Origin of the sequence: Pseudonocardia kongjuensis (assembly GCF_039526905.1) — a bacterium.
GTDB lineage: Bacteria > Actinomycetota > Actinomycetes > Mycobacteriales > Pseudonocardiaceae > Pseudonocardia > Pseudonocardia kongjuensis.
Genome location: NZ_BAAAJK010000007.1, coordinates 387032 through 441778 on the forward strand (window position 1 = coordinate 387032; position 54747 = coordinate 441778).

The 54747-nt window shown below is 74.7% G+C and carries 63 protein-coding genes, 1 tRNA gene and 1 pseudogene (2 of these 65 only partly in view); 41 read left to right on the forward strand and 24 right to left on the reverse strand.

Annotated features, from left to right (window positions below; all coding sequences use genetic code 11):
• The 10 genes from ABD160_RS12150 to ABD160_RS12195 all read left to right on the forward strand — a co-directional run.
• Positions 1 to 139 carry the 3' portion of a putative quinol monooxygenase gene (locus ABD160_RS12150; protein ID WP_344021591.1) on the forward strand. The gene continues 185 nt to the left of window position 1, outside the view, so 139 of the gene's 324 nt are visible here — the last part of the coding sequence; the start codon falls outside the window, past its left edge; the stop codon is at positions 137 to 139.
• A 258-nt stretch (positions 140 to 397) separates the two neighbouring features.
• On the forward strand, positions 398 to 964 hold the full coding sequence (locus ABD160_RS12155) for a L,D-transpeptidase (RefSeq protein ID WP_344021593.1): 567 nt from the start codon (positions 398 to 400) through the stop codon (positions 962 to 964).
• A 119-nt stretch (positions 965 to 1083) separates the two neighbouring features.
• Positions 1084 to 1923 (forward strand): class I SAM-dependent DNA methyltransferase, encoded by an 840-nt coding sequence (locus ABD160_RS12160; protein ID WP_344021595.1) that lies wholly within the window; start codon positions 1084 to 1086, stop codon positions 1921 to 1923.
• A 109-nt stretch (positions 1924 to 2032) separates the two neighbouring features.
• Positions 2033 to 2506: a hypothetical protein gene (locus ABD160_RS12165; protein WP_344021597.1), complete on the forward strand. Its 474-nt coding sequence runs from the start codon at positions 2033 to 2035 to the stop codon at positions 2504 to 2506.
• Positions 2507 to 2664: 158 nt separating this feature from the next.
• Entirely contained in the window at positions 2665 to 3150 is a 486-nt protein-coding gene (locus ABD160_RS12170) for an Asp23/Gls24 family envelope stress response protein (protein WP_344021599.1), read from the forward strand.
• The gene (locus ABD160_RS12175; RefSeq protein WP_344021601.1) at positions 3147 to 3542 is read left to right on the forward strand and encodes a hypothetical protein; all 396 of its coding nucleotides are present in this window, start codon (positions 3147 to 3149) and stop codon (positions 3540 to 3542) included. Before ABD160_RS12170 ends, ABD160_RS12175 begins: the two co-directional genes overlap by 4 nt.
• Positions 3543 to 3600: 58 nt before the next feature.
• On the forward strand, positions 3601 to 3813 hold the full coding sequence (locus ABD160_RS12180; RefSeq protein WP_425563605.1) for a hypothetical protein: 213 nt from the start codon (positions 3601 to 3603) through the stop codon (positions 3811 to 3813).
• Between the two features lie 7 nt (positions 3814 to 3820).
• Positions 3821 to 4231, forward strand: a complete 411-nt coding sequence (locus ABD160_RS12185) for an Asp23/Gls24 family envelope stress response protein (protein WP_344021603.1) — start codon at positions 3821 to 3823, stop codon at positions 4229 to 4231.
• On the forward strand, positions 4228 to 4767 hold the full coding sequence (locus ABD160_RS12190; RefSeq protein WP_344021605.1) for a DUF6286 domain-containing protein: 540 nt from the start codon (positions 4228 to 4230) through the stop codon (positions 4765 to 4767). Before ABD160_RS12185 ends, ABD160_RS12190 begins: the two co-directional genes overlap by 4 nt.
• Complete coding sequence (locus tag ABD160_RS12195) at positions 4767 to 5366, forward strand: alkaline shock response membrane anchor protein AmaP (protein ID WP_344021607.1); 600 nt, start codon at positions 4767 to 4769, stop codon at positions 5364 to 5366. The genes ABD160_RS12190 and ABD160_RS12195 overlap by 1 nt, the downstream gene beginning before the upstream one ends.
• Here ABD160_RS12195 and ABD160_RS12200 read toward each other — a convergent pair.
• Entirely contained in the window at positions 5363 to 6208 is an 846-nt protein-coding gene (locus ABD160_RS12200; RefSeq protein WP_344021609.1) for a hypothetical protein, read from the reverse strand. The two genes, ABD160_RS12195 and ABD160_RS12200, sit on opposite strands and share 4 nt — an antisense overlap.
• Before the next feature lie 199 nt (positions 6209 to 6407).
• Positions 6408 to 7352, reverse strand: a complete 945-nt coding sequence (locus ABD160_RS12205; RefSeq protein WP_344021611.1) for an aldo/keto reductase — start codon at positions 7350 to 7352, stop codon at positions 6408 to 6410.
• An 89-nt stretch (positions 7353 to 7441) separates the two neighbouring features.
• On the opposite strand from ABD160_RS12205, the gene ABD160_RS12210 reads away from it, so the two are divergent.
• From ABD160_RS12210 to ABD160_RS12220, 3 genes are read left to right on the forward strand one after another with little or no spacing between them, the layout of a single operon-like run.
• On the forward strand, positions 7442 to 7996 hold the full coding sequence (locus tag ABD160_RS12210; protein ID WP_344021613.1) for a Chromate resistance protein ChrB: 555 nt from the start codon (positions 7442 to 7444) through the stop codon (positions 7994 to 7996).
• On the forward strand, positions 7993 to 10560 hold the full coding sequence (locus ABD160_RS12215) for a cation-translocating P-type ATPase (protein ID WP_344021615.1): 2568 nt from the start codon (positions 7993 to 7995) through the stop codon (positions 10558 to 10560). The genes ABD160_RS12210 and ABD160_RS12215 overlap by 4 nt, the downstream gene beginning before the upstream one ends.
• Positions 10561 to 10570: 10 nt before the next feature.
• Positions 10571 to 11035: an acyl-CoA thioesterase gene (locus tag ABD160_RS12220; protein ID WP_425563606.1), complete on the forward strand. Its 465-nt coding sequence runs from the start codon at positions 10571 to 10573 to the stop codon at positions 11033 to 11035.
• 75 nt (positions 11036 to 11110) lie between these two features.
• Here the strand turns inward: ABD160_RS12220 and ABD160_RS12225 are convergent, their stop codons facing one another.
• From ABD160_RS12225 to ABD160_RS12245, 5 genes are all read right to left on the reverse strand, one after another.
• Positions 11111 to 11506 carry a hypothetical protein gene (locus ABD160_RS12225; RefSeq protein WP_344021617.1) on the reverse strand — a complete coding sequence of 132 codons (396 nt, stop codon included), beginning with the start codon at positions 11504 to 11506 and terminating at the stop codon, positions 11111 to 11113.
• Positions 11507 to 11823: 317 nt separating this feature from the next.
• Positions 11824 to 12168 carry a hypothetical protein gene (locus ABD160_RS12230; RefSeq protein ID WP_344021619.1) on the reverse strand — a complete coding sequence of 115 codons (345 nt, stop codon included), beginning with the start codon at positions 12166 to 12168 and terminating at the stop codon, positions 11824 to 11826.
• A gap of 172 nt (positions 12169 to 12340) precedes the next feature.
• Entirely contained in the window at positions 12341 to 13120 is a 780-nt protein-coding gene (locus ABD160_RS12235) for a GAF and ANTAR domain-containing protein (protein WP_344021621.1), read from the reverse strand.
• Between the two features lie 58 nt (positions 13121 to 13178).
• Complete coding sequence (locus ABD160_RS12240; protein ID WP_344021623.1) at positions 13179 to 14015, reverse strand: MBL fold metallo-hydrolase; 837 nt, start codon at positions 14013 to 14015, stop codon at positions 13179 to 13181.
• 66 nt (positions 14016 to 14081) lie between these two features.
• Positions 14082 to 14534, reverse strand: coding sequence for an Lrp/AsnC family transcriptional regulator (locus tag ABD160_RS12245; protein WP_344021625.1), 453 nt, complete (start codon positions 14532 to 14534; stop codon positions 14082 to 14084).
• A gap of 106 nt (positions 14535 to 14640) precedes the next feature.
• Between ABD160_RS12245 and ABD160_RS12250 the strand changes: the two genes are divergently transcribed.
• The 3 genes from ABD160_RS12250 to ABD160_RS12260 all read left to right on the forward strand — a co-directional run bounded on the left by ABD160_RS12250 (position 14641) and on the right by ABD160_RS12260 (position 17423).
• Positions 14641 to 15294, forward strand: coding sequence for a LysE family translocator (locus ABD160_RS12250; RefSeq protein ID WP_344021627.1), 654 nt, complete (start codon positions 14641 to 14643; stop codon positions 15292 to 15294).
• 127 nt (positions 15295 to 15421) lie between these two features.
• The gene (locus ABD160_RS12255; protein ID WP_344021629.1) at positions 15422 to 15988 is read left to right on the forward strand and encodes a hypothetical protein; all 567 of its coding nucleotides are present in this window, start codon (positions 15422 to 15424) and stop codon (positions 15986 to 15988) included.
• Between the two features lie 94 nt (positions 15989 to 16082).
• Positions 16083 to 17423, forward strand: coding sequence for a PP2C family protein-serine/threonine phosphatase (locus ABD160_RS12260; protein WP_344021631.1), 1341 nt, complete (start codon positions 16083 to 16085; stop codon positions 17421 to 17423).
• Here the strand turns inward: ABD160_RS12260 and ABD160_RS12265 are convergent.
• Positions 17363 to 17923, reverse strand: coding sequence for a DUF4232 domain-containing protein (locus ABD160_RS12265; RefSeq protein ID WP_344021633.1), 561 nt, complete (start codon positions 17921 to 17923; stop codon positions 17363 to 17365). The two genes, ABD160_RS12260 and ABD160_RS12265, sit on opposite strands and share 61 nt — an antisense overlap.
• Positions 17924 to 18000: 77 nt before the next feature.
• Positions 18001 to 19350, reverse strand: a complete 1350-nt coding sequence (locus tag ABD160_RS12270; RefSeq protein ID WP_344021635.1) for an MFS transporter — start codon at positions 19348 to 19350, stop codon at positions 18001 to 18003.
• A 70-nt stretch (positions 19351 to 19420) separates the two neighbouring features.
• On the opposite strand from ABD160_RS12270, the gene ABD160_RS12275 reads away from it, so the two are divergent.
• Positions 19421 to 20068 (forward strand): TetR/AcrR family transcriptional regulator, encoded by a 648-nt coding sequence (locus ABD160_RS12275; protein ID WP_344021637.1) that lies wholly within the window; start codon positions 19421 to 19423, stop codon positions 20066 to 20068.
• Positions 20069 to 20075: 7 nt separating this feature from the next.
• Here the strand turns inward: ABD160_RS12275 and ABD160_RS12280 are convergent, their stop codons facing one another.
• Positions 20076 to 20237, reverse strand: a complete 162-nt coding sequence (locus ABD160_RS12280; RefSeq protein WP_344021639.1) for a DUF1059 domain-containing protein — start codon at positions 20235 to 20237, stop codon at positions 20076 to 20078.
• 127 nt (positions 20238 to 20364) lie between these two features.
• Between ABD160_RS12280 and ABD160_RS12285 the strand changes: the two genes are divergently transcribed.
• On the forward strand, positions 20365 to 21108 hold the full coding sequence (locus ABD160_RS12285) for an AfsR/SARP family transcriptional regulator (RefSeq protein WP_344021641.1): 744 nt from the start codon (positions 20365 to 20367) through the stop codon (positions 21106 to 21108).
• A 15-nt stretch (positions 21109 to 21123) separates the two neighbouring features.
• On the opposite strand, the gene ABD160_RS12290 is transcribed toward ABD160_RS12285, so the two are convergent.
• The gene (locus ABD160_RS12290) at positions 21124 to 21438 is read right to left on the reverse strand and encodes a hypothetical protein (protein WP_344021643.1); all 315 of its coding nucleotides are present in this window, start codon (positions 21436 to 21438) and stop codon (positions 21124 to 21126) included.
• A 111-nt stretch (positions 21439 to 21549) separates the two neighbouring features.
• A complete protein-coding gene (locus ABD160_RS12295; RefSeq protein WP_344021645.1) occupies positions 21550 to 22239 on the reverse strand; it encodes a DUF1345 domain-containing protein in 690 nt (229 codons plus the stop codon).
• A 228-nt stretch (positions 22240 to 22467) separates the two neighbouring features.
• Between ABD160_RS12295 and ABD160_RS12300 the strand changes: the two genes are divergently transcribed.
• The 13 genes and pseudogenes from ABD160_RS12300 to ABD160_RS12360 all read left to right on the forward strand — a co-directional run.
• Positions 22468 to 23469, forward strand: coding sequence for an extracellular catalytic domain type 1 short-chain-length polyhydroxyalkanoate depolymerase (locus ABD160_RS12300; RefSeq protein ID WP_344021647.1), 1002 nt, complete (start codon positions 22468 to 22470; stop codon positions 23467 to 23469).
• Between the two features lie 155 nt (positions 23470 to 23624).
• Entirely contained in the window at positions 23625 to 24386 is a 762-nt protein-coding gene (locus ABD160_RS12305) for an amino acid ABC transporter substrate-binding protein (protein WP_344021648.1), read from the forward strand.
• The gene (locus ABD160_RS12310) at positions 24387 to 25055 is read left to right on the forward strand and encodes an amino acid ABC transporter permease (protein ID WP_344021650.1); all 669 of its coding nucleotides are present in this window, start codon (positions 24387 to 24389) and stop codon (positions 25053 to 25055) included.
• The gene (locus ABD160_RS12315; RefSeq protein WP_344021652.1) at positions 25052 to 25804 is read left to right on the forward strand and encodes an amino acid ABC transporter ATP-binding protein; all 753 of its coding nucleotides are present in this window, start codon (positions 25052 to 25054) and stop codon (positions 25802 to 25804) included. Before ABD160_RS12310 ends, ABD160_RS12315 begins: the two co-directional genes overlap by 4 nt.
• A gap of 75 nt (positions 25805 to 25879) precedes the next feature.
• Entirely contained in the window at positions 25880 to 26593 is a 714-nt protein-coding gene (locus ABD160_RS12320; protein WP_344021654.1) for a 2OG-Fe(II) oxygenase, read from the forward strand.
• A gap of 45 nt (positions 26594 to 26638) precedes the next feature.
• Positions 26639 to 27262: an RNA polymerase sigma factor gene (locus tag ABD160_RS12325; protein ID WP_344021656.1), complete on the forward strand. Its 624-nt coding sequence runs from the start codon at positions 26639 to 26641 to the stop codon at positions 27260 to 27262.
• Positions 27259 to 28035, forward strand: coding sequence for a methylated-DNA--[protein]-cysteine S-methyltransferase (locus ABD160_RS12330; protein ID WP_344021658.1), 777 nt, complete (start codon positions 27259 to 27261; stop codon positions 28033 to 28035). Before ABD160_RS12325 ends, ABD160_RS12330 begins: the two co-directional genes overlap by 4 nt.
• A gap of 4 nt (positions 28036 to 28039) precedes the next feature.
• Positions 28040 to 28330 carry an Ada metal-binding domain-containing protein gene (locus ABD160_RS12335; protein WP_344021660.1) on the forward strand — a complete coding sequence of 97 codons (291 nt, stop codon included), beginning with the start codon at positions 28040 to 28042 and terminating at the stop codon, positions 28328 to 28330.
• Between the two features lie 100 nt (positions 28331 to 28430).
• Entirely contained in the window at positions 28431 to 28976 is a 546-nt protein-coding gene (locus ABD160_RS12340) for a methylated-DNA--[protein]-cysteine S-methyltransferase (protein WP_344021662.1), read from the forward strand.
• A gap of 70 nt (positions 28977 to 29046) precedes the next feature.
• Positions 29047 to 29655 (forward strand): DUF3887 domain-containing protein, encoded by a 609-nt coding sequence (locus ABD160_RS12345; RefSeq protein WP_344021664.1) that lies wholly within the window; start codon positions 29047 to 29049, stop codon positions 29653 to 29655.
• Positions 29652 to 30641, forward strand: coding sequence for a CPBP family intramembrane glutamic endopeptidase (locus ABD160_RS12350; RefSeq protein ID WP_344021666.1), 990 nt, complete (start codon positions 29652 to 29654; stop codon positions 30639 to 30641). Before ABD160_RS12345 ends, ABD160_RS12350 begins: the two co-directional genes overlap by 4 nt.
• Before the next feature lie 126 nt (positions 30642 to 30767).
• The gene (locus ABD160_RS12355) at positions 30768 to 31424 is read left to right on the forward strand and encodes a class I SAM-dependent methyltransferase (protein ID WP_344021668.1); all 657 of its coding nucleotides are present in this window, start codon (positions 30768 to 30770) and stop codon (positions 31422 to 31424) included.
• A gap of 34 nt (positions 31425 to 31458) precedes the next feature.
• A pseudogene (locus ABD160_RS12360) lies at positions 31459 to 31608 on the forward strand (IS481 family transposase); the annotation flags it as partial.
• Between the two features lie 5 nt (positions 31609 to 31613).
• On the opposite strand, the gene ABD160_RS12365 reads toward ABD160_RS12360, so the two are convergent.
• Positions 31614 to 32225, reverse strand: a complete 612-nt coding sequence (locus tag ABD160_RS12365; protein WP_344021670.1) for a DUF732 domain-containing protein — start codon at positions 32223 to 32225, stop codon at positions 31614 to 31616.
• 575 nt (positions 32226 to 32800) lie between these two features.
• On the opposite strand from ABD160_RS12365, the gene ABD160_RS12370 reads away from it, so the two are divergent.
• Positions 32801 to 33430, forward strand: a complete 630-nt coding sequence (locus tag ABD160_RS12370; RefSeq protein ID WP_344021672.1) for a winged helix-turn-helix domain-containing protein — start codon at positions 32801 to 32803, stop codon at positions 33428 to 33430.
• Entirely contained in the window at positions 33427 to 33624 is a 198-nt protein-coding gene (locus ABD160_RS12375) for a hypothetical protein (RefSeq protein WP_344021674.1), read from the forward strand. The genes ABD160_RS12370 and ABD160_RS12375 overlap by 4 nt, the downstream gene beginning before the upstream one ends.
• 255 nt (positions 33625 to 33879) lie before the next feature.
• On the opposite strand, the gene ABD160_RS12380 is transcribed toward ABD160_RS12375, so the two are convergent.
• From ABD160_RS12380 to ABD160_RS12405, 6 genes are all read right to left on the reverse strand, one after another.
• A tRNA-Thr gene (locus tag ABD160_RS12380) sits at positions 33880 to 33953 on the reverse strand.
• Between the two features lie 52 nt (positions 33954 to 34005).
• The gene (locus tag ABD160_RS12385) at positions 34006 to 34542 is read right to left on the reverse strand and encodes a 2'-5' RNA ligase family protein (RefSeq protein ID WP_344021676.1); all 537 of its coding nucleotides are present in this window, start codon (positions 34540 to 34542) and stop codon (positions 34006 to 34008) included.
• Positions 34535 to 35686: a DNA polymerase III subunit delta' gene (locus tag ABD160_RS12390; RefSeq protein WP_344021678.1), complete on the reverse strand. Its 1152-nt coding sequence runs from the start codon at positions 35684 to 35686 to the stop codon at positions 34535 to 34537. The genes ABD160_RS12385 and ABD160_RS12390 overlap by 8 nt, the downstream gene beginning before the upstream one ends.
• Positions 35683 to 37623, reverse strand: a complete 1941-nt coding sequence (locus ABD160_RS12395; RefSeq protein ID WP_344021681.1) for a bifunctional MFS transporter/dTMP kinase — start codon at positions 37621 to 37623, stop codon at positions 35683 to 35685. Before ABD160_RS12395 ends, ABD160_RS12390 begins: the two co-directional genes overlap by 4 nt.
• A 165-nt stretch (positions 37624 to 37788) precedes the next feature.
• Positions 37789 to 38748 carry a hypothetical protein gene (locus tag ABD160_RS12400; protein WP_344021683.1) on the reverse strand — a complete coding sequence of 320 codons (960 nt, stop codon included), beginning with the start codon at positions 38746 to 38748 and terminating at the stop codon, positions 37789 to 37791.
• Positions 38749 to 38843: 95 nt separating this feature from the next.
• Positions 38844 to 41285, reverse strand: coding sequence for a penicillin-binding protein (locus ABD160_RS12405; RefSeq protein ID WP_344021686.1), 2442 nt, complete (start codon positions 41283 to 41285; stop codon positions 38844 to 38846).
• A 164-nt stretch (positions 41286 to 41449) separates the two neighbouring features.
• Between ABD160_RS12405 and ABD160_RS12410 the strand changes: the two genes are divergently transcribed.
• Together ABD160_RS12410 and ABD160_RS12415 are read left to right on the forward strand one after the other, a co-directional pair.
• Positions 41450 to 41824 (forward strand): WhiB family transcriptional regulator, encoded by a 375-nt coding sequence (locus ABD160_RS12410; RefSeq protein WP_344021688.1) that lies wholly within the window; start codon positions 41450 to 41452, stop codon positions 41822 to 41824.
• Between the two features lie 23 nt (positions 41825 to 41847).
• Positions 41848 to 42543, forward strand: coding sequence for a class I SAM-dependent methyltransferase (locus ABD160_RS12415; RefSeq protein WP_344021689.1), 696 nt, complete (start codon positions 41848 to 41850; stop codon positions 42541 to 42543).
• Here ABD160_RS12415 and ABD160_RS12420 read toward each other — a convergent pair whose 3' ends face one another.
• The 3 genes from ABD160_RS12420 to bagA all read right to left on the reverse strand — a co-directional run bounded on the left by ABD160_RS12420 (position 42544) and on the right by bagA (position 46521).
• Positions 42544 to 44259 carry a DUF5635 domain-containing protein gene (locus ABD160_RS12420; RefSeq protein WP_344021779.1) on the reverse strand — a complete coding sequence of 572 codons (1716 nt, stop codon included), beginning with the start codon at positions 44257 to 44259 and terminating at the stop codon, positions 42544 to 42546. It lies immediately after the preceding gene.
• Positions 44260 to 44398: 139 nt separating this feature from the next.
• On the reverse strand, positions 44399 to 45544 hold the full coding sequence (bagB, locus tag ABD160_RS12425; RefSeq protein ID WP_344021691.1) for an ArsA family ATPase: 1146 nt from the start codon (positions 45542 to 45544) through the stop codon (positions 44399 to 44401).
• Entirely contained in the window at positions 45541 to 46521 is a 981-nt protein-coding gene (gene bagA, locus ABD160_RS12430) for an ATPase BagA (protein WP_344021781.1), read from the reverse strand. Before bagA ends, bagB begins: the two co-directional genes overlap by 4 nt.
• Positions 46522 to 46757: 236 nt before the next feature.
• Here bagA and sp36 point away from each other — a divergent pair, with 236 nt between their 5' ends.
• From sp36 to ABD160_RS12450, 4 genes are read left to right on the forward strand one after another with little or no spacing between them, the layout of a single operon-like run.
• Positions 46758 to 46928, forward strand: coding sequence for a Sp36 family protein (gene sp36, locus ABD160_RS12435; RefSeq protein ID WP_085914543.1), 171 nt, complete (start codon positions 46758 to 46760; stop codon positions 46926 to 46928).
• Positions 46925 to 47380, forward strand: coding sequence for a RidA family protein (locus ABD160_RS12440; RefSeq protein WP_344021695.1), 456 nt, complete (start codon positions 46925 to 46927; stop codon positions 47378 to 47380). Before sp36 ends, ABD160_RS12440 begins: the two co-directional genes overlap by 4 nt.
• Positions 47381 to 47402: 22 nt before the next feature.
• Complete coding sequence (locus ABD160_RS12445; RefSeq protein WP_344021697.1) at positions 47403 to 47975, forward strand: hypothetical protein; 573 nt, start codon at positions 47403 to 47405, stop codon at positions 47973 to 47975.
• Positions 47976 to 47987: 12 nt separating this feature from the next.
• Positions 47988 to 51473 carry a hypothetical protein gene (locus tag ABD160_RS12450; protein WP_344021699.1) on the forward strand — a complete coding sequence of 1162 codons (3486 nt, stop codon included), beginning with the start codon at positions 47988 to 47990 and terminating at the stop codon, positions 51471 to 51473.
• 10 nt (positions 51474 to 51483) lie between these two features.
• Here the strand turns inward: ABD160_RS12450 and ABD160_RS12455 are convergent, their stop codons facing one another.
• Positions 51484 to 52368, reverse strand: a complete 885-nt coding sequence (locus tag ABD160_RS12455; protein WP_344021702.1) for a Gfo/Idh/MocA family protein — start codon at positions 52366 to 52368, stop codon at positions 51484 to 51486.
• A 51-nt stretch (positions 52369 to 52419) separates the two neighbouring features.
• Between ABD160_RS12455 and ABD160_RS12460 the strand changes: the two genes are divergently transcribed.
• Together ABD160_RS12460 and ABD160_RS12465 are read left to right on the forward strand one after the other, a co-directional pair.
• Entirely contained in the window at positions 52420 to 53238 is an 819-nt protein-coding gene (locus ABD160_RS12460; RefSeq protein ID WP_344021704.1) for an NUDIX hydrolase, read from the forward strand.
• A 25-nt stretch (positions 53239 to 53263) separates the two neighbouring features.
• A complete protein-coding gene (locus ABD160_RS12465; RefSeq protein WP_344021783.1) occupies positions 53264 to 54052 on the forward strand; it encodes an MBL fold metallo-hydrolase in 789 nt (262 codons plus the stop codon).
• A 3-nt stretch (positions 54053 to 54055) separates the two neighbouring features.
• Here the strand turns inward: ABD160_RS12465 and ABD160_RS12470 are convergent, their stop codons facing one another.
• Positions 54056 to 54747 carry the 3' portion of an HD domain-containing protein gene (locus ABD160_RS12470; protein WP_344021706.1) on the reverse strand. It continues 13 nt past the right edge of the window, so the window shows 692 of its 705 coding nt (coding positions 14–705); the start codon falls outside the window, past its right edge; the stop codon is at positions 54056 to 54058.

Sequence of the window (54747 nt, forward strand, 5' to 3'; positions counted from 1 at the left end):
CACGGCGCACGTCAACACCGACCACGCGCAGACGTTCTTCCCGTTCATGTCGACCGTGGTCTCGGAGAAGCCGAAGATCAACTACCAGGACATCGACGGCGACGTGTGGAACGAGATGGCCGAGGTGACCCCGCAGTAGCGGCGCACCCCGCGCACACCCGCGCACACCGACCGACGCCGGCGCCCCGCCGCAGGGACGCCGGCGTCGTCGCGTTCCGGGGCACGCCGGGCAGCCGGGGACGATCGGGACGGGGGCGCACCGCCTGCGGGCGCCTCCCGTCGACCGGGCAGACTCTCCCCAGAAGTCGATCTTTGCGCCGGACAACCGGACGGTGCGACGACGACCGCACGGCGCCGCACACCCCGAGCGGCGCGGGACCGACGAGGAGCACCCGGGATGGACACCCCCACCGCCGCAACCCCCGACCGGCAGCGCACCCGCCGCATCGCCGCACTCGCGCTCGGCATCACCGCCGTCGCCGGCGTCGCGCTCGGCGGCACCGCCGTCGCCGCCTCCCCGGCCGCACTGGCGGCCTGGTCCCAGCCGCTGGTGCCGGGCACCCCCTGCTCGATCACCGCCAGCGCCTGCGTCGACCTGGACACCCAGCGGTCCTGGCTGATCACCGACGGGAAGGTGGTCCGCGGCCCGGTCCCGATCGCCTCCGGCGGGCAGGGCCGGGAGACCCCGGTCGGCCACTCGCTGCGCGTCTACCGCAAGGAGGCCACGCACGTCAGCCAGGAGTTCCTCGGCGCCGACGGCCGGCCCGCGCAGATGCCGTGGTCGGTGTTCTTCGAGGACGGCGGGATCGCCTTCCACGGCGGCGACCCGGAACGCGCGTCGGCCGGCTGCATCCACCTCGACGACGCCGACGCCCGCGCCTACTTCGAGCACCTGCAGATCGGCGACCAGGTGCAGGTGGTCAGCGCCGCGGCCGAGGCCGCCGCCCGCAGCTCCGCGCGCTGACCGCGGGCCCGGACGATCACCGCATCGGGGGTTGCTCCGCCTTCCGGGTAACGCGCGACCCGCCCAGGCGCGACACACCGGTCGTACCGCCCGTTCCCCACCCTTTCCGGAGCGCCCCGATGGCTGATGACCAGACCGCACGCCCGTCGCCGGTCGCACTCGCCCGCCGGGCCGCCCGGCTGACGCTCAGCGCGGGGGTCCGGGCCACCGCGGCGCCGGTCCGCGGCCTCGCCCGGCTCGGCCGGGACGACGCGGACCCGCGCTGGGCCGGGCAGACCTGGCTCTGGCAGCCCGGCTGGGGGCGGCGCACGCACGACCGGCTCTACCGGCATCCGGATCCGTACTCGATCGGGCTCAACCCCTACGAGCAGCAGAAGTACGCCGCCGTGATGGACGCGCTGTCCGGCCGCCGGTTCCGGCGGGTGCTGGAGGTCGGCTGCGGCGAGGGCGACCTGTCGGTGCGGCTCGCCGGGCACGCCGACGCGCTGCTCGGCGTGGACATCTGCACCGCGGCGGTGGAGCGGGCGGCCGCCCGGGTCCCGTCGGGGACGTTCGTCCGCCGGACGCTGCCGCGCGAGATGCCGGACGGAACGTTCGACCTGATCGTCTGCAGCGACGTCCTCTACTACTGGGAGCCGGTGACCCTGCGGGTCGGCATCGCGGCCCTGCTGGACCGGCTGCGGCCGGGCGGTGCGCTGCTGGCCTACCACTACCGCGGCGACTTCGGGCAGGTGAACACCGCCGACGCGGTGCACGACGGGCTGCACGCGGCCGGCACCGCGCGCGGCCTGGACGCCCGCCGGCAGGAGACCGTCGAGGGGGTCGGCCCCGGGGCGGCCGGGGCCCGGTTCTCGCTGGTCGTGCGGCCGGTCACCGCGCAGCCGCCGGTCGGCGGTGCGGCGGCGGTGCCGCAGCCGCGCACCGCGGGCACCGACGCACCCGCCCGCCCGCGTTCCTGAGTACCGGGCTGCACCGGACGGCAGAGCGTCCGCTGGACCGTCCGGCAGTTGTCGTCAGGGCGACGTGGACCTGTCGCGGCCTGCGCGAACGCAGTTAGCGTTGCGCCCCATGACGGTCGACGCGGACGGTCCCGCCGGGATGGCCGACGCCCGGCGGGTGGTGACGATCCCGGAGCTCTCGGCGCCCAGCTACCTGCAGGCGGTGCTCTCGGTCGCCTACCGCGACGAGCGCAACAGCGTCCCGCTCACCGTCGCGACCCCGGCCGGGCTGGTGTTCGGCAACGCGGTGCATCCCGCCGCCTGGCTGCGCCGGCTCGGCGACCAGCTGCGCGGCCTGACCGCCGACGACCCGCGCAACGAGTCGGCGCAGGCGATGGCGCAGATGTTCGACGACATGGCCGACGGCCGCGGCGACGAGCGCCCCGGCGTGGACGTCCCGGTGAAGGACATCCACTGGATCTACTTCACCGACGCGCTGATCGTGCCGACGGCGGCGGCCGGGCCGAACTACGTCGATCCGGCCTGCTGGCAGGTGGCGCTGCGCGAGGTCACCGCCTGGACGATCGGCCTCCCTCCACGATAGTGACCACGGTCACTCACACCTTCGCGTGAGGATCGGCCGTTGCGGGGCCTCACACGTGTGTCGGGCGGATCAACGGGGCACTGGATGTCACCAGGCCCGATCCGGTTCCCTCACCCGGCCCGACGGATCTCGGGCCACGATCAGGAGGCGTGAACACCATGAGCACCACCACCGACGCGAAGACCACCGCAGCGAAGGCCCCGGCCGTCACCGGCACCCCGTCGGCCCTGCAGTCCGAGCACGGCAGCACCCGGATCGCCGAGACCGTCGTCTCGAAGATCGCCGGGCTGGCCGCCCGCGAGGTCAACGGCATCTACGCACTCGGCGGCGGCGCGGCCCGCGCGTTCGGCGCGCTGCGCGAGCGCATCCCGGGCGGCACCACCAACGCCTCGCAGGGCGTCTCGGTCGAGGTCGGCGAGAAGCAGGCCGCGGTCGACATCAACGTCGTCGTCGAGTACGGCGTGTCCATCGCGGACCTGGCGAAGGCCGTGCGCCGCAACGTCATCTCCGCGCTGGAGCGGATGACCGGGCTCGAGGTCGTCGAGGTCAACATCTCGGTCGACGACGTGCACCTGCCGTCCGACGACGACCACGAGGACGCCAAGGAGACGAAGCGGATCGACACCCCGTCGCGGGTGGCGTGAACGCCCCGGTCGCCGCGGCCGGAACCGATGCCGACCGGATCGCCGTCGCCACGCTGAGCTGCCCCGCGGTGGCCCGGCTGCACGGCGGCCGGTTCGGCGAGGTAGCAACCTACCTGCCCGGCCGCCGGATCGGCGGCGTCCGTCTGCGGTCCACACCGGACGGCGATCCGGTCGGCGTGCAGGTCGAGGTGCACGTCGTCGGGCGCTACCCGGCGGCGGTCGCCGAGATCGCCGACCAGGTCCGCACCGCGCTGCGCCCGATCGTCGGGTCGGCCCGGGTGGACGTGGTGGTCGGCGACTACGCCGGCGAGACCGAACCGGCACCCGTCCGGCCATCGGACTCGACACCGGCCACCGGCGAGATCGAGCACCCGTCCGCGGACCGCGGCTGAACCGCCGCCGGAGCTCCATCCACCCGGCTCCATCCACCTCTTCAAGGACGTGACCGCGATGCCCACTATCACCAACACCCAGATCGGCCTGCTCGCCGGCCTGCTCCTCGGTATCGCCGGGGTGGTCGGCGGGTTCGGCGGGTTCGTCGTCGCACTCGTACTGGGTGCGGGCGGCCTGCTCGCCGGACGCTGGCTGGACGGCGGGCTCGACCTGACCGAGCTCTCCGAGCGCTCCGGGCTGACCGGGCGCGGTTCCGACCGGGTCCGGTGATCCGGCCGTGACCACCACCGTCCCGGAGTCACCCGGCGCACCCACCGTCGATCCGGCCGCCGAGCAGCGCGGCCGGGTCGACGTGGCCGACCAGGTCGTCGAGAAGATCGCGGTCGCCGCGCTCGCCGAGACCGACGGTGTCGGCGGCGCGACCGGGACCGTCGACCGGATGCTCGGCCGCGACGAGAGCGGCGGCCGCCCCCGGGTGACCGCCTCGGTGTCCGGCCGGTCGGTCCGGCTCGACGCCCGGATCTCGGTCGGCTACCCGTCCCCGGTCGCCGCGACCTGCGACCGGGCCCGCGCACACGTCGTGCAGCAGGTGCAGTCGCTGACCGGCCTGGACGTGGCCCGGGTGGACATCGCGGTCGCCGCGCTGACCCACCCGCGGTCGGCCTCGACGGGGAGGGATCTCGCATGATCCGCCGTCCCCGCCGCTCGGTCGCCGCGTCGCTGGTCGCGCTGGTGCTGCTGGCGGTCTGCGTGCTGCTGGCGGTGGCCGTGGTGCAGCAGCTGCTCGGGCAGCAGCCGGTGCTGCCGTTCACCGACCTGAACGCGCTCGCGGCCGGCCTGACCGGCGCCGACGTCGCGTTCCTGGTGCTGTCCGGGGTGCTCGCGCTGGCCGGTCTCGTCCTGGTCCTGGTCGCGCTGCGGCCCGGCACCCCCACCGTGCTGCCGCTGGCCGGCCGGGACGGCGCCGCCGCGACCGACACCGGCATCACCCGGCGCAGCCTGGACCGGGCGCTGTCCGACGCCGCCACCGGCGTCGACGGGATCGCCCGGGCGAACGTGTCCAGCACCCGCCGCCGGGCGACGGTGTCGGCGCACGCGTCGTTCGGCGACGCGACCGCGCTGCGCACCGCCGTCCGGGACGCGGTGTCCGAGCGGCTCGCCGCGATCGGCCCGGCCCGCAGCCCGCGGGTCCGGGTGAAGGTCACCGGAACGAAGGAGTCGTGATGGCCGCCGCCAATCGCCCGGCCCGCCTCAACCGGAGCCTGCTGCTGCTGATCGGCCTCGTGCTGCTGGTGGCGGGCGCGGCCGGGCTGGCGTTCGGCACCGGATCGCTGCGGGCGCTGCTGCCCGGTCTCGATCCCTCGGTGCCGCTGCTGCCCGCCGCGCTCGATCCGCCGCCCTGGGTGCCGTGGGTGACGCTGGGCGCGGCCGTCGTCGTCGGGCTGCTGGCCCTGCGCTGGCTGCTGGCCCAGGCCCGGCGCCGGCCGCGGACCTCGGACTGGACGCTGCCCGCGGCGCAGGTCGCCGGCCGCGACGCCGGGATCACCCGGCTGCACTCCGATCACGCCGCCGCCGCGCTCGCCGCCGACGTCGAGTCCTACGACGGCGTCCAGCGGGCGGCCGCCGTGCTCGTCGGCGACCGGGCCCGGCCCGAGGTGCACCTGGACGTCACCGCGGAGACCGGGGCCGACCTGGCCGCGCTGCGCGACCTGATCGACGACCACGCACTGCCCCGGCTGCGGGCGGCGCTCGGCGCCGACGGCGGCCGGACCGAGCTGGTGCTGCGGCTGGTGGAGCCGAAGCGGACCACCCGCGTCGGTTAGCGGGAACCGTCCACGAAGGTGGTCCCGGCGATCCGCAGGCCGCTGCCGCCCGCCATCCGCAGCAGCCCGGCCATCGCGATCACCAGCCCGGCCATCTCGCAGGTCTCCTCGGCGCCGGCCAGCAGGTTGTAGCCGAACGCGTGCACGTCGCCGGTCTGCTCGAACACCAGCCCGCCGACGGCCTCCAGGCCGACCGCGCCGAACAGGAACACGGCGGCACCGGCCACCACGATCCAGCTGCCCGGGCGGCGCAGCAGCATCGGCAGGCAGAGCGCGGCGAGCACCAGGACCAGCACCGACGCCGGGATGATCCAGGCGTAGGTCAGCAGGCCGCTGGTGCCGAACGTGGTGTGGATGACCCAGCTGACCTGCTCGTGGTTCGCGGCGGTCTCGTCCATCGCGACGACCGCGCAGGCCAGGCTCAGCAGGATCCACCGCCAGCGCTCGCGGCGCACCGAGTTGGCCGCGATCAGCGCGAGGATCGCGGCGTTCGCCAGGTGCATCGCCGAGCTGAACCAGGTGGAGATGTTCAGCTCGTTGCCGAGCCGGATCGGCGCCGGGATCTCGAACCCGGGCCGGCCGATCCCGTACACGGCGGCCCCGAAGTGGGCGGTCGCCAGCAGCGCCGCGATCACGCCGGCGGCCACCACCACCCGGGACGGCCGGAGCAGGGCCAGGTGTGGTGCCCCGGCCGGCGGCTGCGCGGCCGGGGAGGGCTCGGCGGGCGCGGGCGCCCGGGCGCCGGTCGGCGCCGCACCCGCCTCGCGCTCGTCGAACCGCGGGATCACCTCGGTCGCCGGATCCTCGTCGGCGCTGCGCGCCAGGTGGTGCTGGGCGGTCATGTCCCCTCCTTCTGCGCGGCCGGGGGATTCGTCCCGGCACCGGGCCCGCGTGACTCCGCGTCGTTCGGGGAACGGGAGGCGCAGGACGGGCGTCGGGACGTCGGCCGTCAGGTGGCTGAAAGGTAAACGAGCGTCCGTCCCATGGGAAACGCGGCACCGGTCCGCGGCGCAACCATCAGCCGTACGGGGGGCTCCGGCGTCACGACCAGGGGCGGGCCGAACGGGCCGCCCAGTAGGCCTCGGCCGGCTCGGCCAGGGCGGCGAGCTCGTCCGCCGCACCGGCCGGGACCGTCCGGGCCGCACCGGCGACGTTGCTGGCGAGCTGCGCGGTGTCCACCGGCCCGAGCAGCACCCGCCAGGCCCACGGGTTGGCCAGCGCCGCGGCGACGGCGAGCTGGTCCACCGGCAGGCCGAGCCGGTCGGCGAGCGCGACGGCGGCGGCGTCACCGCCCGGGGCCAGCCTGCCGTTCGCGAACACCTCCTTGACGATCACCCGGGCACCGGCGTCGGCGGCCTCGGCGAGTGCGGGCCCGGCCGAGGGTTCGAGCGGGTTCCAGGTGGACTGGAACGAGGTGAACAGCGGCTCGCCGCCCACCCGGACGTCCAGCGCTCGGCGCACCGCGTCGGCCTGCTCCGGGCCGGAGGTGGAGATCCCGACCCGGATGCCGCGGTCGCGCAGGTGGGCGAGCGCGCGGTGCACCCTGGCGTCGTCGAGCACGCCGGTGTCCAGCGTCGCCGAGTGCACGTGGTAGATCCCGAGCCGGTCGCCGAGCAGCTGGCCGGTCAGCGCGTACTGCTCGGTGAAGGCGTCCAGCGAGTGGTCCTTGATCTCGTGCCGGTCGGCGTCCATCCGCCACTCGCCGACGTAGCGGTACCCCCACTTGGAGCCGATCTCGACGTCGTCGATCTCCGGGTGGGCGGCCAGCCAGCCGGCCAGGAACTCCTCCGCACGACCGTAGGAGCGGGCGACGTCGAGATAGCGGATGCCCGCCGCGTGGCCCGCGTCGAGCAGCTCGTGGGTGCGCGCCCGCAGGGTCTCGACGTCCCGGTCGGCGCCGAGCCGCTCGGCGCGGCCGGAGGTGATGTAGGCGGGGCGGGCGATGGCGGCCAGGCCGAGGCCGAGCCGGGACGCGGGGTCGGGCATGGGGACAGCCTGCCGTCCCGGGCCGGGAGCTGCCACCGTCGATGAAACACCTGTTGCATGTGCTTGACCCCGCCCGTAGCGTCCCTGGCATGCCAACCGAGGGCTGGGTCCTGTTGCTCGCCCAGTTGCCGGCCTCGCCGTCGAGTCCGCGGGTGACGCTGTGGCGGCGTGCCCGGGCCGCCGGCGCCGTCGGCCTGCAGAACGGCGCGTGGGTGCTGCCCGCCACCGACGCGCACCGCGAGTTCGTCGAGGGCCTCGCCGGCTACGTCCGGGAGCACGGCGGCACCGCGTACGCGATGGAGACCGTCGCCCGTGACGACGACGGCATCGTCGCCCGGTTCCGCGCCGAGCGGGCCAAGGAGTTCGCCGAGTTCGCCGAACGCACCGGCGCGCTGCTCGCCGAGCTGGAGAAGGAGTCGGCGCGGGACAACTTCTCCTTCGCCGAGCTGGAGGAGAACGAGCAGGACCTCGACCGGCTCACCGGCTGGCTCGCCAAGATCGCCGCCCGGGACTTCTTCCCGGACGAGCGGATCAAGGACGCCGAGTCCATGTTGGACCGCTGCCGCCGGTCGTTGGAGGCCTTCACCGAGGCCGTCTACCGCGCCGAGGGTGTCGCGCCGGACCTGCCGCCGCGCGAGGAATGAGCGCCCACTCCGCCACCGCGGGCGCGGTCGCGGAGGACCTCGGCACCGACCCGGCCGTCGGGCTGGACGACGAGCTGGCCGCCGCCCGGCTCGCCGAGCACGGCCCGAACCGGTGGATCCTGCCGCGCCGGGTCACCTTCCGGCAGGTGCTCGCCGACGAGATCACCGAGCCGATGATGCTGCTGCTGGTCGCGGTGGCGGTGCTCTACGGCATCTGGGGCCGGCTCGAGGACACCGTCGCCATCGTCGCGATCATCGTGGTGGTCGTGCTGGTCGAGGTGTTCGCCGAGTTCCGCGCGAAGTCGGTGATCGCCGCGCTCGGCACGCTGACCGCGCCGACCACGCCGGTGCTGCGCGGCGGCCGCACCCGCTCGGTGCCGACCGAGGACCTGGTGCCCGGCGACGTGCTGCCGCTGGCGGCGGGCACCCGGGTCGCCGCGGACGTCCGGCTGACCGAGACCTGGGGCCTGCGGATCGACGAGTCCGCGCTGACCGGCGAGTCGGTCGCCGCCGCCAAGGACGCCCGGCGGGTGCTCGACGAGACCGCCGCGCTCGGCGACCGCGCCAACCTGGCCTTCGCCGGGACGACCGTCGTCGCCGGGCGGGCCCGCGGCGTCGTCGTCGCCACCGGGACCGCCACCGAGCTCGGCGCGATCACCGGCCTGGTCGTCGCCGGGCGGCCGCCGCGCACCCCGCTGCAGCAGGCCATGCGCGACCTGTCGAAGGCGCTCGCGACGCTGGCGATCGCGTTCAGCGTGCTGGTCCCGCTGATCGGCGTGCTGAGCGGGCAGCCGTGGCGGGAGATGGTGCTGACCGGGCTGACGCTCGCGTTCGCGACCGTCCCGGAGGAGCTGCCGATCATCATCAGCCTGGTGCTGGGCCTCGGCGCGTACCGGCTGTCCCGGCGCCGCGGGCTGGTCCGCAGGCTGCGCGCCGCCGAGTCGCTCGGCGCGGTTACCGTCATCGCCACCGACAAGACCGGCACGCTGACCGAGAACCGGATGGCCGTCGACCACGCCGAAGCGGTGCGCGGCAGCGCCGACGAGCTGCTCGCCGCCGGGGCGGCCTGCACCGAGGCCACCCCGGAACCGGACGGTGGCTGGGCCGGCGACCCGACCGATGTCGCGTTCCTGGTCGCCGCCCGGGACCGCGGTCTGGCACCGCCGCCGGAACCGGTGCACCGGTTCGCCTTCGACCCGGTCCGCGATTCGATGACGGTGGTGCTGCCGGACCGCCGGGTGGTCACCACCGGCGCCCCGGAGTCCGTGCTCGGCCGGTGCCGCGACGCGGACCCGGCCGTGCTCGCCCGGGCCGAGCAGCTGGCGGCCCGCGGCCTGCGGGTGATCGCCGTCGCCGGCCGGACGGCCGCGGAGATCCCCACCCGGGTGGAGGACGCCGAGCGGGACCTGGAGCTCATCGGCCTGGTCGCGCTGTCCGACCCGCCCCGGCCCGGCGCGGCGGACGCGGTCGCCGCGGCGCACCGCGCCGGCATCCGGGTGCTGATGGTGACCGGCGACCATCCGGCGTGCGCCCGGGCGATCGCCGGGCAGGTCGGGATCGACGGCGACGAGCTGCTGACCGGCCCCGAGCTGGACCTGCTCGACGACGACGGGCTCGCCGCCGCGGTCACCCGGGTGACCCTGTTCGCCCGGGTGACGCCCGCGCACAAGCTGCGGCTGGTCACCGCGCTGCAGGACGGCGGGGAGGTGGTCGCGGTGACCGGCGACGGGGTGAACGACGCCCCCGCGCTGGCCCGCGCCGACGTCGGCGTCGCGATGGGATCGTCGGGCACCGACGTCGCCCGGGACGCCGCCGATCTCGTCCTCGCCGACGACGACGTCTCCACCCTCACCCGCGCGCTGCGCGAGGGCCGCACGCTGCACGACAACCTGCGCAAGGGCGTGAAGTACTACCTGGCCTGCAAGGCGGGCCTGGTCGCGACGGCCGCAGCCGGGGTCGCCGCCGGCCTGCCGATCCCGTTCGCGCCGATCCAGATCGTCGTGCTGGAGATGTACATGGACGTCGCGGGGACGGCGACCTTCGCCGCGGAGCGCAGCGAGCGGGACGCCATGGACCGGCGGCCGCGCGGCCGGACGGACCGCTTCCTGGACCGGCCGCTGGTGACCGACCTGCTGGCCGGCGGCGCGTCGCTGTTCGCCGCGGTCGGCGGGCTCTACCTGGTCTCCTCCTTCACCGGGACGGACGCCGCGACCGCCCAGACGCTCGCCTTCGTCGGCTGGATGTCGGGCTATCTCGCGCTGGCCTGGGTGATGCGGACCGAGCGCACGCCGCTGCTGCGGGCCGGCCTGCTCTCCAACCGGTTCCTGCCACTGTGGACGCTGGTCACGGCGGCGTCGCTGGTCGTGGTGACGACGGTGGACCCGCTGCGCGAGGCGCTGCGGCTGGTCCCGCTGACCGGCGGCCAGTGGCTCGCGGCGGTGCTGGTGCCGGTCGTCGCGGTGTCCTGGATCGAGGTGCGCAAGATGGTCCGCGCGCGACGCCCGGCCGATCGTGCCGGACCGCCCGGATCGCAACGTTCGGGACACCCGCGCCGGGACCGCTAACCTCCGACGGGTGACCGCTCCCGGGGGGCTGCCCCGCCACCAGCTCGCGATGACCGTCCTGATGACCCCGGACATGGCCAACTTCTCCGGCAACGTCCACGGTGGATCCATCCTCAAGCTGCTCGACCAGGTCGCCTTCAGCTGTGCCAGCCGCTGGGCACAGACCTACGTCGTGACGCTGTCGGTGGACCGGGTGCGCTTCCGCGAGCCGATCTACATCGGGGAGCTGGTGACGTTCCAGGCGTCGGTCAACCACACCGGCCGCAGCTCGATGGAGGTCGGGATCCGGGTGACCACCGAGAACATCACCGAGCACACCCAGCGGCACGCGAACAGCTGCTACTTCACGATGGTCGCGATGGACGAGCACCGCCGCCCGGTGCCGGTGCCGGAGCTGGTGCCCACCACCGACGAGGAGCGGCGGCGCTGGAGCGACGCCCGGGCCCGGCGCGACCAGCGCCGGGCGGCGGGCTGAGGCCGCCCGGTCCCGGACGTGCGCGTGCCCCCGCCGACCGGGACGGTCGGCGGGGGCACGGGGAAGAGCGGTGGATCAGCCGATCGCGTCGCCCGAGCCGGACTCCTGCGCGCAGGCGTCGGACTGGTCGGTGACCGAGTCGCCGGACTTGGTCTTCGCGTCGCCGCCGAGGCCCAGGGCGCCGGTCAGGCCGTTGAGCAGCGCGCCGCTCTCGACCGGGACCTGCCCGCCGAGCACGTTCACCGGGATGTTGTTGTTGCAGACCTGGATCGGCACGTTCACGTTGTTGCCGTTCAGGGCGCCGACCAGGCCGCCGTCGGCGCTCTTGTCGATCGCGCCGCCGTCGTGCGAGCCGTGGTGCTTCGCGTCCTTCGAGCTCTCGGCGGCGTAGTCGCCGGCGAACGCCAGCGGGCTGACCGCGAGCAGGGTGGCGGCGGACGCCGCGACGATGATTCCGGCCTTCTTCAGCACAGTTCTTCTCCTGATGAGTCTCGAGCCCGTGCGACGACGGCCCCGGATACCTGCCGGCACGCTGACAAAATGGGGGAGCCCGTGCCTGCTGCGCTGCAATCTATCCACCGGTCGCCCCGGAAACAATTTCGGTGACCCCATCGGGTGGCGAAATCACTTTCCGTTCGGATACTCCCTCGATCCGGTTCTCCGGTGAACCGGACGAAGTGGCACCGACCACTCACGACGGCCACCCAGCGTGTTCGCGAGGGGTCCGCCGGACACGAAAGTGCCCCGGGACCGAAGCGGTCCCGGGGCACCCCGGTGATCCGGGTCGATCAGTTGATCGAGTCCCCGGCACCGGCCTCCTGCGCGCAGGCGTCCGACTGGTCGGTGGCGGAGTCGCCGGAGAGCGCAGCGCCCTCGCCCGCGATGCCGGCCGCGCCGGTCAGGCCGTTGGCCGCAGCCGCGTCCTCGACCGGAACCTGGACGCCCAGGACGTTGACCGGGACGTTGTTGTTGCACGCCTGGACCGGAACCTGGGCGTTGTTGCCGTTCAGGCCCGCGACGACGCCCTTGGCGTCCTTGTCGATCACGTTGCCGTCGGCGAACGCGAGCGGGGACAGCGCGAGCAGGCCCGCGGCGGACGCGGCGACGACGAGGCCGGCCTTCTTCTTCAGCACAGTTCTTCTCCTGATGAGTTACGGGACGCGGATCCGCGTTCCCGGCACCTGCCGGCACGCTGACAAAAAAAGGGGGGAGCCCGTGCCGGCTGGAGACAACGTAACGGCCGGAATCGTCGTCATCAAACCCGGCCACACCATCGTGCCCGCATATTACTTTCCGTGTGGTTATTCACCTTTTCGGTGCGGATCGCCGGGCACCGGTTCCGGCACGCCGGGCGGGCACCGGATCGGCGGCCGTCCGGCCCGCGGCGGTCCCGGCCTCGGTGGTGAGCCAGCGTGCGACGTCGACGAGCTTGCGGTTCGAGTCCTGCGACAGGCTGACCAGCAGATCGAACGCGGCCCGGTCGTCGATGGTGAACCGCTCCATCAGGATCCCCTTGGCCTGGCCGATCACGTCGCGCGTCTCGACGGCGTCGGTCAGGCCCTCGATCCGGCGGGCCCCGTAGAGGGCGATCGCCGCCTGGGTGGCGAACGCCCCCGCCATCAGCCGGGCCGGTTCGCCGAACGCCCGGGGTGTGCGGGCGTAGAGGTTCAGCGCGCCGGGCGACTCCTCCACCGGTGCCATCGCGAAGGACAGCAGCCCGCGCACGCCGCGGTCGCGGGCCGCCGCGGAGAACCGCGGCCAGCGGGTCTCGCCGACGAAGTCCTCGACGTGCACGGTCGTCGTCGTCCCGGGCAGCGCCGCGTCGACGCAGGGGCCTTCGGCCAGCTCGGCCTGCAGCGCGTCCAGCTCGGCCACGAGCGGATCGGCGGAGCCGTACGAGAACAGGTTGCCGTCCCGGTCGCGCATGGTCAGCCCGGCGTGGTCGACGCCGGGCACGTTGACCACGGCGGCCGAGCACAGCCGGGTCAGCACCGCCTCCGGCGCGTCGTCCGCCACCCGTTCGACGAGTGCGGCCGCGCTGCGCGACAGCACCTGGTGCAGTTCCTCCGGATCGAGGTCGTTCATGCCGGCGGCTCCTCCGGAAGTCGGGGTCGGGCGGGGGCGAACCCCCGACCGTAACCGCTCAGCCGCCCTCGGTGTCCGGTTCGAGGCCCAGGTGCCGCAGGTAGCGGGCGGCCGACCGGACCACGGCGGCGTGCGCGTCCCCCTGGACGACGTGCCCCCACCAGGCGCCGTGGAGCGCGCGGTAGCGGTACCCGGACAGCGTCCGGACGGCGTGCCGCACCACGTCCGGATGGGCCGGGATCAGGTTCGGGTAGCTGTACATGAAGCCCACCCAGCGCCGGTCCGGGACGACGGTGACGATGTCGCCGGCGCAGATCGCGCCGTGCCCGTCGGTGCCGTCGGCCCAGTGCAGCACCGCGCCGCCGGCGAAGTGCACCCCGAGATGGACGAGGGTGCGGCCGGGCAGGATCTCGCGCTCGGTCCCGCTCCACGGCTCGACCTCGGCGCCGCGCGGCACCCAGTCCAGGTCGGCGGCGTGCACGTGGATCGGCACGTCGCCGAACTCGCGGCTCCACGCCGACATCGTCGAGTAGTAGTGCGGGTGCGAGATCGCGATCGCCGCGATGCCGCCGAGCTCGTGCACCCGGGCCACCGTGTCGTCGTCGAGCAGTGCCGTGCAGTCCCACAGCACGTTCCCGCCGTCGCCGGGCACCAGCAGCGCCCGCTGCCCGATCCCGAGGTCCGGCGTCGTCCCGACGCCCCACAGGCCGGGGACCTCCTCGCGGACCTCGCCGCGGAACCCGTCGGCGCGCAGCCGGGCCGGGGTGGTCCAGCGCTGGCCGTCCCAGTCGACGTACTCGCGCTCGTCGGTGCAGATCGGGCACGGTCCGGTGCCGTCGCCGAGCGGGAACTGCACGCCGCAGCGCGGGCAGAGCGGGCGGTCGGCCAGGTACACGGGTCACCTCCGGTCGGGGACGGTGCGCACCGGGTTCCCGTGCCGGACGGTCGTGAACCCCGCGGCTCACACCGGCAGCGGCCGGTCCTCGACGATGCTCTTCATCACCAGGGTCGAGCTGAGCCGCTGCACGCCGGGCAGCGCGGCGAGCCGGTCGTCGTAGAGCTGCTGGAACGCCGACAGGTCCCGGGTGATCACCCGGAGCAGGTAGTCGGGATCGCCGAACAGCCGCTGCGCCTGCACGACGTTGTCGATGCCCGCGACCGCCCCCTCGAACGCGGTGACGGTGACCCGGTCGGCGTCGCGCATGGTGACGAAGACCAGCGAGTCGAAGCCCAGGCCGAGCACGCCGGGATCGAGATGCGCCCGGTAGCCGGCGATCGCGCCGGACTCCTCCAGCGCGCGCAGCCGCCGGTGGCACGGCGACACGCTGAGCCGGACCCGCTCCGCCAGTTCGGTGATGGTGATCCGGCCGTCCCGCTGCACCTCGGCAAGAATCTTCCGGTCGATCGCGTCCACAGCCCGAATCTTCCCTCATACAGGGCCGATCCGCGCAAGCTTGGAAACACCTTCCGGCGGTTCCGCCATAGCGTTTCCCGGGTCGGAACGAGCGGGGGAGACGGACATGGCGGTGGACGCGGTCGTCGCGTTCTGGGGGTTGTCGCTGCTGCTGGTGCTCACCCCCGGGGCGGACTGGGCGTACGTGATCGGCGCCGGGCTGGGGCAGCGGACCATCCTGCCGGCGGTCGCCGGGCTGCTCACCGGGCACCTGGCACTGACCGGGGCGGTCGCCGCCGGGATCGCCGCGCTGGTCGCGGGCTCCCCGGCCACGCTGACCGTGCTCACCGGGATCGGCGCCGGCTACCTGATCTGGCTCGGCGCGACCGGCCTGGCCCGTCCGGCCGGCACCGGCACCGGCCTCGGCCTCGGCACCGGCACCGGCTCCGGGACCGGGACCGGCTCCGGGAGCGGCGGCCGGTTGCGGGCGGCCGCGAAGGGTGCCGGGACCAGCGGGCTGAACCCGAAGGCACTGCTGCTGTTCCTGACCCTGATGCCCCGGTTCACCGATCCGGCCGGCGACTGGCCGGTCGCCGGGCAGATCCTGGTGCTCGGAGCGGTGCACGTGGCCTGCTGCGGCGTCGTGTACCTGGCGGTCGGGATCGGCGCCCGCCGGGTGCTCGCGGCCCGGCCGTCCTGGACGCGGACGGTGTCCCGGGTGTCCGGTGGGGCGATGGTCGCGATGGGGGCGGGGTTGCTCGTGGGGCAGCTCGCCCTGTGAGCGGCGGACCGCGCCGTCATCAGATCCGATGAGCGTCCGATCGGACGCCTAACGCTGCTCCGGTCGCCGCGATGTACGCCGCAGGTGGGTCGTGTCGGGCGGCCCGGACCGAGCGGGGACCGCAGCGATGAACGCACACCGTCGGCACGAGCCCTCCGAGCAGCGCGCCGTCCTCGTCGGCGTCCTGGCTGCGCTGCTCATCGCCGCGACCGTCGTCGCCGGGTCGCTGTCGCTCGCCACGGCGGCACCGCGGGTGCAGGCGGCCGGGGCGCCCGTGGTCGTGCCCGGGGCGACGGTCGCCGAGCTCGTCCCGGCACCGCCCGTCCCGGCACGCGTCGTCCCCGAGTTCCCGCTGCGGGCCGACGAACCGGAGCCGGTGGACGTTGCTCCGGCCGACCGGTGCGACGACCCGGCCTGGTGGAACGCGCGCGGTGCGGGTGACCCCAGCGACTACGTCGCCGCCTGCGGGACCTGGCCGTACTGGGTCGACCGTGGTGCGACCGCCTGCATGCCCGGCGAGCTGGACTGCCCGGTGGCGTCCGCCGGACCGGGGGCACCGACCTACACCGGTCCGACCGAGGGGCGCCCGTGGTCACCGGAGTACGGCTACTTCGAAGGACGCACCGACGGTCCGCGGAACAGCGACGGCGAGCCGTGCATGCAGGGCAGGGACAATCACGACCCGAACTGCTGATCCGGCCGGGCGGCGTGTCGCCCCGGCGGGTCTGGTGGTCGGGGCGCGCGGCTCTGTAGCCTGCGGCGCCCGCACGAGACGATCAGGGACACAGGTGCAACGGTTCGGGATCGACACACAGAGCCGGCTCGACGCGGTGCGGACCGCCGGATTGCTGGAGTCCGGGCCGGAGGAGGCGTTCAACCGGATCACCCGGCTGGCCGCCCAGCTCCTCGGCACCCCGATGGTCGCGCTGACCGTCGCCGACGACGTCCGCACGGTGCTGAAGGGCACCCCCGCCCCGGACGCGGTCTGCGATCCCGACGGCACCTACGTCCGGCCGCTCGACGAGGCCGCCTGCCACCTGATCATCGACACCGGCGCCGAGGTCAGCGCCGCCGACGTCCGGCTCGACCCGCGCCTGCGCGACCTGCCGCAGATGATCGCGTTCGGCGCGCGGGCCTGGCTCGGCACGCCCGTGCGCGGGCCGTCCGGCCAGGTCGTCGGGAACCTCTGCGCGATGGACCCGGACGTGCGGGAGTGGACCGACGCCGACCGCGAGTCGCTGCGCACCCTGGCGCTGGCCGCCGACAGCGAGATCGCCCTGCGCACCGCGCTGCACACCAGCGAGACGCTCGCCGCCGAGTCCGCGGCCCTCGCCGCCGTCCTGGAGGAGAGCCTCATCCCGGCCCGCACCCCGCGGGTGCCCGGGCTCGACATCGGGGTGGCGTTCCGCGCGGCCGGCACCGGGACCGAGGTGCTCGGCGACTTCTACGACGTCGTGCGGCGCGGCGGGATCACCGGCCTGCTGATCGGCGACGTGTCCGGGCACGGTGCCACCGCCGCCCGGGCCACCGCGATGGCCCGGTCCGCGATCCGGACCGCGGCGCACCTGCTAGACCGGCCCGACGACGTCCTGCGTGCGGTCGGCACGGTCCTGCGGGACTGGTTCCGCGACGGCCCCACCGGTTTCGTCACCGCCGTCTACGCCGAGCTGCACCCCGAGGGCACCGGCGGGACGGCGACCGGCCGCCGGGTGGTCCTCGCCGGGGCGGGCCATCCGCACGGCTACGTCCTGCGCCGGGACGGCACGGTCGAGGACCTCGAGGGCGGCGGCACCGTGCTCGGCCTGCTGACCGACACGCCGGTCTCCCGCCAGGAGTTCACCCTGGACCGGGGGGACGCGCTGGTCCTGCACACCGACGGCGTCACCGAGGCCCGGGAGCACCGCAGCCCGGTGCAGTTCGACGAGCACGGCGTCCGGGCCGCCCTCACCGCGGCGCCCCCGGACGCCGGCGCCGACCGGATCGCGCGGCACGTCGTGGCCGCGGCGCTGGAGCACTCCCGGGGCCGGATGGACGACGACGCGGGCGTGGTCGTCGTCCGGCCCGGAGCTCAGACCGAGCCCTGCTCCACCGGTCCGATGAAGGAGCCCGGCCGGGTCGCCCCGTCCTGACGCTGCACCGGCCCGCCGCGCCACGGCACCGTCTGCGACGTCGTCTCGTCCGGCGCGGTGACCACGACCTCGGTGGGCGTCCAGTCCCCGCCGGACAGCGTGGTGATCGTGGTGATCCCGGTGCCGCCGGGCTGCAGCGTGATCGCGGACGGCTCCTCCGCCGAGCGCGGCAGCGAGTACGACGGCCCGAACGTCGGGTCGTCCGGTCCGCGCAGGTCGACGCCGCCGAAGCCGGTCATCGTGCACGGCTGGTCGGAGGTGTTCCGCCAGGACAGGATCGTCCGCTGCTGCCCCTCACCGGTGGGCTCGTTGACGGTGGCGGTGAGGATCGCATCGGTGCAGGGGGCCGCCGCAGTGGCCTGGTCCGCCGATCCGGCCGCCTGCTCGGGCGGCGCGGCCATCTCCCCGGTCGCCGACGGCGCCGGGTCCCCGCCACAGCCGGCGAGCAGCAGACCGGCGGCGAGCAGACCGGCCACGAACGGTGCGCGTGTGGTTCGCATGTGGACACCCTGTCGCCCGGAACGGGGAACCCGCGCGGCGGAGCGGCGACGAGCACCCGTCCGTGGTCGTGCTCGTATCACGGCACGGCGACCGGCCGCCCCGGCAGCAGCCGCGCCGCCCCGGCCACCAGCAGCGCCGCGACGGCCACCACCCCGTAGGCGGTGCCGACCGGATCGGCCGAGGCCGCGGTCAGGAACCCGACCAGCGTCACCCCGGCCGAGGCGAACAGCTGGACGACGATGAACAGCGCCGCGGTGCCCTGCGCGATCGACTCCCGGGGGAGCACCCGGTACAGCCCGGCGAAGGTCGGTGCGGCGACCGCGCCGAAGCCCAGCCCGAGCAGGAACACCACGCCGAGCACCGCGCCGGCCGGCCAGCGGCCGTGCCCGGCCAGGACGAGGACCGCGGTGGCCGCGGTGACCAGCGCCCCGCCGCGGACCAGGATCCGCGGCCCGGTGCGGTCGCTGACCCGCCCGGACAGCGTCATCGAGATCATCAGGCCCAGCCCGAGCACGGCCACCGGGAACGCCCGGCCAGCCGGATCGAGCGCCGGGAGCACGGTGAGCTGGGTGTACATCACCAGGCCGACCGCGCTCATCACGCCGAGCGCCGCCGCGAACGACGGGATCCGCAGCAGCCGCACGTCCAGCAGCGGGGCGGGCGCGCGCAGCGCGTGCCGGACGTAGCCGGCCAGCAGCGCGAGCCCGAGCACGACGCAGACGCCGACGGTCACCGCGCCGCTGCCCGCACCGGCCCGGTTCAGCCCGAGCAGCAGCAGCACGAACCCCGGTGGCAGCAGGAGCAGCCCGCGGACGTCGACGGCGGCCCGCTCGCCGGTCGAGCGCGTGCCCGGCACCAGCCGCCAGGCCCCGAGCGCCACCAGCCCGGCGAGCGGGACGTTCAGCCAGAAGATCCACGGCCACGCGCCCGCCCCGACCAGCGCGCCACCGATCAGCGGGCCGGCCACCGGGCCGACGTTGATCACCAGCGAGACCAGCCCCATCACCCGGCCGAGGCCGGCGGCGGGTGCCACCATGCCGACCACCGCGATCGCGGCCGGCTCCAGCAACCCGCCGGACAGGCCCTGCACCGCCCGGAACACGACCAGGCTCTGCAGGTCCCAGGCGAACCCGCACAGCAGCGAGCTCAGCGCGAAGCCGACCAGCGCGGCCTGCAGCAGCCGGGCCGGGCCCCAGCGCGCGGACAGCCAGCCGACCAGCGGGACCGAGGCGGACGCGGCCACCAGGTAGACGACGGTGACCCAGACGATGCCGGAGATCGGCGCACCCAGCTCGGCGCCGAGCGCTCCCAGCGTGGAGGTGACGGTGGTCCCGGTGAGCACGGCCATGAACGCGGCGAGCGCCATCGAGGCGAGGACCCGGCGCGTCCCCGGTGCACCGGCGACCCGCGCCGACTCGGTTGTCATGCACGTGAAGCTACTAAACGGTGTAGTAAAGTTCAACGCCGTTCAGGTAGTGCGTTGCTAGGCTCGGGTCGTGGGCACGACGACGGACATCGGGGACGCGCCGACGGCGCGCAAGCGCGACAAGCGGCGCGCCATCCTCGACGCCGCCGCACCCGTGTTCGGCGAGGCGGGCTACGAGCGGGCGAGCGTGGACGCGATCGCCGGGGCCGCCGGTGTCTCGAAGCCGACCGTCTACTCCTACTTCGGCGGCAAGGAGCAGCTGTTCCGGGAGACCATGGCCGACGTCGCCCGGCAGGTGAACGAGGTCTCCTACCGGCACGTCATCGCGCTCGACCTGCATCCCGACCGGTTCCGGGCCGGACTGCACGAGCTCGGCGTCGCACTCACCCGCTGCCAGCGCGACGGGTGCGCCGCGTCGCTGTCCCGGCTGGTCCTCGCCGAGAGCCGGCGCGATCCGGCCGTGTTCGAGGAGGTCCGCCGGGCCGGGTTCGGGCCGATCCGGGAGGCGCTCGCCGGGCGGCTCGCCCGGCTCGGCAACGCCGGGCTGCTCGACATCGACGACGCCGACGTCGCCGCCCAGCACTTCATCGCGCTCACCCAGTCCCAGCTCCCCGAGCTGACGGCGGGCGGATCCGCCGAGGCCGACGAGGACCTCGTCGCCTCGGCGGTGGCGCTCGGCGTGGACGCGTTCCTCCGCGCCTACGCGCCCGGCCGCTGAGCCGCCGCTACGGGACCAGCTCGACCCAGCCCCGGATCACCTCCGGCGTCACCTGGTCGGCGAGCTCGGGATGGTTCTCCCGGACGTGCTGCTGGACCCGGCGGACCAGCACCTGCTCGTCGCCGTCGCGGACCTCGTAGCCGCACTCGCAGCTGACCTGATGGAGCATGGCGGACTCCCCTGCGGGCAGGGACGGGATCGCGTCCCGTCCGTCGAACTGTGGATATCCGAAGGGTCCCGGAGGTCGTTGCGGCGACGTTGTCGCGACGTGGCAGCGACCTTGTCACCATGACACGGTGCGGATCCAGCTGCATGGGGCCTTCGTCGTCGAGCACGACGGCCGTCCGGTCGACGCGCGGCTGCCCGGACGGCGGGGCCGCCTGCTGGTGGCCTACCTGGCTGCCCACCGGTCGGCGGCGGTCGACCGGTCCGCGCTGATCGAGGTGCTGTGGCGGCCCGGCGTCCCGGACCCCGGCGCGCCACGGGTGTTCGACTCGGTGCTGTCGAAGACCCGCGGCGCGCTCGCCCCCGCCGAGATCCGCGGCCGGTCCGGGCTGCGGCTGGTGCTGCCGTCCGGCGCGTCCGTCGACTCCGACCGGGCGGCGGCCGCCCTGCACGACGCCGAGTCCGCGGCGGGCCGCGGCGACTGGCGGCGGGCGTGGGCGCAGGCGCTGAGCGCCGTGTTCGTCACCCAGCGCGAGTTCCTGCCCGGGTTCGACGACGAGTGGGTCCAGCAGCGGCGGGCCGAGCTCCGGCCGGCCCACGACCGGGCCATGACCTGCTACGCCGAGGCGTGCCTGCGGCTGGGCGGCGCCGAGCTGACCGGTGCCGAGCGCTGCGCGCGCCGGCTGGTCGCGGCCGATCCGCTGGCCGAGCGCGGTCACCTGCTGCTGATGCGGGCGCTCGACGCCCAGGGCGACCGGGCCGCCGCGCTGGCCGTCTTCGCGCGGCTGCAGCGGACCCTGCGCGACGAGCTCGGCATCTCGCCCGGCCCGGAGGCCGCCGCGCTGCACCGCGCGCTGCTGCGCGACACCGGGTAGCGGGGCGGCCCGCCGTCACCCCGGGCCGTGGCGGACCTCGGCGGTGTCCCACGGCCGGGCGCCGAACTCCGCGGACGCCGGCCGGATGCCGTCGCCGCCGGCGATCGTGTCGTCCACCGCCGACAGGGCGAGGGTGGCGAGCACGGCGGCGAGCACCAGCCCGGTGACGACGAGGGCCCGCCGGCAGTTCGACGTGCCGGGTACCTCGGGCGGCGTCTGGGCCGCGGCGACGGCGTGCCGGTCGCTGTGGCGGTGCCGCTGCCACGCCTGGAACCGGAGCCACTCCTCGTGCTGCAGCCGGTCCATCGGCTCCCCGGCCGACCTGTCCACTCCCCGACCTCCACCGTCCGGACGAACCCGTATGAGCTGTTCAGACGTCCTGTCGAGTACGGCGTCCGGCGTGTTTCCCCAGCTCATCAACTCTGATGACGAGCCGGGCGGTCAGCCGGAGGCCAGCGCGGAGACGGTCGCGGCGATCGTCACCGTGTTGAAGACGAACGCGATCACCGCGTTCGCCGTGACGGTCCGGCGCATCTCGCGGGAGAGCACGGTGACGTCGGTGGTGCCGAACGTCGTCATCACCGACACCGCGAAGTACACGTAGTCCGCCCACTGGGGCACGCCGCCGCCGGGGAACCGCAGGGCGGCCCGGTCCTCGACGAGGTCGTCCGCGTGGAACGCGACCGCGAACGAGACGAGCACGCACACCCACCCGACCACGATGAGGGCGACCGCCACCGCGATCCGGGCCCCGTCGGGCAGGCTGCCGCCGCCGTGGCCGGGCAGCCACAGCACCGCCACGGCCAGCGCGGTCGCCACGATGAAGATCGAGACACCCGGGCCGGGGGCGGTGCCCAGCACGTAGCGCTCCAGGACGGTCCCGCGGCTCTCCCGGCGCGCCCAGCCGTGGATCTGGGCCGGCGTCGCCGACACGAAGGCGGTGATCGTCAGCACCAGGTAGGCGCTCAGGTAGATGAGCAGGACCACCACCCAACCGTCGACGACGGCGAGGGTCGTGTCCTGCGTCCGGAGGATCACGACGGTCGCGATCCCGCCGAGCACGGCGAGGGCCGAGCTCGCACCGGAGCGGCGCCACTCGGGCAACCAGAACCGGGCCGATCCCTCCCGCATCGCGCAGCCCTCCTCCGGTCGGCCCGGGTGCCCGCTGCGGCCGGGGCGCGTCCGGAGGGAACGCTAGCCCCTGTGTCGCGGATCTCCGCACCGGACGGGTCGTCCGGCCCGTCCGGCATTGACCGTGCCGCTGCGGCACGGCCTCTACTGGGACCGACGACGGAGAGGGGCGAGCACGGTGTGTGCAGCGATCACAGTGGACCGGGACCCGACGGAACGGACGCGGCCGTGAGCGGGCGCCGGACCGGGCGCCGGCTGGTGGCGGCGCTCGCCGCGGCGCTGGTGCTGGCCGGGCTCGTCACGGCCGGATCCGCCGCGGCCCGGGACCGGGGCGCGGGGACCGACCGCATCGGCAGCTACTCCTCGTCCGAGGGGCACCTGGCGTACCAGGTGCACGTCCCGCCGTCCTGGCGCCCGGACCGGCCGATGCCGGTGATGGTGGCGGTCCACGGCTGCGGCATGACCGGCTACGGGCTGAACTCGATGAAGTCGATGACCCGGTTCGACGAGCTCGCCGACCGGGAGGGCTTCCTCGTCGTCTACCCGACCCAGTCGTTGCTGCGCAACGGGTTCCTCTGCTGGAACTCGCTGTCCCCCGAGCACCAGGACCGGGACCGCGGCGAGCCGGAGCTGCTCGCCGGCGCCGTCCGCCAGGTGATCGAGGAGTACGGCGCGGATCCCGCCCGGGTGCACGTGTCCGGCGCGTCGTCCGGTGCCGGGACCGCGGTGATCCTCGGCGCCACCTACCCCGACCTGTTCGCGACCGTCACCTCGGTGGCGGGCGGCGAGTACCGCTTCCACCGGGCCGAGCACGACCTGGACGGCGTCTCGCCGGTCGACACCGCGCAGCTCGCGCTGGCGGCGATGGGGCCGCGGGCCCGCCAGGTCCCGCTGATCGTCGTGCAGGGCGACCAGGACGACGTCGTGCGACCGTTCATGGCCGAACGCCTGGTGCACCAGTGGCTGGTGCTCGGGGCGCTCGTCGCGACCGGCCGGCCGGACGTCGACACCACGCCGCACGCCGTCGAACGCGTCGAACCGCCCGGTGCGCACCCCTACACCCGCACCACCCACCGGGTCCCCGGCCAGGCGACGATCGACTCCTACCTGGTCGAGGGCATGGGGCACACCTGGTCCGGGCCGCGGGCGTCCGGGACGTTCACCGACCGGGCCGGGCCCGACCTGTCGACGATCGTCTGGGAGTTCGCGTCGGAGCGGCCGCTGCGGTGATGCGGCGGGCTGTCCGCACACCATCGGCCTCCGTCCCCGTGGATGAACGGCTCGGCTCCGCACGTTGAACCGGCTGGACCGTCCGGCCTAGTGTTCCCTCGATCTTGCGGGGGTGTCGCAGACCGTCCTCCCGTCACCCGGAGAAGGAGACCCCCGTGCGCCGCACGTTCCTGTCCATCGCAGCCGCCCTACTGGCGTTCACCGTTCTCGCCGGCTGCAGCAGCGGTGGCTCCGGCAGCTCGGACACGCTGCGGATCGGCACCGAGGGCACCTACAGCCCGTTCAGCTTCCAGGGCCCGGACGGCGAGCTCACCGGCTACGACGTCGAGGTCGCCCGCGCCGTCGGCGCCAAGCTCGGCCGCGAGGTCGAGTTCGTCCAGACCCCGTGGGACTCGATCTTCGCCGCGCTGGAGTCCCAGCGCATCGACCTGGTCGCCAACCAGGTCACGATCAACGAGGAGCGGCAGGCCCGCTACGACCTGTCCACCCCGTACACCGTGTCCGAGGGCGTGATCGTCACCCGCGCCGACGACACCACCATCAGCACCCTCGCCGACCTGCAGGGACGCACCACCGCGCAGTCCGCGACCAGCAACTGGGCCGACGTCGCCCGCGAGGCCGGCGCGAACGTCGAGGCCGTCGAGGGCTTCGTGCAGGCCGTGCAGCTGCTCAAGGACGGCCGGGTCGACGCCACCGTCAACGACACCCTCGCCGTCGGCGAGTACGAGCAGACCACCGGCGACACCGGAGTGAAGGTCGCCGGCACCACCGGCGACACCAGCGAGCAGGCGTTCGCCGCCCGCAAGGACAGCGGGCTGATCGCCGACGTCGACCGCGCACTGGCCGAGCTGCGGGCCGACGGCACGCTGGCCCAGCTGTCCGAGAAGTACTTCGGCGCCGACGTCAGCGGCCGGTAGGTGGATCCCGCCACCTGGGAGCTGATCGGCCGCAACCTGTGGCCGATGCTGCGGGCGACGGTCACCATGACCATCCCGCTCACCGCGATCAGCTTCGTCATCGGTCTCGTACTGGCACTGCTGCTGGCGCTGGCCCGGATCTCGTCGATCGCGCCGCTGTCCTGGCTCGCCCGGGTCTACATCTCGATCATCCGCGGCACGCCGCTGCTGGTGCAGCTGTTCATCGTCTTCTACGCGCTGCCGCAGCTCGGGCTGGTGATCGACCCGTTCCCGTCGGCGATCATCGCGTTCAGCCTGAACGTCGGCGGCTACGCGGCCGAGGTGATCCGGGCGGCGATCCTCAGCATCCCGAAGGGGCAGTGGGAGGCCGCGCAGACCATCGGCATGGGGTACCCCACCACGCTGCGCCGGGTGATCCTCCCGCAGGCCGCGCGGACCGCCGTCCCCCCGCTGTCGAACACGCTGATCTCGCTGGTCAAGGACACCTCGCTGGCCTCGACCATCCTGGTCACCGAGCTGCTGCGGGTGGCGCAGCTGGCGGCGGCGCCGACGTTCGACTTCTTCGCCCTCTACGGCGTCGCCGCGGTGTACTACTGGGTGCTCTGCCTGCTGCTGTCCTCGGTGCAGGTACGGGTGGAGACACGGCTGGAGAGGTACGTGGCGCGATGAGCGACCTGCTGACCGTGCGGGGCCTGCGGAAGTCCTTCGGGACGCTGGAGGTGCTGCGCGACATCTCGTTCGACGTGCCGGCCGGGTCCGTCACCGCGGTGATCGGGCCGTCCGGGTCGGGCAAGACGACGGTGCTGCGCTCGCTGAACGCGCTCGACCGGCCGGACGCCGGGGTGATCGGCATCGGCGACGTCACCGTCGACTTCGGCGGCCCGGTGGACCGGGCGACACTGGCCCGCTTCCGCGCCCAGAGCGCGATGGTCTTCCAGGCGCACAACCTGTTCCCGCACCGCACGGTGCTGCAGAACGTCGTCGAGGGCCCGATCGTCGTCCAGAAGCGCCCGCGCGAGCAGGCGGTCGCCGACGCCCGGCGGCTGCTCGACCAGGTGGGCCTGGCCGAGAAGGCCGACCAGTACCCGTACCAGCTCTCCGGCGGCCAGCAGCAGCGCGTCGGGATCGCCCGGGCGCTCGCCCTGGAACCGCAGCTGATGCTGTTCGACGAGCCCACCTCGGCACTGGATCCCGAGCTCGTCGGGGACGTCCTGCGGGTGATCAAGGACCTGGCCGCCGGCGGCTGGACGATGGTGATCGTGACCCACGAGATCCGGTTCGCCCAGCAGGTCGCCGACCAGGTGCTGTTCGTCGACGGCGGGGTGGTCGCCGAGTCCGGGCCGCCGGCGCAGGTGCTGGTGGAGCCCGGGCAGGCCCGCACCCGGCAGTTCCTCGCCCGCATCCTGGACCCGATCTAGCGGCCGCCCGCAACCGGACCGGCGGCGGCGGTGTTCGGACCACCGGACACCCGTCACCGACCCGGAGGCAGCGACATGACCACCATCCCGGCGGACCCGCACCTGGACGCGCTCGACTGGCCCCGGCTGGCCGAGCAGCTGGACACCGACGGGGTGGCCGTGACCCCGCCGCTGCTGGACCCGGCGCGGTGCGACGAGATCACCGCGATGTTCGACGAGCACGACCGGTTCCGCTCCACCGTCCGGATGGCCCGCCACGCGTTCGGCGAGGGCAGCTACCGGTACTTCACCGAGCCGCTGCCGGAGCTGGTGCAGACGCTGCGCACCGAGCTGTACCCGCCGCTGGCGCGGATCGCGAACGGCTGGGCGCGCCGGCTCGGTGAGGACGGCTTCCCGGAGACCCTGGACGGCCTGCTGGACGCCTGTGCCGCGCAGGGGCAGACGAAGCCGACGCCGCTGGTGCTGCGCTACGGCGAGTCCGGCTACAACTGCCTGCACCAGGACGTCTACGGCGACCTGACCTTCCCGCTGCAGTTCCTGGTCATGCTGTCCCGCCCGGACGTCGACTTCACCGGCGGCGAGAGCGTGTTCGTCGAGCAGCGGCCCCGGCAGCAGTCCCGCCCGATCGTGCTGCGGCCGGGGCAGGGCCAGGCCGTGATCTTCCCGGTGCGCACCCGGCCGCGCCGCGGCACGCGGGGTGACCACCGGGTCCAGATGCGGCACGAGGTCAGCGCCGTGCACAGCGGGAACCGGCACGTGCTCGGCATCATCTTCCACAACGCGCGCTGAGCCGGTGGGTGCAACCGGGCCGCCGGCGGTGGTGTTCTGCACGACATGACCGACGACCCCGGCGCGGGCGCCGACGGCCGTGCCGACGCGCTCGCCGACGCGCTCGCCGCCGATCTCGATGCCGGGTTCGTCGGGCTCGTCGACACCCACCGGGACCTGCTGTTCTCGGTGGCCCGCAGCATCGTGCACACCCCGGCCGACGCCGAGGACCTCGCCGCCGACGCCCTGCTGCGCGCCTACCGGGCGCTCTGCGGGTACCCGGCGGAGCGGATCCGGGCGCTGCGGGTGCGCCCGTGGCTGCTCACGATCCTGCGCAACACCGCACGCAACCGGGCCCGGGACGCCGGCCGCCGCCCGGCGCCCCCGCCGCGCCACGACCCGTCCGACGCGACGGTGCCCGAGAGCCCGAGCACCGAGCCGGGCCCGGCCGAGCTGGCCGAGCGCGGCGAGCTGCAACGCGCGCTCGGCATCGCACTCGGTGCGCTGCCGGAGGTGCAGCGGACCGCGGTCGTGCTCCGGCACGTCCAGGGACTGCCGACCGCCGAGATCGCCCAGGTGATCGGCTGCGCGGAGGGCACCGCGAAGTCGCACGTGTCCCGCGGGCTCACCGGCCTGCGCGCCGTCCTGGCCGCACGCCCCCGTCCCCTCGAAGGGAGACCCCACCCATGACCCCGCCGACCCCGGCCACCCCGCCCACCGACCCGCTGCTCGCCGCACTCACCGGGCTCGGTGCGACCGCCCCGGCCGGCTTCGACGACCTGGTGTTCACCCAGTGGACGAACGCCCCCAGCCGGCTCGGCGACGTCCGGGTCGCGTTCGCCGCCGACGGCGCGCAGTTCGTGCGCCCGGTCGCCGGCACCGACGACGCCACGTTCGCCGCCGAGTACCGCAGCCGGTTCGCCCGGCCGCTGCGCCCGGCCCGGCGGCTGCCCGCGGGGATCGGCCCGGCGCTGCGCGGCGCCGCCGGCGCGCGCCCCGAGCTGGACCTGGCCGCCGGGAGCCCGTTCGAGCGGGCCGTGCTCGCCGCGACCCGGCGGATCCCGGCCGGGCAGGTCCGCCCGTACTCCTGGGTCGCCCGGGAGGCCGGGCATCCCGGGGCGGTCCGCGCGGCCGGCACCGTGCTGGCCCGCAACCCGCTGCCGCTGCTCGTGCCCTGCCACCGGGTCGTCCGCGCCGACGGCGCGCTCGGCGGCTACATGTTCGGCCCGGACCGCAAGGCGGAGCTGCTCACCGCCGAGGGCGCCGATCTCACCGAGCTGGCGTCGCTGACCCGGGCGGGTGTGCACTTCCTGGCCAGCGACACCACCGGGATCGTCTGCTTCCCGACCTGCCGCGACGCCCGCCGGATCACCCCGGCGCACCGGCACGGCTTCCGCACCCTCGACGACGCCCGCCGGGCCGGCTACCGGCCGTGCCGCACCTGCCGGCCGGCCGCCGCCTGACGACGTGACAGCCGAGCAGCCCGCCGCGCGCCGGTGGACCCTGCTCGACGCCGACGGCCGCCCGTACCCCGCTCCGGGGCCCGGCACCCTGGGCGGGCACCGGCGGCAGCGGATCTACGGGCGCCTGGACTGCCCGTCCGCGAACCGGGCCATCGCCCGCGGCCACTACCTGCGGCACCGGGTCTTCTTCGCCGACGAGGCCACCGCGGTCGCCGCCGGGTACCGCCCGTGCGCGGTGTGCCTCCCGGACCGCTTCGCCGCCTGGAAGCAGCGGTGCGGACCGGAGGGCACCTGACCCGGCCGCGTTCCCCGGTGCAACCGACGACGCCGTCCGGGGTTCTGCACCGTGACAACCGCACAGCCGCACAGCCGCACAGCCGCAGGAGCACCTCGTCATGTCGATCCCGGCCACCGCCACCCGCCGCACCGTCGTCCGCGACACCAGCCTGGGGCCGATCACCCTCTCCGCCTCCCCGCAGGGCCTGACCCGCCTGCGCCTGGGCCGCCCCGCCACGGCCGCGCACGATCAGCGGCCCGGGCCCGGCAGCGCCGAGCACGCGCTGCTGGAGCAGGCCGTCGCCGAGCTCGGCGAGTACCTGACCGGTCTCCGCAGCACGTTCGAGGTGCCGGTCGACCTGTCCGGCGTCGAGCCGGAGCACCGCCGGGTGCTCGACGAGCTGTGCGCGACCGGCTACGGGCGCACCCGCAGCTACGGGGAGCTCGCCCGCGCCGCGGGCCTGACCGAGGACGGCCCGCGCCGGGCCGGGGCGGCCTGCGCGCGCAATCCGGTCCTGATCGTCGTCCCGTGCCACCGGATCGTGTCGGCCACCGGGGCGCTCACCGGCTACGCCGGCGGCCTGCCCGCCAAGAGGGCGCTGCTCGCCCTGGAGCGCGGCCAGTTCCCGCTCGACGCCGGCGACCTCAGCGGGAGCCCCCGGTAACGCACGTCCGGTTGCCCGATCGCGGACGCGCCGTGTGACAGATTGACGATGTCAATGTAGCGTTTACATCGTGAAGGAGAACCTGACAGAAGCCGTCCGGGCCCTGCGCGGCCGGGCCGACGCACTCCTCGCCGCCCGCGTGCTCACCGCCGACGAGGACTGGGCGGGCGCCGTCGAGCGGGCGCTGGCCGTCCGGTCCGCCGCCGACGACGTGGTGCGTGCCGTCGTGCACGAGGCGCGACGGGCCGGCGCGACCTGGCAGGTCATCGGCGACGCACTCGGCGTGAGCCGGCAGGCCGCCTTCCAGCGCTACGGGAAACCGATCGACCCCAGAACCGGAGAACCCATGAACACCACCCCCCTCGCCGGCGCCACCGATCTCGCCACCACGACGGTCGAGGACCTGGCCGCCGGCCGCTGGTCGCGCGTCACCGCGCAGTTCGACCCGACCATGCGCGAGGGCCTGTCGGAGGACGCGCTCGCCGCCGCCTGGGCACAGATCATCGGCCTGTCCGGGGCCTTCGAGACGCACGGCGAGCCGGAGGTCTCGCGGGCCGGCGACCTGACCGTCACCGACACCCGGCTCACGATGGAGGCCGGCGACTACACCGCCCGCATCAGCTACCGCGACGACCGCACCATCGCGGGCCTCTACATCCTCCCCGCGGACGCGTCGTGACCACGACGTCCGCCGGCGGCGCGAACCCGGCCACGGCCCCGTCCGCGACCGGGGCCGCCGGCCGCGCGGCCGGCATCGACCTGCGGTCGATCCTCGTGTTCCTCGTCGTGGCGTTCGGGCTCGCCTGGCTCGTCACGCTCCCGCTCTGGCTCGGCGACGGGCTCGCCGAGCCCTCGTTCACACTCGTGGCCGCGGTCATGATGACGACCCCGGCGATCGCCGCCCTCGTAGTCGTGTTCCTCGTGGAACGGCCGGCGCACCGGTGGCGGGCCCTCGGGCTGTGGCCGCTGCGACCGTTCGGGAGGTTGTTCGGCTACATCGCGGCGGGCATCGCGGTGGCCATGGCGCTCGTCCTCGTCGCGCTCCCGGTCGGGGCGCTGCTCGGGGTGTACCCGGCCGACTTCACCGGCTTCTCCGCCTTCCGGGAGACCCTGGCGGCCCAGGTCGGCCCGGACCTGGTGCCCGGGTCGGTCGGCGTCATCGTCGCCACCCAGCTCGCCATGGTGCCGGTCGCCGCCGTCCTCGGCGTCCTCCCGGCGCTGGGCGAGGAGATCGGATGGCGGGGATGGCTGCTGCCGAAGCTGATGCCGCTCGGCGCCGTCCCGGCGATCCTGGTCTCCGGCGTCGTCTGGGGCACCTGGCACGCCCCGGTCCTGCTGCTCGGCTACAACTACCCGGACGCTCCGGGCTGGCTGGGCGTGCTCTCGATGGTCGGGATGTGCACCGTGGTGGGTGCGGTCTTCGGCTGGCTGCGGCTGCGGTCCGGATCGGTGTGGCCCGCGGCGCTGGCGCACTCCGCGTTCAACGCGACGGCCGGGTCGTTCCTGCTGTTCGCGATGGCCGGGGTGCCCGTGGACACCACGCAGGCGACCGTCCTCGGCTGGAGCGGGTGGATCGTCCCGCTGGTCGTGGTCGTCCTGCTCGTCGCCACCGGGCGGTTCGCGCCGGTGACGGAGCGGTCCGAGGACCGAGCGCTGTCGAGCTGATCCGGCGGTCGGCACCGCACGATCCCGGACCCGCCGGTAACCGCCGTCGATCATCACGCGAGCCGTGCGCACGCTCGTGGGCCGGCCGGCGCGGAAGTGTCGGTGCCCGTGCCTATCGTCCGCCACATGGGCGAGCCGGAGGCATTCGATCGGACACGTCGGGACTACGACGCCGTCGCCGAGATCTACGACGAGATGGTGCGGAGGGGCGACCTCGTCACCGATGCCTTCTGCACAGCGATGGTCGACACCTTCGCTCGTCTCGTCCGCACGGGCGGGTCGGAGAACGACGTGCTCGATGCCGGTTGTGGACCCGGCCAGTGGACCGACCACCTGGATCGGGCCGGCGTCCGGGCCCACGGGATCGATCTGTCGCCGGCCATGATCACGATCGCCCGTCGGCGTCGCCCCGACCTGCGCTTCGAGGTCCGCTCCATGCTCGAGCTGGACGCACCGGACCAGTCGATCGCCGGCATCCTGGCCGGCTTCTCGCTGATCCACACGCCGCCGGACCTCCTGCCCCGGATCCTGGCCGAGTTCGGCCGAGCGATCGAGCCGGGCGGGCCGCTCCTCGTCGGCGTGCAGGTCACCGACACCACGGGCGCCGACGGCTGGATCCCGTACGACCACAAGGCTTCGCCCGCCTACCTGTGGAACATGGACGTGCTCAGCGATCTGGTGCGCGTCCGTGGCTTCCGCGAGCTCGGGCGCATGCGCATCGCTCCGCCCGCCCCGGGCAAGCCCCCGGCCGGCTACCTGTTGATGCGCCAGGAAGCTCGCTAGTCCTCGGCTGGTCCGACTGATCGTGCGGCTGCACTGGTGCATCGGCTGTGCCCGGTCCAGATCGCCGGGCTGCTCGGGATCCCGGCCGCGACCGTGCATGCGGTCCTGGTGCGTTGCCGGATGAACCGGCTCTCCCGGATCGACCGGGTCACCGGCGAGCAGCTGCGCCGCTACGAGCACGTCCAACAGCTAGTCCTGCTTGGTCCAGGTGCAGCCACCGTTGAACTTGATGAACTCGCCGGCCTTGACCGTCACCGAGGTCGGGCCGTCGCTGAGGTCGTTGGCGATGATCGACGACGAGTCGCCGGTGTCGTCACTGAGCCGCGCCTGGTAACAGCTGCGTGCACCGGGCTCGGGTCCGGTGGTCTTGTAGCGGCCCTCCTCGACGTCCACTCCGACCTCGTAAGTGCCATCCGATGCCGATGTCGCCGGGCCGCTCGTCCCGGAGGTGGAGGTGTCGCCGGCGTTGACCGGGGCCGCCGAGGAGACGAGCGGGAACTCGTACTGCGGGCACAGGTTGCGGTGCGCGGCGTCGATCATGACTGCGGCGACCTCGGGACCGAACTTCGTGGTGCCGAACTCGGCGACGAAGTCCTCCCGGCTGTAGGCCTGGAAAGCCATCACGTCGCATGCTCCCCAGCCCAGGTCGATCATGGATTGTTCGCTGATCGTGCTCGTCAGGCCGGGGGTGTCGAGCACGTCCGCGACGAACGCCTCCTCCGCAGTAGGTGTGCTCGCAGTAGGACTCGTAGATGCAGCAGAGTTCGCCGTGTCGGCGGAACGGTCGGTGGCCAGTGCCACGGACACTCCGGCGACCAGCGCGACTGCTCCTACCAGGATTGCCCAGGGCCAACGTCGACGCCGACCGGCGGGCTGCTGCGTCTGGTTTGCCCTTGTCCCTGCCCGCTGCAGTGGGATCTCGCTCGGGGTCGCGGCCCGGTGGCGGGGCGGCTGCCATTGCTGATACCGAATCCACGCATCGTGCTGCTGCTCTGGTGTCATCGACTCCCAGGTCTGCTTGTCCATCGTCCCCGACCTCCACTGCACGGACGAACCCTGATTGGTCCGTTCGGCGGTCGTTTCGAGGACGATCTCCGGAACGTTTCCGCAGTTCATCAACTCCGATGAGCTGCTCCCCCGGTCAGCGGGGGAGAACACGATTCCTCGACCCTGTCGCCGGACCTCGAATGTCATGGCCCGGATCCATGTCGCCGGCGGCGGCGGTGGGCCGTGCGAGGACGGTGACGTGGACGCCAAGGACCGTCGTCGGTCCGACCCGGGGGTGTCTCCTGTCGAACATCGCCTCGGCCCGCGATCCAGTGCGGCGAATCAAGACCCCTTGCTCAACATCTCTTAATCAATATATCTTGATTTGCATGCCGCGAGAGCCGTACACGTTGACCGATCCCGCCCGGCTGCGTGCCCTCTCGCATCCCTTGCGGGTGGAGCTACTGGAGGTGATCGGGTTGGAGCGGTCGGCGACCGCCACCCGCTGTGCAGAGCTCACCGGGCAGAGTGTGGCCAGTTGCGCGTACCACCTGGGGATCCTCGCGAAGTACGGGTTCGTCGAACCGGCCGATGGCGGACGCGGGCGGGAGAAGCCGTGGCAGCTGGTGACGTACGGACAGACCTGGGGCATCGAGGACGACATGGAGCCGGAGACGGCCATGGCCTCCGAAACCTTGTCCGAGATCTACATCGACCGTGCGGCGGAGAAGATGAAGCGCTGGCACCGGCGGTCGAGCCAGGAGGCCGCCCCGTGGCGGCACGCGGCCGGCTTCTGGGCCGGAACCACCTGGCTCACGGCCGAGGAGATGGCCGACCTCACCGAGCAGTTCGGCACACTCCTCCGCCGATACGAGGAGCGGGTGCACGACCCCGGAACCCGACCGGCAGGCGCACGCCCGGCAGAGGTCTTCCTCAGCACCTGGCTGCCGCACCCTCCGGACTACTCGGCACCCGGGCAGGCAACCACCACCGAGGACGCACACGAGGACTCGTCGTGAACGAGCACGTGTGGATCGAGCTCTCACGCATGCGGATGCGGGATCTTCGAACGGACGCCGCGGACGAGCGGATGGCCCGACGCATCCGTCGCAGCCGGCGAATGACCCATGTGGTGCGTCGCGGGTATGCCCGCGCCTGGTGGGCGCTGCGTCCCCGCGCCGCGGCATGGACGCCCGGCCTCTTCGAGTCGTGAGCCTCAGCGCTGGGTCAAGTCCGCTGTCCTGCGCAACCGACCGGGGATCACCGGCCCGGTCGCGGCGTTCCACCCGTCCCGCCCAGCCCTTCGGCGCTGGTCCTCGATCTCAGAGCGGTCGGCGGAGCCTCATGGCGGCCGCGGCACGACGGCCGCACCGATACGGCACGCGCGTCGTCGTCGCGTTGTCACACTGCCGGCTTCGCCCGGGGTATGAAAGATCCCCCGGTAGTCGAGCTACCAGGGGATTCTCGGAGCCGCCTGCGGGAATCGAACCCGCGACCTACGCATTACGAGTGCGTTGCTCTGGCCGTCTGAGCTAAGGCGGCGTGCTGCGGGTCAAGTGTAGCGACCGCCCACGAGCCTCCCGCGCAGCCCCCGTCACCCGGCGCCCCCGGCGTCCGGTACCGGTCCGCCGGCGAACGGGAACCGCGGACCGGCCTCCCACGGCCCGCCGTCGTAGCGCCACAGCGCCAGCCCGGTCACCGTCGCGTCCCACGGCGTGAAGCCCGCGGTGAGCGACGCGTGCAGTGCCCGGGCCCGCTCCGGGGTCACCTTGTTCTGCACGGTCACGTGCAGGTCGGACTTGCCGGCGTCCTGCCCGGTCAGGTGCTCGTGCCAGCGGGCGGCGAGGGACCGGCGCAGGGCGAGCAGCTCCGGCGAGTCCAGTGTGTACGCGACGCCGCGGCCGAGCGAGCGGATCCCGGACACCCGCGCGGTCATCGGTGCCCGCTCGGTGGCGACCGTGACGTCGGCGACCACATCGGACAGCGTCGGTGCGGGCAGCGCGTGGAACAGGGTGAGGTGCGCCCCGACCAGCAGGCGCTCGGGCGGGAAGTGCCGGGTGCGGAGCCCGTCGAGGTGGAGCCGGGTGGGCTCGTCGAGCAGGGCGGTGAGGATCAGCGGCCGGTCATCCACGGTGCAGCGCGGTCATCATCGCCTCGACCGCGATCCGCGGCTTGACGTTCTGTTCGAGCGCCTCCCGGCAGGCCAGCACCGCCTCCAGCCTGCGCAGCGACGACTCCGCCCCCCACTCGGCCGCGGCGAGCCGCACCTCGCGGTCCCGGTCCGGGTTGGTCAGTGCGACCTGCGCGCCGCACGCCACGACGATCGTGTCCCGGTAGAAACCGGCCAGGTCGACCAGCGCCCGGTCCAGGGCGTCGCGCTGGGTGCGGGTGGCGCGGCTCTTCTGCCGTTTCTCCAGGTCGCGCTCGGCCGCCTTCGCCGACCGGGCGGCCGCGGCGGCGCCCTTGCCGGTCCCGCCGGCACCCATGGCGACGGCCAGCTCCTCACGCTCCGCGTCGTCCCGGGAGGAGCGCAGCTCCTCGGCCTCGCCCTCCGCGGAGCGGATCAGCACCTCGGTGTGGAAGAACGCGTCACCGAGCCGGCGCAGCTTCGTCGGCACACCGAGGATCTCCTCCCGCCGGGCGCGGGCCTGGGCGTCGCGGGCCAGCCGGCGGGCCCGGCCGACGTGCCCCCCGCACACCGACGCGGCCCACTGCGCCTGCTCGGGATCGATCCCGTCGCGGTCGCGCAGCACTCCGGCGACGGCCTCCGGGGACGGGCTGCGCAGGTGCACCAGCCGGCAGCGGGAGCGGATGGTGACCGGGACGTCGTCCGGATGGTCGGACGGTGCGCACAGCAGGAACACCGTCTCCGGCGCCGGTTCCTCGACCGCCTTGAGCAGCGCGTTCGACGCGCCCTCGGTGAGCCGGTCGGCGTCGGCGATGATCACGATCTGCCAGCGCCCGGTGGCCGGCCTGCGGGCCGCGAGCTGCACCAGCGAGCGCATCTCGGCGACCGAGATCGACAGACCCTCGGGGACGATCTCGCGCACGTCGGAGTGCGTACCGGCCAGCACGGTCCGGCAGGCCGCGCACTCGCCGCAGCCCTGGTACGGGCACTGCAGCGCGGCCGCGAACGCCCGCGCCGCGTTCGAGCGGCCGGATCCGGGGGGTCCGGTGAACAGCCAGGCATGGGTCATCGCGGAGGGATCGGACGCGGCACCGCCCAGCTCGGCGACGGCGGCGGGCTGCCCGACGACGTCGGCCCAGACGCTCACGACGCCCCCTCCGGCGCCACGACGACGCCGGGTGCGGCCGGCAGCAGCGGCAGCACACCGTCGCCGACCCGGGCGGCGACCTCGTCGGGGTCGCCGTCGGCGTCGACGACGACGTGCCGGCCCGGCTCGGGGGCCAGCGCCCGGGCCAGCAGCCGCTGCACCCGGGCGTGCTCGATCCCGGCCACCCCGGGCTCCGTGCGGGACTGCGGCGCCCGGTCGAGCAGCACCGTCAGGTCGGGACGCAGGCCGCCGGTCGCCCACCGGGCGAGGCTCTCCAGCTCGCCGTCGTCCGGCCCGGTGCCGGTCTGCTCGGCGGCGACCCCGAACCGGGCGAGCGGGCCGGCCACGAACCGGTCCACGACGACGACGGCGCCGGCGGCGAGCGACGGCCGCACCACGCGTTCCACCAGGTCGGCCCGGACCGCGGCGGCGGCGAGTGCCCGCGCGCGCAGCCCCTCGAGATCGGCCGGACCGCCGGCGCGCTCCTGGTGACCGGGTTCGACGACGTCGTACCCCAGCCGGCGCAGCGTGCCCGCGAGCCGGCCGGCCTGGTCGACGGTGTCCTGCGGCGTCGCGCCCTCGACCGCGATCAGGACGCCGGCGCCGGTCCGTCGCTCGCCGGAGCGCAGCGCCGAGACCAGGTCCCTGACCAGCGGCTCGAACCCGCGGTCGTCCATCTGCCGGTAGGCGATGGTGCCGACCACGGCGGCGACGAGGCCGCCGCCCGCCAGCACGAACCGGGTGCCGTCGACCAGGAACTCGGTCCCGCCGATCGTGATCGGCCGGGTCGCGACGAGGCCGACGACGATCGGCACCAGCGACATCGAGCCGAGCAGCACCAGCCGCACCAGCGACTGGACGAAGGCGTTGATCCGGCCGCGGATCCCGTCCGCGACCTGGGTGCCGATGATCGTGAGGCCGGTGAGGAACGCGATCCCGGCGAAGGCGCCGACGAACATCACCGCGGCGATCGCCATGAACAGGTGCACGGCCACCGCGACGACGACGAGCGACAGCCCGGCCGCGACGATCGCGGTGCCGAACAGCCGGTTGTGCGGCAGCCGCTGGGCCAGCCGCGGGCCGATCCCCATCCCGATCGCCAGTCCGGCGAAGACGGACCCGAACAGCACCGAGTAGGCGGCGTCGCCGCCGCCGAGGCTGGACGCGTAGAGCTTGGCGGTGGCGATCACCGCGCCGCCCGCGGTGAAGGCGCCGACGATGCCGATGACCAGGCCGCGCACCAGCGGGGTGTCGATCACGAACCGGAAGCCGTCACGGAGCAGGAACAGCATCGACGGCGGCGCCTGCCTGCGGTCCGCGGCGCCCGGCCGCCCGGACACCTCGGGGATCCGGAAGAACACGACCAGCGCGGAGATCAGGAAGGCGAACGAGTTGACGAACAGCGCGATGTGGACGGCCGTCGCCGGGTCGGCGTCGATCAGCGGGGCGAGCTTGCTGACCAGCGCGAACAGCCCGGCGCCCGCGAGCACCGCGACGCCGTAGGTGACGACCAGGCCGAGCTGGGCGGCGGCCTCCATCTGGTCCGGTCGGCGCAGCAGGTTGGGGACCGCCGCGTCCTTCGCCGGGATCCAGAACATGGTGCACAGCTCGATCAGCAGGGTGACCACGAGCAGCCACCACAGCGACCCGACGAACGGGATCGAGATCAGCAGTCCGAACTTCAGCAGGTCGCAGGTGACCATCACCTTGCGCCGGTCGAACCGGTCGGCCAGCACCCCGGCCAGCGGCCCGAACAGCAGCGACGGGATCAGCTTCGTCGCGACGACACCGCCCAGCGCGAAGCTCTGCGCGGTGTAACCGGCGCCCGCGGTGAGATGGGTGGCCAGCGAGGTGAGCGCCAGCAGCGACATCCACTCGCCGGTCGAGGTGAGCGCGGTGACCGACCACAGCCTGCGGAACGCGGGGATGGCCAGCACCGACGACACCCGGTGCGCGGTGGAGGCGGGCTGCGGCGACGCGGACGTGACGATCGCGGCTCACCTCCTCACGGATCGCGACCGTGCGGACGGCGGCAGTCGGGGACCGTCCGGATCACCAGCGTAGTCGGGGGGTCCGACGGTCCGCGGACGGCGCCGGGCCCCTCAGAAGATGGCCGACAGCGTCTGGATGATGATCACCAGGTAGATCGCCACGAAGACCAGCGTGAAGGCGCGCGCGCCGTTGCGGCCCCGGGTCAGCCGGGAGAAGCCGATCAGGCCCGGCTCCAGGTCCACCGGGGGGCGCGCCGACACCGCGGGCGGCCGGTAGATCAGCCCGTTCGGTTCGGCGGCGGCCCGCGGACGACGGGGTGCGGGCAGCTCGCGGGCCGGGCCCGCGGGGGCCCGGCGGGGTGCGGGCAGCTCGGGGGGCCCGGGGTCCGGGGTGCGCGGCCCGGGGACCGTCCCGGTGCGGGACGCGCGCGGGGGGCCCGGCGGACGGGTTCCGGTCCGGGTCGCCGGCGGGGTGGGCTCGGTGCCGGTGCCGGTGCCGGGCACCGGAGCAGGGTCGGCCACGGGGGTGGCCTCGGCCGGCTCGACATCAGCAGCCGGGTCGGCAGCGTCAGCACCGTCGGCCACATCGGCACCGTCGGCACCGTCAGCACCGTCGGCACCGCCGGTCGGCTCGGCAGCACCGGCTGGGTCGGCAGCGTCGGCGCAGTCAGCACCGTCGGCCACATCGGCACGGCCGGTCGGCTCGGCAGCAACAGCCGGGTCCGCAGCGTCGGCACCGTCCACCGGGCCGGCGGCGTCGACCTGGTCGGCGGCGTCGACCGGGTCGGCACCATCGGCCGGCTCAGCAGCGTCGGAGGGCCCGGGCGTGTCCACATCCCCGGCCCGGCCGCCCCCGGCCGGCAGATCGGTGCGGTCGGCGGGACCGGGCCTGTCGGCCGGGTCCGGGGCCTCCATCGGGCCGCTGCCGGGCCCGGGACCGGCCGCCGCACCCCCGGCCCGCTCCGCGGCGAGCCGCGCCGCCTCACGCTCGGCGACCAGCCGCGCCACGCCCCAGCGTCCGTCGTCGACGGGGGCCGGCGCGGTGCGCCTGCTCCTCCACCGCACGGCCATGCCCGCATGCTAGGCCGTGACCAGGTCCGATGCCTCGTCGCGAAGCGGTATGCCGCCGACGCCCGCCCGACCGGGTGACGGGCGGGACCCGGTGGTCAGCCGCCCTCGGGCGGTTCGCCGCCGTTCTCACCGGGCGGGGGACCGCCGTCGCCCTGGTCGCCCTGCGGCGGTCCGCCCTCCCCGGGCGGCGGGCCGTCGCCCTCCGGCGGGGGCGTCCCCTCCGGCGGCCCCGGCGGTGGCGGCGGGGCCGGCACCGTGCCGCTGCTGACCTGCAGGGTCACCTGCTCGCCCGGCAGCGCCGCACCGCGCGGCTCCTGCCCGACGACGGTGCCCTCCGGGGCCCGGTTGTCCACCGTGCGGGTCGTCACCTGCCAGCCCGCGCCCTCCAGCTCGGCACGGGCGGCACCCACCGAGCGACCGACGACGTCCGGGATCCGGGACTCGGCGCCGCCGTCGAGGTAGCGCGGATCGGCCGGCGGGAGCGGGGTCGGCGGCGTGTCCGCCAGCAGCGGCGACACCGCGCCGTACCAGGTCCGGGCCGGCGTCTTCCCGCCGAAGATGTTCCCGTTGCTGCAGGCGAACGGGCCGTTGCCGCCGTCGCACAGCGGTCGCGGGGAGTTCGAGTTGTCGAACGTGATGACCGCGCCGGACATCTCCGGCACCGCCCCGAGGAACGCCGCCGACTTGTTCTGCTGGGTGGTCCCCGTCTTGCCTGCCATCGGCCGCGTCCAGCCCGCCGCCCGCGCCGCCGCCGCCGACGTGCCGGAGATGTCGTCCTTGCTCATCCCGTGCACCATCGTGTTGGCCAGGCCCGGCTCGACGGCCTGCTGGCAGGGCTCCTCGGTGATCGGGACGTCCTCGCCGTTCGCGTCGGTGATCGAGTCGATCGGCGACGGCGGGCACCACATGCCCTCGGAGAACAGCGTCGCACCGACGTTCGCGAGCTCCAGCACGCTGGTCGGCGTGACCCCGAGGGTGAACGACGCCAGCTTCTGCTCCTTGATCACCTCGGCGATCGACCGGTCGGTCCGGCGACCGGAGCCCGGATCGACGAACGGCGTCGTCGCCAGGGACTTCATGCCCAGCCGGACCGCCATGTCGACGACGTCCGGGACGCCGGTGAACTCCTCCAGCTTGATGAAGGCGGTGTTCGGCGACTGGGCGAGCGCGTCGGTCAGGCTCATCCGCGGCGGGAGGCCCTCGCTGGCGTTGCGGACCGGGATCGGGCGGCCGCCGCCGTCGGTGTAGATCGGGGACGCGTAGCCGGACGGCGGGACCTGCATCGAGTAGTTGATGCCCAGGCCCTTCTCCAGCGCGGTCGCCGCGGTGAAGACCTTGTACGTCGAGCCGGCGCCCAGGTTCACCGGCTGGTACGGCAGGCCGTAGCTGGTCTCCTCGGCGTCCGCGTTCAGCCCGAACGTGCGGCTCGAGCCCATCGCCAGCACCCGGTGCTTGTCCTTGCCCGGCTGCACCAGCGACATCACGTTCGCGACGTTCGGCGTGTCCGGCGCGACCTCGCGGTCCAGCGCGGCCTTGACCTCCTGCATCGCCCGCCGGTCCAGCGTCGTGCGGACCGTGTAGCCGCCGCGCAGGATCTGCTCCTCGGTGAAGCCCGCCTCGGTCAGGTACTGCACGACGTACTTGCAGAAGAAGCCGGTGTCGCCCGCGCCGATGCAGCCGTTCGGCACCCGGACCAGCGGGTTCGCGATGCCGATCGGGGCCGCCATGGCCTGCTCCGCCTGCGCGTCGTCGATCATCCCCTGGCCGCGCATCTGGTCGATGACCACGTTGCGCCGCTGGGTGGCGGTCTCCGGGTGCCGGGCGGGGTCGTAGCGCGTCGTCGACTGGACCATCCCGGCGAGCAGCGCGGCCTGCGGGACCGTCAGCCGGTCCGGCGTGGTGTTGAAGTACGTCCGGGCCGCGGCCGCCACGCCGTAGGAGCCGTTGCCGTAGAACACCATGTTCAGGTAGCGGTTGAGGATCTCGTCCTTGCTGAGCTGGCGTTCCAGCTGCAGCGCGACCCGCGCCTCCTTGAGCTTGCGCGCGGCGGTCTGCTCGGTCGCCTTCAACCGCTCGGCCTCGGTCCGGGCCTCGACGTAGAGCATGTAGTTCTTGACGTACTGCTGGGTCAGCGTCGACGCACCCTGCACGACGTTGCCGGAGGTCGAGTTCGCGACGACCGCACGCAGCGTGCCCTGCCAGTCCACGCCGTCGTGCTCGTAGAACCGGCGGTCCTCGATCGCGAGCGTCGCGGCCTTCATCGCGGGCGAGATCTGCTCGTTGGTGACCTCGGTCCGGTTCTGGTCGAACAGGTAGGCGATCGGGCGCCCGTCGGAGTCGGTCAGCGTCGTCGTCCGCGGGACAGGGTTGTTCACCAGGTCCACCGAGCTGGACGTGACGCTGTCGCCGGCATCGTTCGACAGCACCCCGAGCCCACCGGCCAGCGGGAACGCCATCCCCGCCGTCACCACGCCGAGCAGGACGCACAGGCCCGCGAGCACGCCGATCGGGCGGAGCAGGCGCCGGGGGAACCTCACGGCGCAAGAGTACGGGCCGGAAGGTCAGAAGCCCGTCAGGTCCGGGTCCCCCGGGTTGCGTAGTTTTGCGCGCTGCCCGGACCCGCCCGCGCTCCCGAGAATCGACGGTGCCGCAACGCGGGCCCGCTGGGAGGCCCGCCCGGACCACCGAGGGGCCCGCCGCCATGACCGAGCACAACGTCACCCCGATCGACTCGCGCCGCACCGGGCGCGCCCGGCTGCGCCCGGCCGGGCTGCGGCCGTCGGGCACGGTCTGGAACTGGCGGGCCGCCGCCCGGTGCCGCACCGCCGACGCCGACGACCTGTTCGTCACCGGCGCCCGCCAGCGGGAGGCCCGCGAGTTCTGCTTCGCCTGCCCGGTCCGCACCGAGTGCCTGGCGCACGCGCTCGACCAGCAGGTCGAGTTCGGCGTCTGGGGCGGGATGACCGAGCGGGAGCGGCGCGCGCTGCTGCGCCGCCGTCCGGACGTCGACGACTGGGCCGACCTGCTCGGGCAGGCCCGCAGCGACCACTACGCCGGTCGGCCGCGCGGCGCGTAGCGCCGCTCGTTACGTTCGGCCCCGTGCAGACCACCGACTGGACGGGGTTCCTGTCCGGCCTCTACCGGACCCACGCCGACGACCTGGCCGCCGTGATCGCACAGCAGCGGGCGTTCCTGGCGGACTCGCCGACGGTGGTCCCGCAGCTCGACGACGTCGAGGCCGAGCTCACCTACCTGCTGCTCCGCCACCACCGGCCGTCGCACGTGGTGGAGATCGGGACCTTCCACGGCTGGTCCACCACCTGGATCCTGTCCGCGCTGCGCGACAACGACCACGGCCGGCTGCACTCGTTCGACCTGGTCGACCACGTGCGGCGGAACGTGCCCGCCGGGCTCGCCGGGCAGCGCTGGACGTTCCACCACGGCGATCTGCGGGACACCGTCGACGAGGTCCCGGCGGACACCGGCTACCTGTTCGTCGACGCCGACCACGGACGCCGGTTCGCCCGCTGGTACCTGGCGAACCTGTTCCCGCGGATCCGGTCCGGCACCCCGACGAGCGTGCACGACGTGTTCCACCTGCCGTGGGCCCGGCCGTTCACCGAGGGCGCCGAGGTGCTCCGGCTGCTGAGGGCCCGCTCGGTCCCGTGGTTCACCGCGGCCCGCCCGGCCGCCCGGGAGAACCTGCGGGCGCTGGACGCGGTGCGGGCCGAGCTCGGGATCACCGGGGCCCGGGGGGCCACCCGCAACCCGATGATCTTCTTCGCGATGCCCTGATCATCCCGGCGCGACGACGAAGTGGGCGTTCCGGCCCCGCTCGTCCCCACGCACGAGCATGCCGTCGACCACCAGCCGCTCCAACTGCGAGCGGGCACCGTTGGTCGTCAGCCCGGTCAGACGCGCGTAGTCCCCCGAGGTCAGGCGGTCGTGCGAGGCGAACCACGCTCGCACGACGGGGCGCGGATCGTCCGGCTTCCGGTAGCCGAGGATCCCCCGGGCCCTGAGATCGTCGGCACGACCGGCCCGCTCGACGACGGCGATGGCCTCCTTCGAGAGGATCCATCCTTCCTTGAACCGCACGACCAGCGGCTCGCCCACGATCCGGCACTCGGCCGCCGTCTCCAACGCCTCTGCCGCCTCGGCGGGAGTTCGCTGGAGAGTGGGCGCCAGGCCCGCCGCCGTCGCGATCGGCCTACGGAGCAGGTGGTCGATGATCAGAGCGATACGGACGTCCTGTCGCCTGATCGGTGGGTCGATGTGCGTGGTCAGCGCCATGACCGGCACCACGGGCTCCCCGCCGACCAGGCGGAGCCGGATCCGGGGTCCGGCCTCCTCCACGATGAGTGGTGGCCGGTGGCCGAGAACCACCATCTCGCGGTACATCCGATCGACCCCGAGACCCTGTTTCTCCACGAGGTCGAGAGCACGGAACAGGTCCGCCAGGGCCGGATGCCGTGCGTGCCGCGCGGTCAGCACGGTGTCGGAGGTGACGCCGCCGGTGAATCCGCCGGGGCTGAGTATTTGAAGTGCCGAGTCGGCCTGGACCCACGTGATCGAAACCGGCTCGGGGGAGTGCCAGTCACGGTGGGCCAGCCCGTTGACCACCGCTTCACGCACCGCGTCCGGAGGCAGCCGCCGGACACCCGGGCGGGCGAAACCGGATGTCAGCGTGATCTCCGTGTTCACGGCCTCGAGACGGTCCTCCGCCCAGGCGAGCTGCTCGAGAACACTCCACCCACTGAGGTCGGACGGGCTGAGCAGGACGTCGCCGCCCTCGACCTCGATGACGGACACCGAGAGGTGGGTGCGGTCCGCGGCGCAGAACAACAGTGCGCCGGCCTGCGTCAGACGGTCGTCGGGCCGAAGTGCACCCAGGCGGCGCAGCAGATCGGAGATCGGCGCGGACGCCAGCTCGTCGTGCCCCCGGCCGGCCAGGTACCGCCTGGCTACGAGAACCGCCCCGGGAGTCGCATCCACCACGGTCCGGTCCGTGGCCACCGCCATGCTGTCGAACCCACGGCGTTCCTGCCGGTGCAACCACCACTCGGCACGATCGACCGGGGCGCAGTGCGATCCGACCCGCCACCGGAGACGTCCACCCGTGTCCTCCACGGGCTCGTCCGCTCCCGCGACGTAGACGACGAGGAGCCGGGCGCCGCTGACCTTCTCGACCTCGATGGCCGGGGCGATGTCCACCCGGGTGTAGATGGCGTGCCGTAGCCAGTCGGTTTCGAGCTCGGTGCCGAGCAGGTCCCCGGACCTGTTCTCGACCCCGACGATCAGGGCGCCGCCCCCGGGGGTGTTCGCGAAACACGCGACCTCGTCCGCAAGGTGGTCGGCAGCCGCCGGGTTGACGCTCAGCGCGGGCAGGAGTGCGCCGCCGCGACCGCGCCGTCCGGCTTCCTCCTTGAGGTCGACCTGCTGACGCTCGACGTCGTCGGGCAGGACGCCTGCGCTCAGCTTGCCGAGGACCGTCCGTACCGCGTTCCGCAGACGAGCGCGCTCCTGGAGAAGGTCGGCCCCGGGATGAAAGGCAACACGATGCGCTCTCCACGTCCGCTGTGTGCTTTTAGTGGCCTTCTAAACTACAACACCAGCGGCGCAGCTCCGTTGTGGAGTGCCGTCTCGCGGCTCAGCTCCCGGTCGCGACGGCCCCCGGCTCGGCGTCCCCGGCCAGCAGCGCCCCGACCTTCCGCAGCCCGTCCAGGTCGGCGATGTCCCCGGCCAGCGCCGGCACCCGCGCCACCGCCACCGACGGATGCGCCGCGGAGAACCGGGTGAGCAGGTGCTCCTCGCGCTCGTGCAGGTCCACCCGGTCGGCGTGCAGGCGCAGCACGGCCGCCGCGATCTGCGATCCGGGCCCGCCGACCTGCTCGGCCGCCGCCCGGGCCCGGGCCGCCGAGACCGGGGCCAGCACCGGATGCGTCCGGTTCAGCACCAGCCCGGCCAGCGGCATGTCCTCCGAGGTCAGCCGGTCGGTGAAGTACGCGGCCTCGCGCAGCGCGTCCGGCTCCGGCGCGGCGACGACGAGGAACGCGGTCCCCGGCGAGCGCAGCAGCGCGTAGGTCTTCTCGGCCCGCTCGGCGAAACCGCCGAACAGGGTGTCGAAGGCCTGCACGAAGGACGACGCGTCCTGCAGCATCTGGCCGCCGATGATCGTCCCGACGGCCTTCGCGAACAGCCCGAACCCGGCCTCCACGATCCGGCGCAGCCCCCGCCCGCCGGCCCGGGCCGGCGCGGCCAGGAGCTTGATCATCCGGCCGTCGAGGAACCGGGACATCCGCTGCGGGGCGTCCAGGAAGTCCAGCGCCGACCGGGACGGCGGGGTGTCGACGACGACCAGGTCCCAGGTCCCGGCGGCGACGAGCTGGCCCAGCTTCTCCATCGCCATGTACTCCTGCGTCCCGGAGAACGACGAGGAGATGACCTGGTAGAACGGGTTCTCGATGATCTTCTCGGCGCGCTCGGGCGGCGCGTGGCCCTGCACCATCTCGTCGAAGGTGCGGCGCATGTCCAGCATCATCGCCGCCAGGTCGCCGCGGGCCCTGGCGACCGGCGCCGGGTCGTTGGACAGCTCGGACAGGCCGAGCGCCTGGGCCAGCCGGCGCGCCGGGTCGATCGTCAGCACGACGACCTGACGGCCCCGTTCGGCGGCCCGCAGCGCGAGCGCCGCCGAGGTGGTCGTCTTGCCGACCCCGCCGGAGCCGCAGCAGACGACCACCCTGGTCCCCGGGTCGTCGATCAGCGCGTCGACGTCCAGGACGTCCGCCTCGTTCATCGCCGGGCCTCCAGGTGCACACCCTGCGCGGTCATCGACTCCGCCAGCTCGTAGAGCGCCCCCAGGTCGACGCCGCCGAGCACGGCGGGCAGCGTCAGGCGGGGCAGCGGCGGATCGGGTTCGGTGTCCAGCCGGCGCAGCGCGGCGGTCTCCCCGGCGACGGCGACGGCGTGTTCCACCGTCTCGGCGACCAGGCCGTCGATCTCGTCCGGCGCCAGCTCGATCCCGGCGCTCTGCAGGCCGCCCGCGATCCGGCCGGCGTCGACCCGGCCGCCGGCGGCCGCGGTCAGCGACCGGTCCGGCAGCCACTGCTCACGCATCCGGTTGACGACGACGGTGCCGACCGGGATCTCGGCCCGGTCCAGCTCCGCGACGGCGTCGAGGGTCTCGCTGACCGGCAGGTCGGAGAGCAGCGTGACCAGGTGCACCGCGGTCAGCGGCGAGTGGATCAGCTGGTTGACGCCCTCGGCCTGGCCGTGGATCGGGCCGACCTTCGCCAGGTCGGCCATCGCCTTGGTGACGTCGAGGAAGGTGACCAGCCGGCCGGTGGGCGGGGCGTCGAGCACGACGGCGTCGTAGGCGGGCCTGCCGTCGGCCTCGGTGCGGGTGACGCACTCCTTGGCCTTGCCGGTGAGCAGCACGTCGCGCAGGCCGGGGGCCAGGGTGGTGGCGAACTCGATCGCGCCCATCCGGCGCAGCGTCCGGCCGGCCATGCCGAGCCGGTAGAACATCTCGAAGTACTCCAGCAGCGCGGCCTCGGTGTCGACGGCGAGCGCGCGGACCTCGCCGCCGCCGGGCGCGACCGCGATCCGCCGCTCCTCGTAGGGCAGCGGCGCGGTGTCGAACACCTGCGCGATGCCCTGCCGGTTCTCCACCTCGACGAGCAGCACCCGCCTGCCGCCGGTGGCCAGCGCCAGCGCGAGCGCCGCGGCCACCGTGGTCTTCCCGGTGCCGCCCTTGCCGGACACGACGTGCAGCCGCGCCCGCGCGAGACCGGCGGGCCAGGCCCCGGGTGGTCCGGTGCCGGTCGCGCTGTCTCCGCTGTCGTCCCCTCGGCCGGGGTGGACGGTCGTCGTCACACGTTCACCGTACGGAGACCGCCCGCGGGCGGCGCGTCGACGAGGCGGGGCCCACACGGACGCCCGTCGCAGTCAGACCGCCATCCGCCGCGGGAGTGCGGCCCGCCCCCGGACGCCCGGGTTAGAGTCCGGCCATGAGCTCCCCGGCTGTGAAATGGGAATACCTGACCGCCCCGCTGCTGATCCACAACACCAAGGCGATCCTGGACAACTTCGGGCAGGACGGCTGGGAGCTGGTCACCGTCACCGCCGGTGCGAACGCCGAGCAGCTCGTCGCGTTCTTCAAGCGCCCGGTCCAGCAGTGAGCGCACTCGCCCGCCTGCAGGAGCTGGGCCTGTCCCTGCCCCCGGTCGCGACGCCGGCCGGCGCCTACATCCCGGCCCGGCGCACCGGGAACCTGGTGTTCACGGCCGGGCAGGTCCCGTTCGTCGACGGCAAGGTCGCCGCGACCGGCAAGGTCGGCGCCGGTGTGACCGCCGAGGACGCGTACGGCCTGGCCCGGATCTGCACGCTGAACGCGCTGGCCGCGATCGACGGCCTGGTCGGCCTGGACGCCGTCACCGGCGTGGTCAAGGTCGTCGGGTTCGTGGCGTCCGATCCGTCCTTCACCGGGCAGCCCGGTGTGATCAACGGCGCGTCGGACCTGCTGGGCGAGGTGTTCGGCGAGGCCGGGGCACACGCCCGCTCGGCGGTCGGGGTGGCCGTCCTCCCGCTGGACGTGCCGGTCGAGGTCGAGCTGACCGTCGAGGTCGGCTGAGCGGAACCGGCGGGACGAGCACATGGGCACAGCGGAGCGCACGACGACGGCCGGGCACGAGCTGCTGCTGCAGCTGGCCGGCCGGGTTCCGGACGAGCTGCTGTGGCGGATGCGGAACTGGCTCGCCGGCGGCGACTCGAACGCGCTGAGCGCGACCCTGCCGCGGACCCTGCTGCGGCACCGGATCGGGATCACCGACGACGAACGGGCGCTGCTCGCCGCGGTCGTCGTCCCGGGTTCGCCGTCACGGCGCCTGGTCGACGCGGTCCTGCCCGGCTCGGCCGGGCCCCCTCCGGCGTTCGGGCCGGGGGCGGCGGATCTCGCCGCGTGGTCGGCCATGTCGGTCGTGTCCTCGGCGGACGGCGGCGAGCTGCTCATCGCCGCCCGGGACGACGGCGCGCGGCTCCTGCTGGTCCGCGGCGCGGAGCGGCCGGTCGAGCTGACCGCCACCCTGCAGCGCCTGCTGCGGGTGCACGGCGAGCACGTGCCACGGGTGGAGGTGTGGGTCGACGACGATCCGCCGACCGCCTACCACCGGGCGGCGTGCGCCGCCGCCGTCTCGCTGTGGAGCAGGTCGCCGGTGCCCACCGGCTGACAAGGAGGCCCCATGTCCGACCCCACGTACCGGCTGTTGCTGGAGCTGGCCGGCCGGGTGGACGACGACCTGCTCGCCACCGGGCGGGAGCTCGTCGCCTTCGGTGAGGAGGGCCACGCGCTGGAACTGCTGGTGGCCGAGCTGGTCGCCGGTCGTGTCGTGCTGCCGCCGTCGGTGCGGCTCGACCTGATCGCGGAGGCCGCGGCCCGCCGGGTCCAGCCGGACGCCGACCGCTGCCTGCCCCGCGGGGATCCGGCCTCCGTCGCCGAGCTGCCGCACCGCTTCACCGGGACCGGCGCCGGGGCCGTCACGGACGCCGAGGCCGTTGCCGACGCGCTCGCCGGCGTCCCCGCCCCGGACGGTGGCTGGCGGCTGGCCTGGCGGACCACCCCGGCCGGTTCCGCACCGGGCCCGCTGCCGCACCCGCTGCTGCTGGCCCGCACCGGGGGCGGCGGCTCCGCCGAGGTGCTGACCTACCAGGCGCAGACCGCCCTGCGCCGGGCCGGGCTGGCCGTGTCGGTCGAGGTGCTCGGCGACGACGACGAGGACACCGCCTACCACCGTGCCGCCCGGGCCGCCGGCGTGCCGCTGCCGGTCGGTGCCGGGCCGGTTCCTGCGCACGACGACCGGGAGCACGATCCGCTCGGCATCGGCGGGTCCGGCGGGCCTCCCCGCGACGAGCGGCCGGGCGGCGACGGGTGGGAACCGCGCTCCCGGTTCGCCGCGGCCGCTCCCGGCACACCGGACGACGGCGTCCCGGACGCCCGCGCCGGGAGCGACCGGCCCGATCCCGGGTCCGCCGAGGACCGGCCGGTGCCCCGTCCCGGGCGCTACGGGTCCCCGGGCGGGTCGTCCGCGCGTTCCGCAGCGGGTGAGCCGTTCGCGCCCTCCGGGTCCGCCGGGCCGGGCGAGTCCGGCGGGGCCACCGGGCCCGGCGCGTCCACCGGGCCGGCCGCTCCGGCCGAGCCGTCCGCTCCGGCCGGTGGTGCCGGCGTCTCCGGGAGTGCCGATTCGTCCGGGGATGCCGAGGCATTCGGGGCTCCCGGGGTCGCCGACGCATTCGGGGCTCCCGGGGTCGCCGAGGCCTTCGGGGCTCCCGGGGCTGCCGAGGCATTCGGGGGCCCCGGAGCAGGCGATCCGTCCGGAGCGGCCGGAGCAGGCGATCCGACCGCGACCGCCGAGGAGTTCGGGGCCGCCGGGTCCGCCGGTCGCACCGGTTCGTCCGGGTTAGCCGGGTCCGCCGGGTTCACCGGGCCGTTCGAGCCCTCCCGATCCGAGCGGCGCGCGGTGTCCGGACGGTCCGGACGCTTCGCGTCCCGCACGCCCTCCGAGCGGTTCGCGCCACCGGCCCCGGCGGAGAGCCAGGACCCGGCGCAGCCGTCCGAGCGGTCGATCCCGTCCGAGCCGGCGGACCGGCCGGAGACACCCGGCCGTTCGGGCCCGGCGAACCGGCCCGACACGGCGAACCGGCCCGACACAGCAGACCGGTCGAACACACTGGACCGGCCCGGCACAGCAGACCGAGCGCACACACTGGACCGGCCCGACACGGCGGACCGAGCGAACACACTGGACCGGCCCGACACGGCGGACCGGCCGGGCGTCCCGGATCTCCCCGGCACGGCGAACCCGTCCGACCGATCCGATCTCCCGGGCCCACCGCACAGCACGACCCGATCCGACCTGTCCGGTTCGCCGGACCGGCCGGACACGGCGGCCCGGCCGGGCGTCCCGGGCGTCCCCGGCAGGGCGAACCCGTCGGACCGATCCGATCTCCCGGGCCGGCCGCAGAGCACGACCCGGTCCGACCTGTCCGGTTCGCCGGACCGGCCGGACGCCTCGACCCGGCCGGGCCTCTCCGACCCGGCGGACCGTCAGGTCCGGCCGGAGCTCTCGACCCTGCCCGGCCACACGGGCCGGCCGGACCTCACGGCCCTGCCGGACCTTCCGGGTCGGCCGGAACTCTCGGCCCTGCCGGATCTCCCGGCCCGGCCGGATCTCCCGGGCCGGCCGGATCTCCCGGGCCGGCCGGAGCTGCCCGCCCGATCGGAGCTCCCCGGCCCCCCGGAGCTGGAGACCCGATCGGACCTCCGCGGCCCGCCGGAACTGCCCGCCCGATCGGACCTCCCCGGCCCGCCGGAGCGGACCGAACCGCCCGCGCCGTCGCCGACGCCCCCCGCACGATCCGGGCCGTCCGCGACGTCCGCGACGTCCGCGCAGCTCGCATCCGGCGGCCGGTCCCCGGCACCGACGCCGTCCGCACCGACCGGCGGGGCGGTCCCCCCGGCCGCGCCGGCCGATCAACGGGCCGACGAGCACCCGCCGGGTGACCTGCCCTCTAGCACCGGTGCGGGCCCGGCACCCGGCGCCGGGACCTTCGACGCGGGGCTGCCCGGCCCGGACGATCCGGTGACCGACCTGGACACACCGGCCGCGGCCGCCCATCCCGCGCCGCGCCCCTCACCCCCGATCCGCGCGCTGCGCGGGTCCGCCGCCGGGGACTGGTTCGAGTCCACCGATCCGGACGGACGACCGCGCGTCACCGGCGCCGGCCGCACCGATCGCAGCGGCGGCAGGTCCGGCGAGGGCACCGAGTCGCCATTCGGCGCGGACACCGGGGGCGCCCCCGGCGGGGAGTTCGGGGCAGCAGCCGATGCCGGGCACACGGCGCCCCCCGGCACGGAGCCCGGCGCCACCTCCGGCGCGGCGAATCCGGCCGCACCCGGCACGGATCCCCGCTCCACCGAACCGGCCACCCCGGAGGCCGGCCTGTCCGCCGTCGGCGGCACCGGCGGCCCGGACGACGCCCCCGCGCGCTCCGACGCCTGGATCGCGACCGGCAGCGTGATCGACCACCGGGAGCCGACCTTCTCCGAGCTCGGAACCATCCCGGACCACGCCGGCAACGGGCACGCGGCCCGCGGCCCCTCGCCCTATCCCGCGGGCCGGGCCCCGGACGCCCCGGCCGGCGGACCCGACCGGGCCGACGCCGACCCGTTGCGGGCCGTCCGGACCGGGACGCCGCCGGGCCCGCCAGCGGAGGAGGACGCCTGGCTGCGCGACTGGGCCTCCGGGGCCTGGACCGGCGACACCGGCACGGTCTCCGCGCCCCCGGACGGCGCCGGGACCCCGGACGGGCCGGGAACCGACGACCCGACCCCGGCGCCCGGCGTCCCCGTCGTGCGTGCGCCCACCCCGCCGCCCTCGCCCGGCCCGTCGGGTGGCCGGGCCCGCCGCCCCCGGCACATGCTCGTCGCCGACGACCCGGGCGGCCCGGGCAGTACCAGCGGTACGGAAGCGGCGCCGGCGCCCGCCGACCGCAACGGGATCCCGCGACCGTCGCCGCAGCCCCGGCCGCAGCCGGCGGGCAGCCTCGCCGACCGGCTCAGCCCGACCGAGCAGGATCTGCTGCAGCGCCTGCACGAGGAGCTCGCGGCCCGGGAGACCGGCGGCGAGCCGACCCCGCGGAACGGGACCGCCCGCACCGACCCGGCCTGATCCGGCCCGGTTACTGCCCGGCCGTCCGCCGCACCTCGTCGACGATGCGTTGCAGGTGCAGGGCCCGGCGGGCGTCCACCGGGAGCCGCGGGTCGCCCGCCGCGACCGCGTCGGCGAGATCGTCGAGCAGCCGGGCGTAGCAGGCCACCGGGTCGGCCGGGCGGGTGTCCAGCCGGTGCCGGCCGGCCGCGCCGACCACCGACACCTCGAACTCGGTGGGGTCGACCGGGATCCGCAGCGACAGGGTGAGCGAGCTGCGCGCCCCGCCGGCGTGCGCGAGCCCGATCCGCCACAGGTCCGGCTCGTCGCGGCGGGCCTGGTCGACGCCGGTCACCGGGCCGAGGGCGGCGTCCAGCAGGTCGATCAGGTGCGGGCCGACGTCGAGCAGCGCACCGTGCTCGGCCCGCCAGGCCGACGTCGCGAACGGGCCGCCGAGCAGCGCCCCGGACAGCCAGCGCGCGGTGCCGGTGCTGTCCGGGCCGTGCGGGCCGGCCGGCACGGCGTCCAGCCAGGACCGGATCGCCGGGTCGAAGCGCAGCGTCAGGACGGTCGCCGAGCACACCCCGGCGTCGTCGATCGCGGCGGCGACGCGCTCGGCGGCGGCCAGGTCCGCGGCCAGCGGCTTCTCCAGCACGACGTGCTTCCCGGCGGCCGCGGCCCGCGCCGCCAGCTCGCCCTGCACCTGCGGCGGGACCGCGAACGCGACGGCGTCGGCGGCGTCGAGCAGGTCGTCGAACCGGTCATGGACCGGACCGCCGCTGATCGCCGCGACCTCGGCCGCCATCGCCGGCCGGCGGGCCCACACCCCGGCCGCCGTCCAGCGCGGGTGGCCGGCGATCGCCGGCGCGTGCACCGAACGGGCCCAGGGCCCGGCACCGACCAGTCCGATCCGCATGCGGGCATTCTCACGGCCCGGCCGCCGCGACGATGACCTAGGGTCCCGGACATGGGCACCGCAGCTCCGAACCCGGCCCGGCCGCAGCCGGTCGAGCCGAGACCCGCCGCCACCGTGCTGCTCGTGCGGGACTCCCCGGAGCGCGGTGAGCTGCAGGTGTTCCTGCAGCGGCGGGTCACCGGGATGGCGTTCGCCGGCGGGATGACGGTGTTCCCGGGCGGCAGCGTGTCACCCGACGACGTGCCGGACCCGGCGCGCTGGCGCGGACCGGAACCGGCCCGGTTCGGCTCCCGGCTCGGCCAGCCCGAGCCGCTCGCCGCCGCGCTGGTGACGGCCGCGGTCCGCGAGACCTTCGAGGAGTGCGGGGTGCTGCTCGCGTCCCGGCGCGGTGCGGCCCCGGGCCCGGTCGCCGACGCCGCCGCCTGGCGCGCGGACCTGGAGGGGCGCCACGTCACGCTGCCCGCCCTGCTCGACCGGCACGACATGGAGCTGCGCGCCGATCTGCTCGTGCCCTGGTCCCGGTGGATCACCCCGGCGGTGAACCCGCGCCGCTACGACACCGCGTTCCTGGTCGCCCGGGTCCCCGACGGCCAGGACGCCGACGACGCGACCACCGAGGCGGTGGAGGCCCGCTGGTGGTCGCCCACCGACGCGCTCGCCGGGCACGCCGCCGGCGAGCTCTCACTGATGGCGCCGACCCTGCACACACTGCAGGACCTGGCCCGGCACACCAGCGCCGCCGCGGTGCTGCACGCCGCCGCCCGTCGCGACATCTCCCCGGTGACCCCGGAGATCCGGCGCGAGGGGCGGGTCGCGGTGATCACGCTGCCCGGGGACCCGGACTGGCGCTACGAGGAGACGACCGGATGAGCGAGCGGGGATGAGTGGGACCGAGATGAGCCACCCGCACTACGGCGCCCTGCGTGCGGTGCACCCGCTGGCCTCGGTGCTGCTGCAGCACAATCCCGGGCCGATGACGCTGGAGGGCACCAACACCTGGGTGGTGTCGGTCCCCGACTCGGGGGAGCGGATCGTCGTCGACCCCGGTGAGGACGACGGCACCCACCTGGAGGCGCTGGCCGACGGCGCCCCGGTCGCCGCGGCCGTGCTGACCCACCGCCATCACGACCACGCCGGTGGCATCGACCGGTTCGTCGCGCTCACCGGCGCGCCGGTGTACGCCGCCGATCCGTCGCTGGTGTCGGGCACCGCACCGCTCACCGACGGCACCGTGATCGCGGCCGCGGGCGTCGAGCTGACCGTGCTGGCGACGCCGGGCCACACCTCGGACTCGGTGTCGCTGCTGCTCACCGGGCCGGGTGCGGACGGTGCGGCGCTGCTCGCCGGGGACACCGTGCTCGGCCGCGGCACCACCGTCATCGCGCACCCGGACGGCGCGCTCGGCCCGTACCTGGACTCGCTGCGCCGGATCGCCGAGCTGCCGGCCGGCACGCCGGTGCTGCCCGGGCACGGCCCGGAGCTGCCGGACGCCGCCCGGATCGCGAACGACTACCTGGCGCACCGCGAGCAGCGGCTGGACCAGGTCCGCGCCGCGCTGGACGAGCTCGGCCCGGACGCGGCGCCGCGGGCCGTCGTCGAACTGGTCTACGCCGACGTCGACACCTCGCTGTGGGACGCCGCCGAGATGTCCGTCCGCGCCCAGCTGGACCACCTGCGCGGCTGAGCTTCACGGGGCGGGCGGCGCCGTCGCGTCGTCGCCGTGCGCGTCCACCCACTCGTCCCGGAAGCGGCGCAGGAACTCCTCCAGCGCGGCGTGCCTGCGCTCGCCCATCTCCCGCCCGGCCGCGGTCCGCAGCTCGCCGCGCAGCCGCAGCAGCTTCTCGTGGAAGTGCGCGACGACCGAGCCGGTGGGCCCGGGCCGGTAGCCCTCCGACGACGGCGGCGCGGCCGGATCCCACAGCGGCTCGCCGATGGCGCCGCCGTAGGCGAAGGCGCGGGCGATCCCGGTGGCGCCCATGGCGTCGAGCATGTCGGCGTCGTGCAGGCAGGCCGCGATCGCGGCGGCGGCCGGCCCGGGACCGGACGGCTGCGACGCGGCGGAGAACGTGTAGCGGCCGGTGGCCTCGACCGCGTCGAGCACCGGCTCCCACAGCGACTCGTCGATCTCGGCGCGGCGCAGCGCGGCCCGGGCGTCGTCCCGGCACTCGGCGGGTGCGACGACCCGGCCGAGCCGGGCCTCGGCGGCGCGGTGGTGGTCGTGCACGTAGGCGGCGACGGCGGCGACGAACCCGTCGAGACCCTCGCGGACCGCGAGCCGGGCCGCGAGCCCGGCGACCCGGTCCAGGTGACCGACGTCGTGCGCGACGTCGGCGCCGGCCAGATCGGCGGCCACCACCTCGCGCAGCCGGCGGAGCGCGC

Bases quoted from the DNA above. Each gene is read 5' to 3' on its own strand.
- ABD160_RS12155 (WP_344021593.1), top strand. From the start codon at position 398: ATGGACACCCCCACCGCCGCAACCCCCGACCGGCAGCGCACCCGCCGC.
- ABD160_RS12160 (WP_344021595.1), top strand. From the start codon at position 1,084: ATGGCTGATGACCAGACCGCACGCCCGTCGCCGGTCGCACTCGCCCGC.
- ABD160_RS12165 (WP_344021597.1), top strand. From the start codon at position 2,033: ATGACGGTCGACGCGGACGGTCCCGCCGGGATGGCCGACGCCCGGCGG.
- ABD160_RS12170 (WP_344021599.1), top strand. From the start codon at position 2,665: ATGAGCACCACCACCGACGCGAAGACCACCGCAGCGAAGGCCCCGGCC.
- ABD160_RS12180 (WP_425563605.1), top strand. From the start codon at position 3,601: ATGCCCACTATCACCAACACCCAGATCGGCCTGCTCGCCGGCCTGCTC.
- ABD160_RS12190 (WP_344021605.1), top strand. From the start codon at position 4,228: ATGATCCGCCGTCCCCGCCGCTCGGTCGCCGCGTCGCTGGTCGCGCTG.
- ABD160_RS12195 (WP_344021607.1), top strand. From the start codon at position 4,767: ATGGCCGCCGCCAATCGCCCGGCCCGCCTCAACCGGAGCCTGCTGCTG.
- ABD160_RS12200 (WP_344021609.1), bottom strand. From the start codon at position 6,208: ATGACCGCCCAGCACCACCTGGCGCGCAGCGCCGACGAGGATCCGGCG.
- ABD160_RS12205 (WP_344021611.1), bottom strand. From the start codon at position 7,352: ATGCCCGACCCCGCGTCCCGGCTCGGCCTCGGCCTGGCCGCCATCGCC.
- ABD160_RS12210 (WP_344021613.1), top strand. From the start codon at position 7,442: ATGCCAACCGAGGGCTGGGTCCTGTTGCTCGCCCAGTTGCCGGCCTCG.
- ABD160_RS12215 (WP_344021615.1), top strand. From the start codon at position 7,993: ATGAGCGCCCACTCCGCCACCGCGGGCGCGGTCGCGGAGGACCTCGGC.
- ABD160_RS12235 (WP_344021621.1), bottom strand. From the start codon at position 13,120: ATGAACGACCTCGATCCGGAGGAACTGCACCAGGTGCTGTCGCGCAGC.
- ABD160_RS12250 (WP_344021627.1), top strand. From the start codon at position 14,641: ATGGCGGTGGACGCGGTCGTCGCGTTCTGGGGGTTGTCGCTGCTGCTG.
- ABD160_RS12255 (WP_344021629.1), top strand. From the start codon at position 15,422: ATGAACGCACACCGTCGGCACGAGCCCTCCGAGCAGCGCGCCGTCCTC.
- ABD160_RS12265 (WP_344021633.1), bottom strand. From the start codon at position 17,923: ATGCGAACCACACGCGCACCGTTCGTGGCCGGTCTGCTCGCCGCCGGT.
- ABD160_RS12270 (WP_344021635.1), bottom strand. From the start codon at position 19,350: ATGACAACCGAGTCGGCGCGGGTCGCCGGTGCACCGGGGACGCGCCGG.
- ABD160_RS12280 (WP_344021639.1), bottom strand. From the start codon at position 20,237: ATGCTCCATCAGGTCAGCTGCGAGTGCGGCTACGAGGTCCGCGACGGC.
- ABD160_RS12295 (WP_344021645.1), bottom strand. From the start codon at position 22,239: ATGCGGGAGGGATCGGCCCGGTTCTGGTTGCCCGAGTGGCGCCGCTCC.
- ABD160_RS12315 (WP_344021652.1), top strand. From the start codon at position 25,052: ATGAGCGACCTGCTGACCGTGCGGGGCCTGCGGAAGTCCTTCGGGACG.
- ABD160_RS12320 (WP_344021654.1), top strand. From the start codon at position 25,880: ATGACCACCATCCCGGCGGACCCGCACCTGGACGCGCTCGACTGGCCC.
- ABD160_RS12325 (WP_344021656.1), top strand. From the start codon at position 26,639: ATGACCGACGACCCCGGCGCGGGCGCCGACGGCCGTGCCGACGCGCTC.
- ABD160_RS12330 (WP_344021658.1), top strand. From the start codon at position 27,259: ATGACCCCGCCGACCCCGGCCACCCCGCCCACCGACCCGCTGCTCGCC.
- ABD160_RS12340 (WP_344021662.1), top strand. From the start codon at position 28,431: ATGTCGATCCCGGCCACCGCCACCCGCCGCACCGTCGTCCGCGACACC.
- ABD160_RS12355 (WP_344021668.1), top strand. From the start codon at position 30,768: ATGGGCGAGCCGGAGGCATTCGATCGGACACGTCGGGACTACGACGCC.
- ABD160_RS12370 (WP_344021672.1), top strand. From the start codon at position 32,801: ATGCCGCGAGAGCCGTACACGTTGACCGATCCCGCCCGGCTGCGTGCC.
- ABD160_RS12400 (WP_344021683.1), bottom strand. From the start codon at position 38,748: ATGGCCGTGCGGTGGAGGAGCAGGCGCACCGCGCCGGCCCCCGTCGAC.
- ABD160_RS12410 (WP_344021688.1), top strand. From the start codon at position 41,450: ATGACCGAGCACAACGTCACCCCGATCGACTCGCGCCGCACCGGGCGC.
- bagB (WP_344021691.1), bottom strand. From the start codon at position 45,544: ATGAACGAGGCGGACGTCCTGGACGTCGACGCGCTGATCGACGACCCG.
- sp36 (WP_085914543.1), top strand. From the start codon at position 46,758: ATGAGCTCCCCGGCTGTGAAATGGGAATACCTGACCGCCCCGCTGCTG.
- ABD160_RS12445 (WP_344021697.1), top strand. From the start codon at position 47,403: ATGGGCACAGCGGAGCGCACGACGACGGCCGGGCACGAGCTGCTGCTG.
- ABD160_RS12450 (WP_344021699.1), top strand. From the start codon at position 47,988: ATGTCCGACCCCACGTACCGGCTGTTGCTGGAGCTGGCCGGCCGGGTG.
- ABD160_RS12455 (WP_344021702.1), bottom strand. From the start codon at position 52,368: ATGCGGATCGGACTGGTCGGTGCCGGGCCCTGGGCCCGTTCGGTGCAC.
- ABD160_RS12460 (WP_344021704.1), top strand. From the start codon at position 52,420: ATGGGCACCGCAGCTCCGAACCCGGCCCGGCCGCAGCCGGTCGAGCCG.
- ABD160_RS12465 (WP_344021783.1), top strand. From the start codon at position 53,264: ATGAGCCACCCGCACTACGGCGCCCTGCGTGCGGTGCACCCGCTGGCC.